Here is a 56,782-nt window from a genome sequence, read left to right on the forward strand (position 1 = left end):
CATCAACACCGGCACCGGCCGCTGCTGAGGCACCCGCGGGTGACCGGTCCTTCCCGCCGCTGCCGTGGTGAGCCAGCATGATCGGATGAGCACACTGACCGGAGCGCAGATCGCCGCCGAGAACCTGACCGGCTGGACCTACCTGCTCGGTGCCCTGCACACCCGCATCCGGACCTCGGACTTCGCCACCGGACTGGCCGTCGTCGACGCGATCGGCGCGGTGGCCGAGGAGGTGGACCACCACCCGGACCTGGACCTGCGGTACGTGCACGTGGACGTCCGGCTCACCAGCCACGACGTGCGCGGGGTCAGCCGGCGCGACGTCCGGATGGCCCGGCGGATCGCCGCGATCGCCGCCGACGCCGGCGTCGAGTTGGAGTGCGCGAGCGTGTCCCGGCTGGAACTGGCCCTGGACTCGCCGGCGTACCCGGCGGTGCTGCCGTTCTGGGGCGCGGTGCTGGGGCTGGCGCGGCCGGCCGAACCCGCCGACGAACTGCGCGACCCGGCCGGCGCGCTGCCCACCGTGTGGTTCCAGGAATCCGGCCACGAGGAGCCCCGGCAGCGGTGGCATCCTGACGTGTGGGTCGACCCGGCCCAGGTCCGGCCGCGCATCGACGCGGCGCTCGCCGCCGGCGGCACCCTGGTCAGCGACGCGGGGGCGCCGAGTTTCTGGGTGCTCGCCGACCCGGAGGGCAACCGGGTCTGCCTCTGCACCTGGCAGCGGCGCGACTGAGACCGGCCGCCGGCCGGCCGCAGCCGCCGCGAGGCGTCAGATAGTTGCCCCCGGCGCGGACCGGACCGGCGACGGTCCGGAAAATGCCGGGCGAGCAGGCAACCGCCGGCCGGGGTCCCGCGTGACTAGGGGTACGACGGGCCCGGGGGCGGAACGGAGTGGGCACACATGTCAGGTGAGGAAAGCTTCGACAGTTTCTATCGGGGCAGCCGGCAACGGCTGTACCAGTGCGTCTACGCCCTCACCGGAAACGCCGCCGAGGCGCAGGACGTGGTGCACGAGGCGTACGCGCGGGCGTGGCAGCGGTGGTCGACCGTCAGCGGGTACGCCGATCCGGAGGCGTGGGTGCGTACCGTCGCCCGCCGGGTGGCGGTGAGCCGCTGGCGGCGCGCCCGTTCGGCGTGGACCGCCCACCGCCGGCACGGGCCACCACCGGACGTGCCCGGTCCCAGCCCGGACTCGGTGGCGCTGGCCGGCGCGCTGGCCCAGCTGCCGATGCCGCAGCGCACCGCGCTGGTGCTGCACCACCTGGTCGGCCTGCCGGTGGCCGAGGTGGCGCGGGAGACCGGCGTGCCGGAGGGCACCGTCAAGGCCCGGCTGTCCCGGGGGCGCCGGGCCCTCGCCACCCTGCTCGAGGCAACACCCGCGGAGGCACACCATGTCTGACCGGTTGGACGCGATGTTCGAGTCGCTGCACGGCGAGCGGGCACCGGGCCCGTTCGCCCCGCCGGAGGCGGTCCGCCGGCGCGGCCGGCAGCGTACCCGGCACCAGGCGATGGCCGCCGGCCTGGCCGTGGTCGCGGTGACCGGCGCCGGCTTCGGCTGGGCCGGCCACCTGCGGCCGGTCGACCCCGCGCCGATCCCGGCCGCCAGCGGCACCACGGCGTCCACCCCGCCGGCCTCCGTCGGCCCGAGCCCGAGCGGCCCGGCCCGCGACGGCACCCCGTCCGCCGGCCCCCGCCCGACCGGGACCGGCCGGCCCGACGCCACCCCGGCGACGCTGAGCGACCTGCGGCTGCGCGCCGAGGATCTCGGCCCCGGCGCCTGGCGTCCCCGCCCGCCGACCGAGCCGTTCTCCGGTGACACCTGGCGGTGGGCCGACCTCTGCCCGTTGTACCGCAGCGCCGACTACCCGTCCCTGGCGCACCAGGCCGAGCTCGACGTCACCGGGTTCACCACCGGCAAGAGCTACCTCTACGAGCACCTGCACCGGTACGCCGACGGCTGGGGGCCGCGTGCCTTCGCCGACGTGCGCCGGGTGGTGGACCGGTGCACCACCACCGCCACGACGCCGCCGACCGCCCCGGGCTCGCCGGAGACTCGCACCCTGGTGGTGCGGGACCGCGACTTCGCCGGGGACGAGGCGGTGCTGGTCCGCGAGGAGCAGACGTACTACGAGGGTGAGGTGCTGGCCCGCGACCCGCTGGTGACGTTGACCGCGGCGGTCCGGGTCGGCGACCGGGTCGCCACCGTGATCTTCTCGCCGGACTGGGACGAGGCGTACGCCCGGGAGGTGACCCGCGCCGCGGCGCAGCGACTCGCGGCGGGGTGAGTGGTGGCGGGCCCGGCGGGGGCGGGTGCGCCGCCGGGTCAACGCCCGGCGCTGTCGGACCAGCGACAGTTGCGAACGGCTGACCGGACGTTGACGTGCGGCTGACCGCCCGGTGCCCGGACGCCGAAGAGTCCGGTCCCATCGGCCGACGGCACGATGACCGAACGGCGTCGCGGTTCGTTGAATGGTGCTGACAGCCGCCCCTGCCCGCGGGTCCGGGGCGCGGCCCGTTGCCGAGGTGGTCCGGCCAGCACGCCGGACCCCGAGGGCACCGCCGCGCCACCCGCGTCGGCCACCTCTTCCCTGGAGGCACCGTGAACCAGCGTCCCGCGCGGCTCTTCGCGCGCATCGGCGAGGCCCGGCCCGCCGCCGCACCCCGCGTCGTGCTCGGGCGGGCGGTCGTCCTGGGCGCGAGCGTGGCCGGGCTGCTGGCCGCCCGGGTGCTCGCCGACCACGCGCAGAGCGTGCTGATCCTGGACCGGGACGAGGTCGGTCCCGGCGCCGAGCCCCGCCCGGGCGTGCCGCAGGGCACCCAGATGCACGTCCTGCTGCCCGCCGGCCGGGAGCAGATCGAGCGGCTGTTCCCCGGTTTCTCCCGCCAGGCCCTCGCCGAGGGGGCGTCGCTGGCCTCCGCCGACGCGCGGCGCAGCTATCACGACGGGCGGCGCAAGGTCCGCGGCTCGGACGTCGACATGATCGCGGCCAGCCGGCCGTTCCTGGAGGATCTGGTCCGGCGGCGCACCCTGGAACTGCCGAACGTCACCGTCGCGCGGGGCCGGGCCACCGGCCTGGAGTGCGACGCCACCGCCGTCACCGGGGTCCGGTACGCCGACGACACCGGCCCGGCCGTCGCCCCCGCCGACTTCGTGGTGGACGCGACCGGCCGGTCCAGCCGGCTCGGCGACTGGCTGGAACAGGCCGGCTGGGAACGCCCGCCGCTGCGCCGGCTGGCCATCAACCTGAACTACGCCACGGCGCTGTTCCGGCGCACCGAGGCGAACCCGACGCCGAACGCGGTGCTGGCCGGGTGCAGCGCCGAGGCCGGCGGCGACGTGGCCGGGGCGGGCCTGTCCGCGATCGAGGGCGACCGGTGGATCGTGATGCTCGGCGGGTACGGCGACTGCCGGCCCGGCCGGGACGCGGACGACCTCATCCGGCGCTGCCGGGAGGACTTCCCGCCGGAGTTCGGCCGGGTGGTGCGCAACGAGCTGATCGGCGAGGTCCGCACCTACCGGCAGGCCGACAGCCGGCGCCGGGACTTCCACCGGCTGACCCGGGTGCCGGGTGGCCTGGTGGCGGTCGGCGACGCGGTCGCCTCGTTCAACCCGATCTACGGCCAGGGCATGTCGTCGGCGGCCCTGCACGCCGCCTGCCTGTCGGCGTACCTGCGCTCCGGGGCCGACCCGCGCGGCCCGGCGCGGGGGTTCTTCGCCCTGCAACAGGTGATCGTGGACGCCGCCTGGGGGATGTCCACCTCGGCCGACCTCGCCCGGCCCTCGGTGTCCGCGCCGCGGCCCCGCGGCTACCGGCTGTCCCGCTGGGCCAGCAACGAGATCGTCCGCGCCTCGATCAGCGACCCGGTGACCGCCCGGCGCTTCGACGCGGTGGTCGAGATGCGCCGGCATCCCAGCACGCTGGCCAGCCCCGCGGTGCTGGCCCGCGCGGTCCGGGTGAACCGGTCGCACCGCTGACGGCCGCCGTCGCACCCCGCCGGTACGGTCCGGACATGGTCACCGTCGCCGACGTGCGGGCCCTGACCCGGACGCTGCCCCGCACCAGCGAGCACCTGATCCGGGACCGGGTCAAGTTCCGGGTCGGCGCGATCGTCTACGTCGCGTTCTCCCGCGACGAGACCACCATGGGTTCGGCTACCCGAAGGAGGAACGAGCCGCGCTGGTCGCCACCGAGCCGGAGCTGTTCTTCCTGCCCGGCGCGTCGGACCTGCGCTTCCACTGGGTCTGCTGCCACCTCGACCGGCTCGACCACGACCGGATGACCGAGCTGGTCTGCGAGGCGTGGCGGATGGTGGTGCCGAAGTTCCTGGCCCGGCAGCGGCTGGGCGACTGACCGCCGTCAGGGCTTGCGGGCCAGCCCCGCCCAGTAATAGGCGGCCTGCGGGTCGGCGGGCGGCTCCCCGTCCGGGCGCCAGGCCAGCACCGGCGTCAGCCCCGGCTCCACCAGCTCCCAGCCGGCGAAGAACCGCTGCACCTCGTCCCGGGTCCGCGCCACCAGCGTCATCCCGGCCTGCCGGGCCGCGGCGACCGCCGTGCCCACCGCCTCCGGGTTGAAGTCCTGGGTGGGGTGGGTGATCGCCAGGTAGCTGCCCGACGGCAGCGCCTCGGTCAGCTCCCGCAGCGTGGCGGCCGGGTCCTCCTCGTCGGCGATCAGCATGAGGATCGCGATCAGGGTGAGGGCCACCGGGCGGGTCAGGTCCAGCGTCTCGGCGAGCCCGGGGTGGTCGAGGATGCTGCGCGGCCGGCGCAGGTCGGCGTCCACGTACGCGCTGCGCCCCTCGGGCGTGCTCACCATCAGCGCCCGGGAGTGCGCCAGCACCACCGGGTCGTTGTCGACATACACCACCCGGGTCTCCGGGGCGATCGACTGGGCCACCTCGTGCAGGTTGGGGCGGGTGGGGATGCCGGCGCCGATGTCCAGGAACTGCCGGACGCCCTGCTCGACGACCAGGTGTCGGGCCACCCGGTGCACGAACCGCCGGTTCTCCTTGGCCATCGCCGGCAGCGTCGGGATCGCCTCGGTCATCGCCGCGCCCATGGCCCGGTCGACGGCGAAGTTGTCCTTGCCGCCGAGCCAGTAGTCGTAGACCCGCGCCGAGTGCGGCACGGTGGCGTCCACCGCGGGTGCCTCCGCCTGCGCGTGCTGCTGCCCGTTCTCGGTCACCGTGCGCCCCCTCCGTCGTGGCTCCACAGTAGAGGACGGAAGGCGCCGGCGGTGTCGGGGGAGCGACCCGGATCGGGCCGCTCCCCCGACGGGGATCAGCCGACCAGGGACCGCAGCGGGATCCCTGCGTCGTGCAGCGCCCGGACCAGGTCACCCAGGTACGGGTGCTCGTCGGCCTGGAGGCCGTCCGGGTTGGGGATCACCAGGTACGCCGAGCCGCCCAGCACCGAGGTGCGCGCCTCGTCGGTGAAGCCGGCGACCAGGTCGCGGGTGCGGGCCAGGTCGGCGGCCGCCACCTCGACGGTGATCGGGCGCCACTCGCCACCCAGGTTCTCCGGTGCCGGGGCGGCCGCGGCGGCGACCCGCGCCGGGTCGATCAGCGCCGGGTCGGCCTGCGCGGTGGCGGCCCGGGCCGTGGCGGCCCGCGCCACCGGCGCACCGGCCGTCGGGGCGAGCAGCGCGTTGGCCACCAGGTGCTGGCCGCTCTCGTTGTACGCCCGGAACAGCGGGTTGAACGCGAACAGCACCGCCCGACCGGCCCCGGTCGGCTCGTCCACCAGCGCGGTCGTGCCCTTGAGCAGGTCCGCCCGGGTGGTGTAGCCGTTGGCCCAGAAGGTGCCGCCGGTCGGGTAGCTCAGCACGTTGGTGCCGGTGGTGCTCGCCCGCAGGATCGGGTCGCCGTTGTTGAACTCGAAGTCCTCCGCCGGGCGGCCCAGCGCGACCGGGCTGGCGTGGTCCACGTCGACCCGCAGGTGCGAGCCGATCATGCGGTAGTCGGCCGGCTTGGTCACCTCGGTGGTGGAGGTGAGACCCGCCGCCCGGGCCAGCCGGGTGCCCTCGTTGCGCAGCCCGACGTAGGTGTGGCCGGCGGCGATCCAGGCCCGCAGGTTCGCCTGTCCCTGCGCGGTGAGCCCGCCGTTGCTGCTGCTGCCGTCCGGCACGACCAGCACCGTACGGTCGGTGAACGCGGGGGTGTTGTTGTTGATGTCCGCAGTGGTCACCGGCTTCAGGTCCAGCCCCCAGCGCTTGCCGAGCACGTACCGGGTCTCGCCGTGCGAGCCGGAGGTGAGCGAGATGCCCGTGCCGCCGAACAGCCCGACGTCGGGCCGGGTGAGCGGGCTGCCCTCGGCCGGCGCCGCGTTCGGCTCCAGCGTGATGCCGGCGGACTGGGCCAGCCGGTCCAGCTCCGGAGTCAGGCTCTTCGCCGCGAGCCCGACCACGCCGCTGTCCAGGTCGCGCACCAGCGGCACGCCCCGGTTGAGCAGCTGGAAGGTCAGCTCGGCGGCGGCGGCCGAGTCGAGCGGGTAACGGTACGAGCCCTTCGCGCCCGCCGCGTACGGCTTGCCGCCGTCCATCTTGCGCACCAGCCGGGCCAGCGGGCGGACGTCGTCAGCGGTCCAGAGCGCGTTGACCCCCATCAGCAGCGGGTTGCTCCAGGACGACACGTCGTAGAAGTAGGGGAACGGGGTGTACGGGTCCTCGCCCATGATCGCCTGGATCCAGTGCTTCTGCGGCTGGTCCATCGGGATCCAGTAGGTGCCCTCCGGCACGGTCGTGCCGGTGGCGCTGCGCCCGCCGAAGATCCGCGCGGTGGGCAGCGTGGTCGGCTTGCTGACCTCGTACACCTCGACGTCCATCCGGCGCAGCCGGTCGACCAGCCGGCGGACGTCGCCGAGCTGCCGGTCCGGCAGCAGGAAGTAGGACCGGACCTGCACGTCGGGCACCGGGAACTGGACCGTGTTGGTGGGCTGCACCACCTCGTTCGGCTCCAGCACGCCGGTCTTGCCCTGGGCGAGCGCGTCCGTCCAGATCTTGAAGTAGCCGGTCAGCACCTCGCGCTTGTTGGCCGCGGCCCAGCCGAGCGTGGACCACTGGGTGTGGAACTGCTGCTGCACCCGGTCGGCCACCGCCGAGGAACTGCCCTTCTCGAACGTCATGCCGGCCGCGCCGAAGCCGGCGGCCGGCACGGTGTCGCCGTAACCCATGAAGAACAGGTCGTAGGTGGAGTAGTTGAAGTAGCACTCGGTGGTCACCGCGCCGCCGCAGGCGCCGTTGTAGCCGAAGCCAGCCTTGTTGGCCTCGCCGATCCGGTTGATCCAGTCCACCGGCTCGTTGGCGATCTCGTGGTGGATCGGGTCGGCGTTCGGCGGGAAGAAGTACTGCCGGCCGCCCATCTCGTGGGCGTCGATGAACACCTGCGGCGGGTACTGCCGCATCAGCTCGATCTTGCCGTCGGTCTCCTGCTGGGTGCGGGCGAACCAGTCCCGGTTCATGTCGAAGCCGTACTCGTTCTGCCGACGGTTGGCGTCGCGGCCGTCCGGGTTCTGGGTCGGCACGATGACGGTGACCAGATTGTCGTTGCGCTCGGCCACCTCGCAGGACAGGCCGGCGGCCAGCTCGTACAGGGTCTTCAGGGCGGCGTCCGCGCCGCTCTTCTCCCCGCCGTGGACGTTGCCGGCCACCCAGACGATGGCCGGGCCGTCCTCGGCGATCTTCTCGGCCTTCTTCGCGGTGATCCGGCGCGGGTCGCGCAGGTCGCGGATGTCCTCGGCGATCTTGCGCAGGGTGGCGGGCTGCACGTTGCCCTCGGCGGAGACCACCGCGTACGGCAGCTCCTGGCCGAGCACGCTGGTGGTCATCACCCCGCTCACCACCCGGTCGGAGGCGGCGTCGACGGCGCGCAGGTAGGTGCGGATCTCGTCGTTGGTGACCAGGCGTTCCTGGCCGAGGCCGAGCGGGAAGCCGAGCCCGGACTCCGGGCTGGGCACGGTGGACAGTCGGGCGGTCGGGTCGGTCACGCAACCGGCGGTCTCCGGTGCGGCCCCGGCGGGCGTGCCGCCGAGCAGGGCCACGGAGCCGGTGATCAGGAGGAGGGTTGTGGCGCCCGCGAGGCGCCGTCGGTTGGCGCGCAGCGGGTTTCGGATCGGGGGCATGTGTCGACTCGTTCCTCGCCGGGTGAGAGGCGGGTCCGGGGGATGAGGGTGCCCGGAGCGTATGAGCTGCGGTTTCACATGGTCAAGATAGAAACCGGTCAGCAAAAGTTGCGGGATGGCGGCACCCGGCGACCGGTTCAGGCCCGGTTCTCCCACCCCCACGCCGCGATCTCCACCCGGTTGCGCGCTCCCAGCTTCGTCCCGATCGCGGACAGGTGGCTCTTCACCGTGCTCAACGAGATGAACAGTTCCGCCGCGATCTCCTGGTTGGTGCGGCCCCGGGCCACCGCCGCCACCACCTCCAGCTCCCGCTCCGACAGCGGCCGGGCCGGTGGCCGGCGGGCGGCCGCGCCGGCCGGGGTCAGCCGCCGCAGCAGCCGTACGGTCACCGAGGGGGAGACCAGGGCGTCGCCCGCGTACGCCGCCCGGACCGCCTCCACCAGCAGGGCCGGGCCGGCGTCCTTGAGGATGAACCCGACCGCGCCGGTGCGCAGCGCGCCGTAGACGTACTCGTCGAGGTCGAAGGTGGTCACCACGACCACCCGCATCGGGTCGGCGGCGCCCGGCCCGGCCAGGGCGCGGGTCACCGCCAGCCCGTCCAGCCGGGGCATCCGGATGTCCACCAGGCAGACGTCCGGGCGCAGCCGGCGGGCGTCGGCGATCGCGGCCACCCCGTCGGCCGCCTCGGCCACCACCGCGATGTCCGGCTGGTCCTCCAGGATCAGGCGCAGCCCACTTCGTACCATCGCCTGGTCGTCGGCGATCAGCACCCGGATGGTCACCGCGCCGCCCGGCCCGGCAGGGGCAGGGTGGCCACCACCGACCAGCCGCCGGCCGGCCGCGGGCCGGCGCGCAGGCTGCCGCCGAGCGCCTCGACCCGCTCGCGCATGCCGATCAGGCCGTAACCGGCGCCCGACGGCGCGGCGCTCGGCGCGCCGTCGTCGGCGACCTCGACGGTGATCGCCCCGGCCTCCTCGGTGACCAGCACCGACACCGATCCGGCCCGCGGGGCGTGCCGGGCCACGTTGGTCAGCGACTCGCGGACCACCCGGTAGACGGTGCCGCTCACCTCGGGCGGCCACGTCGTGGTGTCGGCGGGCTGCCGCAGCCGCACCGACCGGCCGGCGGCGGTGAACCGGCGGACCAGCTCCGCCAGCCGTTCCGGGCCGGCGGTCTCCGGTGCGTCCTCCGGGTCGCGGAGGATGCCCACCACCCGGCGCATCGCGGCCAGCGCGTCCGAGCCGGCCGTCTCGATCTCAGCCAGTGACGAGGGCAGCCGCTCCGGATGGCGGCGGGCCAGCACCGGCGCGGCCTGCGCCTGGAGCACGATGCCGGTGAGGTGGTGGGCCGCCACGTCGTGCAGTTCCCGGGCCAGTTCCCGCCGCTCGGCCCGGCGCGCGCCCGCCACCAGCTCCCGGCGGTGCTGGTCGACCAGCCGCCAGCCCAGCCCGCCGGCGAGCCCGACCAGCCAGCCGGCGCCGGCCAGCACGGGGACCGGGCCGAACCCGTCGACGAGCGCGCTGCCGGCCACCACGGCCCCGCCGAGCGCCGCCACCGTCACCGCCGGCCGCGCCGGCAGCGCCCGGACCGCCGAGGCCACCAGCACGGACAGGCCCAGCGTGGTGGCCGGCCCGGGCTCGTGTGGCAGGCCGGCGACCGCCGCCACGCCGACCGCCACCCCGGCGACGCCGAGGCCGGCCACCGCCGCGACCAGCCGGTGCGCCCGGCGGGCCAGGGCGAGCCCGCAGACGAGTACGCCGACGGCCGCGCCGAAGATCCACCAACCGCCGCCCCAGCTGTCCCTGATCGCGCCCGCCGTGACCACGACCGCCGCGCCGCCGAGCACGCCGAGCCCCACCTCGACCCCCCGCGCGGCCCGGCCGACCCGCCACCAAGTTCCCATGCACCTCAGGCTAGGAACCCGCACCGCCCGGGGTGAACCGGTCAAAAGTACGGCCGGCCCGTCCGGCGGCATCCTGCGCTGTCCGGAGCGGGCGCGCGGCCCGAGGTGCGGCATCCTGCGCTGTCCGGACCGGGCGCGCGGCCCGAGGGGCGGCGTGCCGGGTTGTGCGGCGAGCGGGGCGGGCCGGCTGGCCCGATTTTTGTGGGATGGTCCACAGCCCCCCGCTGAGCGGCGGCTGTGAAGTGGATTCGCCTTCGACTCGTCGGTATGGTCCCGGCCGGCCCGGAGTGCCGCCCCGAGGGGGTGGCGTGGCCCCGACCACGACCGACGAGTTCAACGACGAACGCCGATGGTGTGTACCTGCCGGCGGTGTTCGCCGGAAAGGCGATCGTGTCCGCTATCGCAGTGAAGTCGCTCTACAAGATCTTCGGCAGCCGCCCGGCCGAAGCGGTGCGACGGCTCAAGGGTGGAGCACCGCGCGCGGAGGCGCTGGCGGGGCTCCCCGCGACGACGGCTGCGGTGATCGACGCGAGCCTGGAGGTCCGCCCGGGCGAGATCTTCGTCGTCATGGGCCTGTCCGGCTCCGGCAAGTCCACCCTGATCCGGATGCTCAACGGCCTGCTCCGCCCGACCAGCGGCAGTGTCGAGGTGGACGGTGTCGACCTCGGCACGCTGAAGCCGGCCGCCCTGCGCCGGCTGCGCCGCGAGAAGATCAGCATGGTCTTCCAGCACTTCGCGCTGCTGCCGCACCGGACCGTGCTGGAGAACGCCGGCTACGCCCTGGAGATCGCCGGCCTGCCCCGGGCCGAGCGCCGGGAGCGGGCCATGGAGGCGATCCGGATGGTCGGCCTGGACGGCTGGGAGGACAAGCTCCCGCAGGACCTCTCCGGTGGCATGCGGCAGCGGGTGGGGCTGGCCCGCGCGCTGGCCGCCGGCACCGACATCCTGCTGATGGACGAGGCGTTCTCCGCGCTGGACCCGCTGATCCGCCGCGAGATCCAGGACCAGTTGCTGGAGCTTCAGGCCGAGCTGGGCAAGACGATCGTCTTCATCACCCACGACCTCAACGAGGCGATGCGCCTCGGCGACCGGATCGCGGTCATGCGGGACGGCCGCATCGTCCAGATCGGCACCGCCGAGGAGATCCTCACCGACCCGGCGAACGACTACGTCGAACGGTTCGTCGCCGACGTGGACCGCACCCGCATCCTCACCGCCTCGTCGGTGATGGAGAAGCCGCACAGCGTCGTGGACGTCAACGCCGGACCGCGGGTCGCCGCCCGGGCGCTGCGCGAGACGCAGACCTCCGTGGTGTACGTGACCGGCGGCCAGCAGCGTTTCCTCGGCACCGTCACCGAGGACGAGGTGAGCCGGGCGCTGCGCGCCGGCCGGCAGAGCCTCGACGGCCACGTCCGCACCGACCACGTCCGCACCGTGCGGCACGACACCGCGGTCGCCGACCTCTTCGGCGAGTGCGCCGAGAGCGTCCACCCGGTCGCCGTGCTGGACGACCGGGACCGGCTGGCCGGCGTGATCCCCCGGATCACCCTGCTCAGCGCGCTGGGCAGCCTCACCGGCGAGACCGACCGCCCCGACGACGACGCCCCACCGTCCCTGGTGGACGAGGCCGGCCCGGACCTGCCGGCCGCGCCGTCCGCGATGGACCTCGGCGTGGCCGGGGCCCCGATGGCCGACCTGGCCCGGGTGACCACGGAGGTACGCGGCGAGCCGGTGGCACCGACCCGCGAGAAGGAGGAAACGGCATGAGTACGACCGCCGCACCGCTGGACGGCGTACTGCCCCGGCTGCCGCTGGGCGAGTGGACCGAGCGCGCCGTGGAATGGGCCACCAGCACGCTGGGCCCGGCGTTCGACGGCATCGCCACCGTGGTCGACACCCTGGTCGAACCGCTGAACAACCTGCTCACCGGCGCCCCGGCCGTGGTGGTGGTGCTGGTCTTCGCCGCGCTCGGTCTGTGGCTGCGCGGCTGGAAGTTCGCCCTCGGCGCCGCCGTCGGGCTCGGCCTGGTCGCCGGCATGCCGTACTGGGCGGAGACGATGAGCACGCTGGCCCAGGTGCTGGTGGCCAGCGCGTTGTCGCTGCTGCTCGCGGTGCCGCTGGGCGTGTTCGTCGCGGAGAACCGCCGCGCCTCCCAGCTCGCCCGGCCGGTGCTGGACCTGATGCAGACCCTGCCGGCGTTCGTCTATCTGATCCCGGCGATCTTCTTCTTCGGCATCGGCACCGTGCCCGGCGTACTGGCCACCGTGGTGTTCAGCATGCCGCCCGGCGTCCGCCTGACCGAGCTGGGCCTGCGCCAGGTGGACCGGGAACTCGTCCAGGCCGGCGAGGCGTTCGGCGCCTCCCCGTGGAAGATCCTGCTCCGCACCAAGCTGCCGCTGGCCCTGCCGACCATCATGACCGGGGTCAACCAGGTAATCATGCTGGCGCTGTCCATGGTGGTCATCGCCGGCATGGTCGGCGCCGGCGGCCTCGGCGACGTGATCATGTTCGCGCTGGCCCAGGTCGAGGTGGGCAGCGGCTTCGAGGGCGGTATCGCCGTCGTGGTCCTCGCCGTGGTGCTCGACCGGCTCACCGACTCGATCGGTGGCCGGTTCCCGGCCGCCCGGGCGCAGCGCGCCATGCAGCAGCAGTCCTGACCGTTTCACCACCCCGAAACCGCGGCCGTCCGGCCGGCGGCGCGGTGCTCCGCGTCCCGATCGACCGGGCGGCCGGCCACGGGCGGCGGCCCGATCCGGCGTACCCCGGTGGTTGTCCACGTGGCGACCGCCCGGCGTGCCGGGGCCGACCCGCCCACCGTAAGGAAGGAAAACGATGTTCGGATCATTGAAGCGCGGGCTCGCGCTCGCCCTGACCGCCACCCTGGCCCTGGCCGGCGCGGCCGCCTGCGGCGAGTCCGACGGCGCCGGCGGCTCCGGCTCCGGCGACAAGAAGATCACCATCGGCTACATGGCCTGGGACGAGGCGATCGCCGCCTCGCACCTGTGGCAGGAGATCCTGGAGCAGAAGGGCTACCAGGTCCAGCTCAAGAACCTGGAGGCCGGACTGGTCTACGGCGGCCTGGCCAACGGCGACATCGACCTGTTCCTGGACGGCTGGCTGCCCCAGACCCACGCGTCCTACCTGGAGAAGTACGGCGACAAGCTGGAGAAGCTCGGCGTCTGGTACGACAACGCCAGCCTCAGCATCGCGGTGCCGAAGTACGTCGAGGGCGTCGACTCGCTGGCGGACCTGAAGGCCAACGCCGACACGTTCGGCGGCGAGATGATCGGCATCGAGCCGGGCGCCGGCCTGACCAAGGCCACCCAGGAGAAGGTCCTGCCGGAGTACGGCCTGACCGGCGCGATGAAGCTGAAGACCTCCTCGACGCCGGCGATGCTCGCCGCGCTGGACGGCGCCATCGCCGACCAGAAGCCGATCGTGGTCACCCTGTGGCACCCGCACTGGGCCTACGCCAAGTACGAGCTGAAGGACCTGACCGACGACAAGGGCACCCTCGGCACCGCCGAGGAGATCCACTCGCTGGGCCGCCAGGGCTTCGGCGCGGACTTCGCCGAGGTCGCCGCGATGCTGAAGAAGTTCAAGCTGAGCGACCAGCAGCTCGCCGACCTCGAGGACCTGATGTTCAACACGCACAAGGGCGACGAGGCAAAGGCCGTGGACGAGTGGCTGAAGGCCAACCCGGACTTCGAGAAGTCGCTGGCCTAGACCCGTACGGGGACGGCGGGCGACGAGGCGTTCCTCGTCGCCCGCCGTTCGCGTTCCCGGTCCGTACCGTCGAGGTCAGCCGCGCTCGCCGGTGGACCACTCGACGGTCACCGCGAAGTTGGCCTCGGCGGCGGTGCGCGCCACCACGACGCCGGCCTCCGCGGTCAGCTTGATGCCGAATTCGACAGTCACCTTGTCCGGGGTCTTCGCCATGCCGCGGACGCTGTCGAGAACCGCGTCGGCCGCCGGGCGGACCCGGGCGAGTGCCTGTTGCAGGGTCTCGTTGGCGTCGCGGACGACGTCGCCGGCCCGGCCGACCCGCTCGATGCCCGTCCGCTCGCTGGAAACCTCGATCAGGACGGTCCCGGCGCCCTCCACCGGCACCGCCACGACGTCCGCCATCCGCCACTCCCGTCGCTCGGCACGGCACTACCGGGGAAGCGTACGACTCAACCGCACGGATCCTCGGTCGTGCCGCTGTGCCGGCCGAGGACCTCCTTCTCGGCGCCCGTGTAGGGGCGGTCGTTGAGGGCGCACAGCCGCCGCAGCCACGCCGTGGGCTCGAGCGGCAACGACCCGGACCGACCGTCGTCGGCGAATTCCAGCCGGTCGCCGAGCAATGTGATCCGCGGTGAGAAGTCCCGGAGCGTGAGCGCCGCGAGCAGCTTCCCGCTGACGTCGTCCCAGAGCTGCAGCGTCGGAAATCTGAACTGGGTGAGCGTGACCAGCTTGCCGTCGGGCGTGAAGCCGAGCAGCCCGGTGATCAGGCCGGTCGGCAGGGCCCGCCCGGTGGGCCGTTCTCCGCCGAGGTTCCAGAGGGTGACCTGCCCGTTGTTGGCGGCGACGGCCAGTCGGTCGCCGGATTGGTCGAAGCGGGCGCTGTTCTGCGGGCCCGCGGCGCGGGTGTCCAGGGTGGCCACGGCCTCGCGCCGATCGAGGCTCCAGATCTCGACCTGGCCGCTGGGCTCGATCACGACCACCTCGCCGGGGTGCCCGGGCCGGACCGGCGGGGCCAGCACGGCACGCAGGGCCGATCGGCGCTGCCCGGCCAGCTCCGTCCGCAGCGGCAGCGCGCTGCCGACCTGTCGCCCGGTCGCCAGCTCCCACCGGGTCAACTGGCCGGCGTGCAGGACGACCGCCCGGCCGTCGCCGTCGGGGAGCACCGAGCTGGCCCACGAGTTCAGATCGGCCCCCCGCAACGGTTGGCCGAGCTCGGCCTGCACGGGCAGCCGCACCCGGCGTTGCACGGTGAGCGTCGGCACGGCGTAGACGATCAACTCGTCACCCCGGGTCAGCAGCAACCGGGTCCCGTCGGGGGAGAAGTCGTACCAGGTGCCGGTGGGCACGCCGCTGCCGGCTGGCAACGGCGGAAGCGTCGCGGTGGCCACCGTCCGTCGGTCGACCACGTCCCACAGCGCGACCCGGGCGTAGTCACGGTCCGTCCACAGCTCGAGCCGTCCATCCGGGGTGGTGGTCAGAGCCGAGCGGTAGGGCACGTTGAACGGGCCCCGGCCGGGCGGGTCGACCAGACGTTGCGGGGCGGTCGCGCGCAGCCGATAGGCCTGGTCGCGGTCGGCCAGCAGCACGGTGGGGTGGCCGTCGGCGCCGCGGAACACCGCGACCGCGCTGACCCCCGACTGCTCGACGAGGTCGACAGGTGGGGCGACGAACCGGTAGCTGCGTCGGGTCCGCAGATCGACGACCGACAACTCGGCGTTGGACTCCCCCTCGTTGAGGTCGAGGAACACCGCGTACTCCGCGCCGACGTCCAGCCGCGGGGCGGAACAGGTGTCCACGGCCAGGTTGAACCGCTCGCCGCCGCCGGCCGGCTCGACGACCCGGAGCCGGCTGCTGCGGCAGTGGGTCAGGGCCGCACCGTTCAGCGCGGCGGCGAAGTAGTTGTCGGCGGCGGCGACGGAGCGGATCAACCGACCGGTGGCGAGGTCGTGCAGCCTCGCCGGGGCGAACGCCTCGGTCAGTAGGACCGTGTCACCGGTGGGGCCGAACGACACCGACGCCGGGCTGTCCGAGCGCCGCACCGGATCCACCGCCCGGAGCCGCCGGCCGCTGGCGACGTCCCACACGCCCAGGGCCGAGCGCCTGTCGTTCCAGGCGCGGGACCAGACCAGCAGGCGGCCGCCGTCCGGAGAGAAAGCGATAAGCGGGGGGCCGATGTCGTTGGCCAGGTCCTCGACCGGCCTCGTCTCGACCAGTTCCACCGGCCCGCTGCGCCGCTCGATGTCCCACAGCACCACCCCACCCAAGGCGTTGGCGTAGCCGAGATAGCGGCCCGAGGGGCTGATCGCGAACTCTCCGCCCGGATACGAGCGGCCGCCTCTCGGCAGTCGCCACCGCTGTGGATCATCCCCGGTCAGGCCGGTCCACACCGCGGGCAGCCCGCCGCTGACGAATACCACGACCGCCCCGTCCCGGCTGGTCAGGACCTCCTCGATGTCGCCGTCCCAGATGTCCCGGTAGATCCGGTCGACCGACTGCAGGGCCGTGTACCACGAGAAGAGCGCGCCCGACGCCTCCGCCGTCCGGTCGTGGCGCCACGCGGCCTGCGCCAGCTGCAACGAGGTGCCCGGGTCGCTGCGGCGCAACCGGTTGGACTCGTCGGCCAGGGCCCGGGACGCGGCGGTGCGCAGCCGCGCGTCGGCCCGCTCGGTCTGCCGGGCCGCCAGCACCGCCAGACCGCCCGCCGCCAGCGCGAGCACGGAGATCACCGCCACCACCGACCAGAGGATCCGAACCCGACGTTGGGCGAGCGCCCGGCTCGCCCGGATGTAGCCGCGCTCCGCCGCGCTGATGTCCTCCGGGTGCTCCCGCGTCCACCGCACGGCCGTGGCCAGCGGCGCGCCCCGCAGCAGGCCGCCGCCGTCCCGGCCGTCCGCCTCCCACCGCGCCAGGTCCGCCCGGAGGCTCTCCTGCCAGCCGCGGAAGTCCCGTTCCTCGGTGAGCCATCCGCGCAGCCTCGGCCACTGGTGGATCAGTGCCTGGTGCGCCAGGTCGGCGACCTCGGCGCCGTCGGGCGCCCGGCTCACCACCACCAGCCGGCTGGCCGTCAGCCGGGCCAACCCGAGCCGTAGCGGATCGTCCAGGTCGACGAGGCGTATCGGTCGGCGGGCGAAGTCGCCGTCCGGCGCGGGTCGGGCCAACTGCGTCAGCAGCCGGCGTGCCGCCGGTTGTTCCACCTCGGTGAGACCGTGCTCGTAGACCTCCTCGGCGTAACCGGCCAGCGCACCGGACACGCCGCCCAGTTCGTCGTATGCCTGGTGGGTGAGCAGCCCGGCACGACGGCGCTGCCACAGTCGCGCGAGGGTGAACTCCACCAGGGGCAGCGACCCGGGCTCGGTGCCGGTGTCGTCGAGGATCCGGCTCACCAGGCCGGGTTCGAAGTCCACGTCGGCGGCGGTGACGGCGTCGCGCAACTGGGCTCGGCTCATCGGCGGCACGAAGATCATGCCGTCCCGGGCCGCCTGCGCGGTCTCCTCGGTGATCAGCGCGTCCAGCGCGCCGGACCGCATGGTCAGCACAGCGCGCAGCCCGGGCGCTCCACCGGGCCGGCTGGGCGCGGCCGACACCAGCTGGTGCAGCAGATTCCACAGCTGGGGAGCCGCCGCCGGCGGCACCTCCTCGAACTGGTCGCCGAAGATCAACAGCCCGCCGTCGCCGGCCTTCTCGACCAGCCGGCCGGCGAGCCAGGGCACCGCCGTCGCCGGGGTGGCGTCGAGGCGCTCGGCCAGGGCGGCGGCCTCGTCGTGCCGACCCACCTCGGTCAGAGCCGGATCCAGCACCCCGACGACCGCGTCGGCCAACAACGCCGCGGGGCGCACCCCGGGCAACGGACGGAAGGTGGTCAGCAGGGTGCCGCGGTCCCGCAGTCGCGGCGTCAGCCCCGCGAAGACCAGCGAGGACTTGCCGCTTCCCGACGGCCCGGCCAGGGTCACCAGCGGCTGCCGGTCCACCAGCGCGGCCAGCTGGTCGATCAGCGCGTCCCGGCCCCGGAAGTGCGCCGCGTGCTCCTCCAGGAACGGCTCCAGTCCCCGGTACGGGCACGACTCGGCCGCGTCCGGCGCGGCGATCTCGGGATGCGCCTCGACCAGCGTCCGGACCGGGATCAGGTACGCGGTCGTGTTGCCCCGCTCAGCCGCGACGATCATGCCGACGACGGCGCCATCCGGGCTCCACACCGGGGAGCCGCTGAAGCCGGGGCCGATCCCACGCTGCTGCGGCGAGGACTCCACCTGCAACCAACCGGCGCCCTGCCGGGCCCGCAGCTCCGCCTCGACCCAGACGCCGTACTCCTCCGGCAGGTCGGCGGGGAAGCCGAAGACCCGGACCTGGTCACCCCAGGCCGACTCGGTGAGCGTCAGGCGGGCCCGGCGGGCGTCCACCGGTGCGGACCGGTCCAGCCGGAGCAGGGCCGTGTCGCCGCTGCCGTCGATCCGGGCCGGTTGCCAGCCGACCACCGTCGCCCGGTGTTCCCCGGCCGGCGGACCCGCACCGAGCAGGGGAAACTCCACGATGACGAAACCGTCCGGCGGATCGGTGTCGTAGCGACCGCTGCCCAACGCCGCGGTGACCACGTGCGCGCAGGTCAGCACCAGATCGGCAGCGACGAGGAAGGCGGTCCCCACCACCTGGCCGGAACGCCCGCGCACCCGGCCCAAGGCGGCCGCCGCCGACGAGATCCCGTCCGCCATGTCACTTCCCGTCGCCGTTCGTGAGCCCGCCGTGACCGGACGAGGGTCGATGTTATCGAAGCACCCGCAGGCCGTGCTGCCCCGGCGGCGGCCCGTCCCTACGCCTGCTCCCGCCGGCCCGGCGTCCGCTGCCCGTGGGCTCGTCCGGGCCCCCGCTGCCTGCCGGCTCGTCCGTACGCCTGCTCCCGACCGGCGTGGCCCCGCCCGGCGTGGACGACCGGTACCCTGCCGGCGTGACGGACAGCGGCGACGGGGAACGGCTGGCGGCCTCGCTGGCCGACTGGCTCGACCGGCTCGCCTTCGCCGACCTGACCACCGACCAGGTGACCGCCCGGCTGGTCGACGCGGTGGCCGGCTGGGCGGGGGAGCGGGGCTGGCGGGTCTACCGGCGCGCACCCAGCGTGCTGCCGTTGCCGCCGCCGATGTCGGGGCAGCATTCGGTGCTCGACGTGGCCTGCGCCCGACCCGACGGCCCGCCGGTGGTGGTCGAGATCGACCACGGCACCCGGCGGCGCACCTGGGAGAAGCTCCTCGCCGAGGCCGGCGCGGGCCGGGTCCCGCTCTGGCTGCGCTGGGGCACCGGCCGGTTCACCGCGCCGCCCCCGCCCATCCGGATGGTGACCTGCGTGGTCAGCCGGCGCACCGGGCCCGACGGCCCGCTGCACAGCCGCTCACCGGCGACCGACCGGCCGCCGCCGGCGCACTCCGCCGGGGACCTGGGCCCGGCCGACGCCGTGGAGCTGCCGCTACCGCCACCCGAGCCCGGGCGTTGACGTCACTCCCGTCCCCGAGCCCGGGCGTTAACAAGGGGCCCGTCCCCGAGCCCGGGCGTTAATAAGGGGCCCCTCCTCTACCGAATGCGTTAACAGGGGGCCCTTCCTTTCACTCGAAGCGGGTGGGGTCGCCGGCGCCGACCCGCAGCACCTCCGGTACGCCGTCGGAGAAGTCCACCACCGTGGTCGGCACGGTGCCGCACTCGCCGGAGTCGAGCACCGCGTCGAGCACGTGGTCCAGCCGTTCCTTGATCTCCCAGCCCTGGGTGAGCGGCTCCTCCTCGTCCGGCAGCAGCAGGGTGCTGGACAGCAGCGGCTCACCCAGCTCGGCGAGCAGCGCCTGGGTCACCGTGTGGTCGGGGATCCGCACCCCGACGGTCTTCTTCCTCGGGTGCAGCAGTCGGCGCGGCACCTCCTTCGTCGCCGGCAGGATGAACGTGTAGCTGCCCGGCGTGGCCGCCTTGATCGCGCGGAACGAGGCGTTGTTGACCTGCACGAACTGCCCGAGCTGCGCGAAGTCGGCACAGACCAGGGTGAAGTGGTGGCCGGAGCCCAGGTGGCGGATCTCCCGGATCCGGTCCAGGCCGTCCCGGTTGCCCAGCCGGCAGCCGAGCGCGAAGCACGAGTCCGTCGGGTAGGCGACCAGGCCGTCCGCCCGGATCAGGTCCACCACCTGCCTGATCGCGCGCGGCTGCGGGTTGTCCGGGTGCACGTCGTAGTACTTGGCCACGCTGCGGAGCTTAGGAGGCGGCGGGCGGCGGCGCACCACGGCCCGCACCGGGCGCGCCGTCAGCCGGTGGCGGGACTGGCGGTCAGCTCGGCGCGCGGCGCCGCGTCGGTGCGGAAGTGCGGATCACCGGCGGTCAGCCGGATGGTGAACCCGTCGACGTCGCGGTAGTGGGCCACGTGGCTACAGGACTGGTGGGTGATCCACAGCCCCAGCCCGCCCGGGCCGCCGTCCCGGGCCGGCAGCAGCCCGGCGAACGGGTCGGTGGGGCCGGCGCCCCGGTCGGTGACGCTGACCACGACGCGGTCGTCGCAGGCCCAGACCCGCAGGCACACCACCGGGCGGCCGTAGCGCACCGCGTTGGTGACCGTCTCGCTGACGGCGACCACCAGATCCTCCACCTGCTCGAGCGGGAGTCGGCCGCCGGCCGCCGCGTACACCGCCCGGCGCGCCTCGGCGGCGGTGGGATCGGCCAACTCGACCGCGGGCGGGGTCAGTTGCAGCGGGTCGGGGACGGGCAGGCGGTTCTCCGCCAGGTAGACCTCCGGCTCGACGTAGTGCTCGCTCGGCACGTGCCGGCCGTCGGCGGTGGCGTACCGGGGATGGGTACGGGCCACCTCCGTCAGCACCTCCGGCGGGGCGGTCCGGGTGTCGTACGCGCACATGCTCCAGAGCGGGAACTCGTCGTAGGCGTGGTTTATCGCCGACTCGTACCGGGCCCACCAGTCCCACGTCACACCCAGCATGGCCGGGCTCAGCTCGCCGATTATCCGGATCTGCCCGACCCCCCGCGCCACGTGCGTGGCGAGCAGGGCGCGGTAGGCGCGGATCGCCGCGGCGGGGCGGGCGTAGAGGTCGCCGCCGCTGAGGAACTCCACCGCCGTGGCGGCCGGTAGGGCCGACCGGACCAGCGCGGCGTGCTCGGCCCCGAACGCCACGATGGTCGGCTCGCCCGCGGCGACGCCGTCGCGCAGGAACGGCACCGTGATCGCCAGCAGTTCCTCGTCCGAGCCGTAGCAGACGGCCTCGTGGAAATAGCCCTGGTGGTCGCTGGCCGCTCCGGTCCTCATCAGGCGGCCTCCACCCGGACGCCGGCCAGCGCCAGCAGCTCGACCAGCCGGGACGCGGTGGGCAGCGACGTGCGCAGGACGGCGACCGCCCCCCGCGCGGTCGCGTACCGGGCCAGGTGGGTCAGGCTGCGGTGGTCGATGTAGCGCAGCCGCGGGCCGCACAGCCGCAGCTCGCCGTCCACCGGGCGCAGCTCCGCCCGCTCCAGCGCCGCCGCGAACAGCTCGTGGTTGGACGGGTCCAGCTCGCCGGCCAGCTCCGCGCAGTCGTCACCCGGACCGCAGGCAGACAGCCGGAAGAGCAGGCCGGGGGCGTTGGTGTACGGGTGCAGGCAGGCCAGTTCGGCCACCGCCGGGTCGCCCAGCCGGAGCCGGTCGTACGCGCACATCGCGGAGAACGGCCGGGCCCGCATGAACCGGTCGACGCGGTGCTCGTAGCGGGCGAACCGGTCCCGCTGGGCGGGGGTGGCGGCAAGGCCGGTCGCGTCGGCGACGACCCGCAGCCCGGTGTGCCCGGCGGCCAGCGCCGCGTCGGTCGCGGTGGCGTAGGCCCGCACCTGGCCCACCGGGTCGACCAGCCCGTCCGGCGGGTACGCCGACCAGGGCGGCACGATCCGCAGGTCGCCCCGGCGCAGCGCCCCGTCGAGGTCGGGCAGGCCGGCCAGCCGTTCCCGGGCCACCTCGGCCGGGTCCGGCCCCACATACCAGCCCTGCTCGCCAGCGGCGAGGCCGGCGGAGAGGTAACGGCGGGCCGCGTCGTCGAAGGCCGCCGAGTCGTCGTACGACCAACAGACGTGACCGTGCGGCACGGCCGGCCGCTCCTCGGTGATCACGTCCCGCACCTCATGCCGGCAGTCTAGGCCCGGATCACAGTCCGGTCGACGGCGGCACGGCACGTCAGAGCGTCGGACAGGTTTGCCGGCGTCGCCCGGCGGTACTGCCTCCGGAGACATCCACGACGAGGAGGCGGAATCCGGTGAATGTGAACGAGCTGCTGACCGAGACCTACGGCCGGCTGCCCGAGCTGGTCCGGTCGGCGGTGGACGGCCTCTCCGCGGAGCAGTTGCGCCAGGCCCCCGCGCCGGGGGCCAACCCGGTCGGCTGGCTGGTCTGGCACCTGACCCGGGTCCAGGACCACCACGTGGCGGACCTGCTCGGCGAGGAACAGGTCTGGGTCTCCGGGGACTGGGCGCCCCGGTTCGGGCTCAAGGCGGACCCGGACGACACCGGCTACGGGCACGGGCCGGCGGAGATCGCGGCGGTCCGGCCGGAGGGGTCCACCGCCCTGATCGGCTACTTCACCGCGGTCGCCGACCGTACCCAGCGGTTCCTGGCCGGGCTGACCGCCGCCGACCTGGACCGGGTGGTGGACGAGGCGTGGGACCCGCCGGTGACCCTCGGGGTCCGGCTGGTCAGCGTGGCCGAGGACGACCTGCAGCACGCCGGTCAGGCCGCCTACGTCCGCGGGCTGATCCAGGACTGACGACCCGCCGGGCCGGTCGACGGCGACCGGCCCGGCGGCGGGTCACGGCACGATGACCGCGCGTCCCTCCAGCGTCCCGTCCCGCAACTGGTGGTACGCGGACACCGCCTCGTCCAGCCCGAAGGTGGTGATCTTCGGCCGGACGAGGCCCCGGGCGCCCAGGTCGAGCACCTCGATCAGCTCCGGCCGGCTGCCCCAGTACACGGTCTGGATGCTCACCTCGTACGGCACCCCGAAGAACGACACCGGCAGCGTGCCGCCGCCGAGTCCCACGATGGTCAGGTCACCCATCGTCCGGGCCACCGACACGCCCAGCTTCAGCGTGGCGTCCGCGCCCACGAAGTCCAGCACCACGTCGGCGCCCCGGCCGCCGGTGGCCGCCCTGATCCGGTCCGCCGCGTCCTCGTCGGGGCGCAGGGTCAGGTCGGCGCCGTACTCCCGGGCCAGGGTCAACGCGTCGTCGCGGGTGTCCACCGCGATGACCCGGGCGGCGGTGGTCGCCTTGAGGATCTGCACCCCCACGTGCCCGAGGCCGCCGACCCCGATGACCAGGGCGGTGTTGCCCGGCGCCAGCTTCGGCCAGGACCGGCGGATCGCATGGTACGGGGTGAGGCCCGCGTCGGTCAGCGGCGCGGCGTGCACCGGGTCCAGCCCCTCGGGCAGCGGCACCAGGTGGCGCGCGTCGGGCACCAGCAGGTATTCGGCCATCCCACCGTCCAGGCCCAGCCCACCGCCGCCGCCGGGCACCGGCGCCCCGGCCGGGTTCTCGCAGTAGGTGTCCATCCCGACCCGGCAACGGGCGCAGCTCCCGCACCCCCAGGGCCCGTAGACGGCCACCGGCTGGCCCACCTCCGGCCCGGTCACGCCCGGCCCGAGGGCGTGCACCCAGCCGGCGTTCTCGTGGCCCAGCGTGAACGGCGGGTTCCAGGGCACCGCGCCGGCCTCGAAGTCGTGCATCAGGTGCAGGTCCGAGTGGCAGGCCCCGGCACCGCCGACCTTCACGACCACCTGGCCCGGACCGGGCTCCGGCTGGGGCACGTCGACCAGTTCCGGCTCGGTTTTCCAGTTCGGCAAGCGCAGCGCGCGCATCGGGTGACCCTCCCGTCCTCGTGGGGTGCTGCGGGTGCTGCCTGCCCGGTCCCGGCTGCGCCAAACGGCCGGGTGAGCCCCGCCCGCCGCCCCGGCGAGGTTCACCCGGAGCGGGTGATCCGGGCTCACCCGCCGGCACGGGAGGCTCGCCCGGCGGAGGGGCAACCGTCGAGGGGGAGGACGGACGATGGCGTCTGCGGCGGAACACCTGGCCAGCCGGGTCGCTGGTCGACATCCGGAGCTGCCGGAGACCACGGCGGGCACGCTGCGGCTGGACATCCGGGTGAACGGTCACACCGATCACTGGTATCTCACCATCCACGACCAGAAGGTCGACGTGAGCCGCTCGTCGGCGGAGGCGGACCTCGTCGTGGCGGCCGACCGGGCGGTGTTCGACGGACTCGCCGCCGGCCGCGCCCACATCGGCTCGGCCCTGTTGCGCAACGACGTGTACGCGCGGGGCGACCTGCGACTGCTGATGTTGTTGCGCCGGCTGTTCCCCGGCCCGCCGGACGCCCGCCATCCCCGCACCTCGGGGCTGACCGGGGAGGCGGCCGGGTGAAGCAGGAACTGGTGCACGTCCTGGCCGGCAACTCCTTCGCGGTCAGCGACGCGGAGGGGGACATGCGCCCCGACCCGCAGGTGCCGGTCGGGTTGTTCTCCTTCGACACCCGGTTCCTGTCGCACTGGGTGCTGACCGTCGACGGGAGCCCCCTCAACTCGCTGTCCCGCGACGACCTGGAGTACTTCGAGACCCGGTTCGTCCTGGTGCCCGGCACCGCCAGCCACTACGTGGACGCCAACGTGTCGGTGATCCGGCACCGCTCGATCGACGACAGCTTCAACGAGCGGATCACCGTGCTGAACCACTCGGCGCGGCCGGCCGAGTACACCGTCCGGATGGAGGTCGGCAACGACTTCGCCGACACCGGCGAGATCGCCGGGCCGCGCCCCCGGCCGGTCACCGTCACCCGCAATCCCCGCCAGCTCCGCCTGCGCTACCAGCGGGAGCGCTTCTCCCGGGAGACGGTGGTCACCGCCACCGAGCCGGCCGAGGTGGACGACGCCGGCCTGACCTTCCGGATCAAGGTGCCCCCGAACGGCTCGTGGACCACCGACCTGCACGTGCAGATGGTGCTGCGCGGCGAGGGCAGCCGGGACATCCGGGCCCACCTGGAAGCGCACCAGCAGCAGGTCCGCGCCGACATGCGGGAGCAGTTGCGCCAGTGGCGGGACCGGGCGCCGCAGCTGAGCGCGGCCCGGGGGGCGGTGGCGGAGACCTACCAGTCCTGCCTGACCGACCTGGCCGCGCTGCGCTACACGCCGCTGGCGTACGCGCAGGCCGTGCCGGTGGGCGGCCTGCCCTGGGCGATGACCCTCTACGGCCGGGACGCGATCGTCACCTGCCTGGAGACGCTGCCGTTCACCCCGGAACTCACCCCCGCCACGCTGCGCGCGCTGGCGCTGGCCCAGGGCGGGCAGCTCGACGACGCCCACGACGAGGAACCCGGCAAGATCATCTCGGAGACCCGGTACGGCGAGTCCGCCGCCTTCGGCGACCAGCCCACCTCGCTCTACTACGGCGCCGCCGACACCACCCCGCTCTTCGTGGTGCTGCTCGACGAGTACGAGCTGTGGTCCGGCGACGGTGACCTGGTGCGGCAACTGCGGCACCCGGCCCGGATGGCGCTGGACTGGCTCGACACGTACGGCGACCTGTGCGGCGACGGCTACCTGCGGTACCAGCGCCGCAACACCGCCAAGGGCGTGATCAACCAGTGCTGGAAGAACTCGCCCGACGCGATCCGCGACCGGCACGGCCACGCCCCGGCGTTCCCCCGGGCCACCTGCGAACTGCAGGGCTACGCCTACGACGCGAAGCTGCGCGGCGCCCGGCTGGCCCGCGAGTTCTGGGGCGACCCGGCGTACGCCGACCGGCTCGAACGCGAGGCCGCCGCGCTGAAGGAGCGGTTCAACCGGGACTTCTGGCTGCCCGAGCGGGGCTACTACGCGCTCGCGCTGGAGCCGGACGGCACCCCGGTCGACGCCCTCGCCTCCAACATCGGGCACCTGCTGTGGAGCGGGATCGTCGACGAGGACCGGGCGGTGTCGGTGGCCGGGCACCTGATGGACGACCGGATGTTCTCCGGCTGGGGGGTGCGCACGTACGCCGACGGGCAGCTGCCGTACAACCCGGTCGCCGCGCACCTGGGGGCGGTGTGGCCGGCGGACAACGCGTTGATCGCGGCGGGCCTGCGCCGGTACGGCTTAGACCTGGAGTCCGCCCGGATCGTCGACGCGATGTTCGCCCTGGCCGAGCGGCTTCCCGGCCCGGTGCCGGAGGTGGTGGCCGGCTATTCCCGGCAGGTCACGAAGTACCCTGTCCAGCTGCCGTCGGCCGGCCGCCCGCAGTCCTGGTCCTCCGGCGCGCTGCTGATGCTGCTCGGCACCGGCCTCGGGCTGCGCCCCTGCGGGGAGAACCTGCTGGTCGACCCGGCCCTGCCGGACGGGTTCGGCCAGGTCGACGTGCTGGACATCCCCGGCCGCTGGGGATACTCCGACGCGCACGCCCGGGACCGGGGCCCGCGCGCCCGGGGGCAGCGGCGGCGGCTGCGCCGCTGAACCGGCGGCCTACCGGTCGGTGGTCGCCGCCGCGTCCGACCGGGTGCCCGGCACCGGTGTCGCCACGTCGTCCGTGCCGCCCGGCGCGGCGGTGGTCCCGGCCCGGCCGAGCAGCCGGTCGACGCCGACGAGGAGCAACCCGAGCAACCAGAACGCCACCGCGAAGCCGACGGCGCTGACCGACACCCCGCCGTAGCCGAGCTGCCCGGCGTCGACGAACGGGTACGGATACCGGTGCACGATGAGGCCGCGGACCAGCGCGAACCCGAGGTACGCCAGCGGGAAGGCGAGCCACCAGGCGGCATGGCGGGGGCGGAGCCGGCCGCGCCGGTCGAAGAACGCCCAGTCGACCACCGCCAGCAGCGGCACGACGGTGTGCAGGAACTGGTTACCGAGCGCCTCGCCGAGCGCCCGCTCTGGCTGGACCATCGCGAACGGGCTGGCCGGGTTGGCCAGCACGAGGTGGTAGACGACCCCGGTGATGGTGATGTAGAGCGTGACGGCGCCCTTGACGGCGGACGGCGGCTCGAGCCGGTCCCGCCAGCCACACCAGGCGGCGTACCCGGCGAAGAGGCCGACGGCCACGTTGCTCTGGATGGTGAAGTAGGGCAACAGGCCCGTGACGGTCGCCGGGCCGAGGGCGGTGAGCACGATCCCGGCCACCACGCTGACCACGATCGCCAGGCGCAGGGCCGTCGCCAGGCGTCGACGCCGCAGGGTCATCGGGGCAAGCTACCAGCCAGGGCCCCGGCCGGCGGCCGAGGGTGCCGGCGGCCCCGAGCCCGGTCCGTGTCGCCCGGCGCCGGGGAACGGGTGCCGGTTGTCGGGGCCCGGCCCGCGTCGCCCGGGGCCGGTCGGCGGGTCCCGGCGGCCCCGGGCCCGGCCCGCAGCGCCAGCGCCGGTCAGCCGGTGCCGGCACCCGGCCGCGTCGGCCGCCGCCGGTCAGCGGGTTTCGGCGCTCGGGGCCGAGGTGCCCTGGGTGTTGCTCGATCTGCCGGCCGGAGCCGACGGGTGCTCCGGGTGGGACTGCCCGGTCGAGCCGTTGCTCGGCGTGGCCGAGCCGGGCTCGGCCTTCGGCGAACCGGACTGGGGACTCCCCGAGCCGGGGGTGACCCTCGGCGAGCCGGACTGCGGATTCGCCGGGCCGGACTGGGAATTCGCCGAGCCGGGCTCGGCCTTCGGCGGGTCGGACGGGGCCCGGCCCGGCCGGTCGGCGAGCACCCGGTCGCAGTAGCCGGCCACCCGGTCCCGCCCGCCGGCCGCGTCGACCAGCCGGTCGAAGGCGGGACTGTCCAGGTTGCCCTTCGGGCCGGCGCGCAGGTGTGCCCGGTAGGACCGGCACAGCCCCCGGTCGACCTCGGGGTGGGACGGCCCCGCCGAGGCGAACGGGGGTGGGGTGGCCGGGTCGCCCGGCGTCGCGGTGGGCCGCTGCGGAGTGACCGACGGTGCGGGGCCGGTCGCCGGCCCGGGACGCAACGGCGTGGGCAGGGTGCCGGTGGCGGCGGCGTACGCCACGCCGCCGGTGGCCGTGACCGCGAGGACCGCCGCGCCGATCCGCACGCCCCACCGGCCGGCCAGCCCGCGCGTCGCCACCGACGTGACCGGCAGGACCGCCCCGGCGCGGGCCATCCGGTAGGCGTGCAGCGCGGCGTCCTCGCCGGCCAGCTCGCCCGGACGCGGGGTGGCGCGTACCGCGGTCAGCAGCGCCACCAGCGCCGGCGATCCGTGCGGCGGGGCGGCGGGCCGACCGGCGAGCAGTCGCTCGGCGGTCTCCTGGTCCATGCGGTGTGCGTTCATCTCGTGTCCCTCAGCGCCACCCGGCGTCGGGACGTCACATCCGCGACCGGTGGAGCGGGGCGCTCAGCGGACCGCGGCCACCATGTGGGACCGCGCGGGTCAACCCATGGATCTCGCCCCGTCGATCGACTCGCGGATGATGTCGGCGTGGCCGGCGTGCTGGGTCACCTCGGAGAGCAGGTGCAGCACCGTCCGCCGGACCGACCAGCTGGCGCCGGGGGGAAACCACGGCGCCGCCGGCAGCGGGTGGGCCGTGTCGAGGTCGAGGGTCGCGATCAGCTCGTCGGTCGCCGCGGCCACCTCCGCCCACGCCTCGACCAGCCCGGCCAGCGTCGCGCCCGGCGGCATCCGGAACTGGCCGCTCCAGTCCACCGACACGCGGCCCATCTCCGCCGCGCCGCCCACCATGAACCGCCCCCAGGACAGCTCCATCGTGGTGAGGTGGTGCACCAGGCCACCGAGGCAGAGCTCGCTGGCGGTGCTGCGCAGGCCGGCCTGCTCGTCGGTCAGGCCCGCCACGGTGCGCAGGAACAACCGGCGGCGGTCGCGCATCGCCTCGATCAGGTCACCCCGCTCGCCGGCCGGCTCCGAAGTGGTCATCCTCGCCCCTTCCGTCGGTCGATCCGGGTCCGAACCTAGGCCCGACCCCCGACAGTTCCGCCGCGCGCCGCGCCAGCGGTTGCCGATCCGGGCGAACCGGGGTGAACTGAATTACATGGGTGTCATCAAGGTGGGGACGTCGTCCTGGGCGGACCAGCTGCTGGTGCGCTCCGGCTGGTATCCCCGCGAGGTCAACAACCCGGCCGGCCGGCTCGGCTACTACGCCGAGCGGTTCCCGGTGGTCGAGGTGGACACCTCCTACTACGCGGTGCCGGCGCCGGAGACCACCACCGCCTGGGTCGCCGCCACCCCGTCCGGATTCACCTTCGACGTCAAGGCGTTCAGCCTGTTCACCGGGCACCACACCCCGGTCGCGGCGCTGCCGAAGGACCTGCGGCCGGCCGGCGGTCCGAGCCGGATCCGCTGGCGGGACCTGTCGCCGGAGGCGTACGACGAGATGTGGCGCCGGTTCCGCGCGGCGCTCGACCCGATCGCGGCGGCCGGCCGGCTCGGCGCGGTCCTGCTTCAGTTCCCACCCTGGTTGGCCGCCGGTGACGCCGCCCGCCGGCAGATCGTGGCCGCCGCCCGGCGGTGCGCGCCGTGGCGGGTGGCGGTCGAGCTGCGGCACGCCTCCTGGTTCGACGGCACCACCGCCGTGGACACCCTGACCTTCCTGGCCGAGCACGGCCTGACCTATGTCTGCGTGGACATGCCGCAGGGGCACGCCTCGTCCGTGCCGCCGATCGTGCTGGCCACCACCGAGCTGGCGGTGGTCCGGTTCCACGGGCACAGCGCGGCCTGGACCAGCGGCGACAAGCAGGAGAAGTTCCGCTACGCGTACGGCGAGGACGAGCTGCGGCACTGGGTCACGCGGTTGACCGGGCTGGCGGCGGAGGCCGCCGAGGTGCACGTGCTGATGAACAACTGCTGCGGCGACCAGGCCCAGCGTGACGCCGCCCGGCTGGCCGAGCTGCTCGCCGAACGGGCCGTACCGGCCGCCGGCTGAGCCCGCCGCCGACCGCCGGGGGTGTCGCGCCGCCCGCGGTGGTGGTGGGGTGCTGGCGCGGCCGGCGGTCTTGCGGCACCGGCCGCCCCGACTGGTAGCGTCCCGGGTCGGTTCGATGTAGACATTGCCCGACCCCCCGGTCGACGATCAGGTGCAGGAGAGAGTCAGTGACCCAGTGGCAGGGAGAAATCCGGCGTGCGTCGGCCGACGACGCGACGGCCGTCGCGGCGCTGCTCGGCGAGGCGTTCATGGCCGACCCGATCAGCGGGTGGATCTTCCCGGACGAGCGGCACCGGGCCGCCGCGCACCCGGCCTTCTTCGGGGAGTTCGTGCAGCTGGCCCTCCACGGCGGTGAGGTGTGGCTGGCGGGCGACGGGGCCGGCGCGACGCTCTGGCTGCCGGTGCTCGACAGCGGCCACGACGACGACGGCGAGGGCGCTGACCTCTACCGGGCGCTGGAGGCCGGGGCGGGCGCGGAAGCGATGAAGCGCTTCGCCGTGCTGGACGAGCTGATGACGGCCAACCACCCGGGCGAGCCGCACTGGTACCTGCCGTTCATCGGCGTGCACCCCGACCACCACGGCACGGGCGTCGGCTCGGCCCTGCTGGGCCACCAGCTCACCCGGCTCGACGCGGAGGGCCACCCGGCGTACCTGGAGGCGAGCAGCCTGCGCAACGCCGCCCTCTACGAGCGGCTCGGTTTCCGCCGCCGGCCGGTCACCCTCGACCTGCCGGACGGGCCGAGCCTCTACCCGATGTGGCGCGACCCGGCCTGATCCTGGCGCTCCTCCCGGCGGTCACCGTCGGGAGGAGCGACGAGGCGTGTGAAGCCGCTTACAGCGTCCCGGATGTCGGCGCGGGGCCGCCGGCCGGCTTGATCGGGAACGGTCAGCGGCGGACCGCGACGGTCGCCGCGTCGAGGGCGACGACCACCGCCGCGACCAGGCCGTCCAGCGGCGGGGGCAGGAACTTGCGGCACTCCCGCATCCGCGCGGAGACCTGCTCGTCGAAGGCCACCGACCCCACCCCGACCGCCCCGGTCAGCGACGCCAGCAGGACGGTCTCCACGTCCAGCTCGTTGGGCTGGTGACGCATCAGCAGCGCGGTGAGCCGCACCCGCGGCGCGGCCGCCTGGTTCGGGTCGACCGCCGGCCAGCGCACCCCGCGCCGCAGGACCCCGCTCTGTTCCCGGCGCACCACGCCGGTGTTGACCAGCCGGGTGCCGACCCGCTCCCGGATCTGCTGATGTTCGCGCAGGTAGCGGATCCACAGCCGGGTCGGGTGCACCCCCTCCCGGCCGAGGATCTCGGTGACGATGAGGTCGGTCAGTGGCTCCTGCCACAGCCGGCGGTCCACCGCCACCACGCCGCCGTTGTCGATGGTGATCCGCCGTTCGAAGATCAGCTCCGCCATCGCCGCGCCGGCCAGCGCGAATTCGAGGCGGTCCGTCGCTCCGTGTGGTTTGCCGGAGAACTCATCGTGACCGATCAGGAACAGCGCATCGGCGAGCCGATACGCGGAGTGTGCACTGTGGTTGGTCATGGGCATCCTCAGCCAGGGCCGCTACGAGCGTCGACACGGCACGGTACGGCATGCACACGCGCTGTTCAATTCGGGTGATCGTGTGAACACTTGGGCAAGATCTCCGAAGTGGACTTGTGACAATCCGTGATCACCAATACCCTGCCACACGGATCTCTCTGATCACCCCTCACTCACGCCCCCTCAGGAGAAAAGTTGTCCTCCGATCCGTTCTTCTCCGACAGCGGTCTGCGCCGCGGGCGACTCGGGACCGCTCACCTGGTCTTCTTCACGGTCGCCGCGTCCGCCCCCCTGACCGTTCTCGGCGGTGGTGTCACCACCATGTACGCGGTGAGCGGCAACATGGGTGCCGCCCTCAGCTATGTCCTGCTCGCCGCCGTGCTGGCGGTCTTCGCCGTCGGCTACGCGGCGATGAGCCGCCACGTCGCCAACGCCGGCGCCTTCTACGCCTACATCGCCAACGGGCTCGGCCGGGCCGGCGGGGTGGCCGGCTCCGCCGTCGCGCTGGCCGCCTACAACGCGATCCAGATCGGCCTGTACGGCCTGCTGGGCGCGATCCTCAAGGACTTCATGGTCGCCAAGTTCGACATCGACCTGGCCTGGTGGGTCTGGGCCCTGGTCGCCTGGGTGATCGTCGGCCTGCTGGGCGTCCTGCGGGTCGACCTGAACGCCACGGTGCTGGCCGTCCTGCTCGGCCTCGAGTGCGTCGTGGTGGTCATCTTCGACATCGTGTCCTTCGCCCACCCGGGCGGCGGCATGGTCACCGTCGACGGCATCCTGCCCGGCAACCTCTTCGCCGCCGGCTTCGGCGCCGTGCTGGCCTTCGGCATCGCCTCCTTCACCGGCTTCGAGAGCGGCGCCATCTACAGCGAGGAGGTCAAGGACCCCCGTCGCACGGTGGCCCGGGCCACCTACATCGCGGTCGCCTTCACCGGTCTCTTCTACGCCCTGTCCGCCTGGGCGCTGACCGTGCTGACCGGTCCGGAGAACGCCGCCGCCGCCTCCGCGGAGGCCGGCCCGGGCGTCGTGTTCGGCGCCCTCGAGCAGTACGCCGGCGTCATCGTCGCCGACATCGCCAACGTCCTGTTCATCACCTCGGTGCTGGCGGCGCTGCTGTCGTTCCACAACGGTGTGGCCCGCTACCTCTACGCCCTCGGCCGGGAGCACGTGCTGCCCCGTTTCCTCGGTGCCACCTCCAACCGCAGCGGCGCGCCGATCGCCGGCTCGCTCGTGCAGAGCGCCCTCGCCGTGGTGGTCTTCCTGCTCTTCGCCTTCACCAACCGGGACCCGGTCATCGACCTGTTCACCTGGCTGTCCGGTGCGGCCGCCGTCGGCGTGGTGCTGCTGATGACGCTGACCTCGGCCGCCGTGGTGGGCTTCTTCCGCGGCCGGCCCGGGCCCGAGACGACCTGGCAGCGGGTGGTCGCGCCGTCGCTGGGCACCATCCTGCTCGGCGCCGTGCTGGGCGTGCTGCTGGTGAACTTCGACTCGCTGCTGGCCCCGGAGAACCCCTCGTACCTGCGGTGGCTGCTGCCGGCGATCCCGGTCGTCGCCATGCTGATCGGCCTCGTCTGGGGTGTCGCGCTCAAGTCGGTGCGCCCGGAGGCGTACGCCCGGATCGGTCGGGTCACCGAGGAGGGCCTGCACGAGCCCGGCCTGCACCCGGTGCCGGAGCCGGAGCGGGACCTCTGGCAGAGCGGCCACCGGCGCTGACCCCGCCCCGCCCTGACTGGAACGGCCCGGCCGCGCGCTCGCGCGGCCGGGCCGTTCGCCGTCTCCGGCACACGACGTGCCGCACGTCGGGCCTTCCCCGGGCGGTAAGGGTGCGACGTGCCGCAAGTTGGGCCCACGCGAACCGTCGCCTCAGTCCCGGGTCACCCCTTCGGGGTGCATTCCGGTTGCTTCCTCCAGTGCGTTGTCGGGCAGGTCCCCGCCGGCCCGGTCGTCCGGGAAGGTGCGGCGGGCCGGGGCCGGGTCGGGCGGCGCGCCCGGCCCCGCCTCGGTCGTCCGGGTCGGCTCGACCGACCCGAACCCGTGCCGGCCGGCCGGACCCGTCGGCGCGCCGGACACCCCCGCCCGGCGCTCGCCCCGGCGTCCCGGCGGCACGGCCGTCGCCTCGCTGCCCTCGTCCATCGGGTCGTCCTCGCCGGCGCCCCACGGCGGGTCGGCGTCGAAGCCGTCCGTGGTGCCCCAGGGTGCGGCCGACTCCGGCCCGCGACCCTCGCCCGGTCGTTCCTTCCCGCTCATCGCCACCTCACCGTTCTCGCCGGCCGTTCAGTGCGACATCGCCATCCGGCGCTTCACCGCGGCCATCGCCGCCACCTTGCCGGCCGTCCGGGGCGCGCTCATCAGCCCACCGGCGCGGCCGAGCATCCCGCGCAGCACCTGGCCCGGCTTCTGCTGCTCGCTCATGTAGGCGGTGACCACGACCAGCGAACCGGTCAGCGCCGGGATCGCCCACTGCAACATCCGCATCTGCCGTTGCCGCCCGGCCACGTCCGCCGGCGTCTGGTAGTTGGGCTCGGTGGTCCCCTCCACCGACGGGTTGCCGGCCCGTTCCAGCTGCCGGCCGACCAGGCGGCTGTAGCCGGTGACCGCGAGCGCGCCGACGGTGAGCGCCGTCTTGATCGCGCTCATCCGGCCCACCCCGCGCTGGCTCATCATCCGGGGACTCTCGGTGGCGAGCTCGCCGACGGCGCCGGCCAGGTGCGCGCCGATCGCCGCCGCGTTCACCGGGGTCCACCGGGACCATCCGGCCGAGGCGACCGGGAGCCGCTGGGTCGAGTCGCTGATCTGTGCCGCCGCGCCGTTGACCCCCAGCGCTCCCATCAGGGAGCCGCCGAACCAGGCCGCCAGGCCGAGATCGTGCATGGACCGCAACGCGGTGTGCCGTTCGGACATCTGATCCCCCTCCACGTGTTCGGGCGCAGCGGCTTACCCACCCTTCGCGCGACTACGCACCCGCCGGGCGGGTAGCCCCTGGCCAGGCCGGAAACCGACGGAAGGGGACAGGGGACCTAGCAGCGGGCGGCGAAGGCGGCCACCCGCTCGGCCAGCGGCCCGCCGGCGCGTACCCAGGTGAAGTGGTCGAGCGGGGCGCCGGCCTCGGCGACCGAATAGCGCTGCCGGGTCACCGGGGCGGCGGTCAGCTTGGCGCAGAGCAGGTCCATGGTCGGGTGCGGGGTGTACTGGTCGTCGTCGACGCTGATCGCCAGCACCGGGGTCGTCACGGTGGTCACGGCGGCCTCCGCGTCCACCCCGTCCAGCCGGGGGAAGCGGCCGGTGCGCGCGGTGTACGCCCAGTCGCGGATCACCCCGTGGGCCTGCCGACCGCCGAAGCCCCAGCCCGGCCAGACCCGCAGCGCCGCGGCCACCGCCGCGATCCCCTGGGTGTACGGCAGCACGCCCCACCCGCGCCGCCCCGGGTAGGACCGCCAGTAGGGCAGCCCGACGGCGACCAGCGCCAGCCCGTCCACCGGGGCGGGGCCGCTCAGGGCGAGGTGCAGCAGGGCCGCCTGCCCGCCGAGGGAGTGGCCGAGCAGCACGGTGGTGCGCCCGTCGAGCCGGGGCTTCAACGCGTCGAGCACCGCGCCGACGTCGGCGGCCAGCTCGGCGTAGCCGTACCGGCAGGCGCGGCTGGGGCGGGGCGTGCTCGCGCCGGTGCCGCGCAGGTCGGCGACGATCACCGCCAGCCCGGCGGCGCGCAGCGCGGCGGCGAACGGCCGGTAGTAGCGGGCGCGGACGCCCATCGCCGGCCAGATCACCACCACCGGCGCGCCCGGCGGGCCGGCCGGCTCCGGATAGACCTGGACGCCGAGCCGCGCCCCGTCGACGTCGACGAACTCCTGGGTGTACTCCGTGTCCCCGCGCACCGCCCCAGCCTAGTGCCGCAGGCTACCCGCTGGTAGCTACCGGGTCCGGGCGCCGCGGCGACACCGGCCGGCGGCCGTCCCCGCCCGCTTCCGCCGGCACGGCGGCCCGGCCCACTCCCGCCGGGACACCGGTCCGGTCCGCTTCCGCCGGGACGGCGGTCCGGCCCGCTTCCGCCGGGATGCCATCCCCGGCCGCTTCCGCCGGCCCAGCGGTCCGGCCGGCTCCCACGAAAACGGCGGGCCGGCCCACCGCAGCCCGGACGTCGGTCGGTGCGCCCGCCCGGGTTACCCGGTCCACCGCGGCCAGCACCGTCGGCACGTCCAGCGCGGCCAGCGCCGGATGCGGCGCCCCGGCCGGGCCCGACGGGCGCGGCCCGGCCCAGAGGGCCTGGTGCCACGGCCGGTCCGGCGGCGGCCCCCACCAGGCCGGCGGGACCGGCCCGAACAGCAGCACCGACGGGGTGCCGTAGCCGGTGGCCAGGTGCCCGACGCCGGTGTCCCCGCAGACCACCAGCCGGGCGTGGGCGACCAGCGCGGCCAGCTCGCCGACGTCGGTCGTGCCGGCCAGCACCGCCGACGCCGGCAGCCCGGCCGCGCGGGCCACCGCCCCGGCGAGCGGGGCCTCGGCGGCGGAACCGGTCACCACCACCCGGTGGCCCCGGTCGGTCAGCGCGCGGGCCAGCGCGGCGAACCGGTCGACCGGCCAGCGCCGCTGCGCCGCCTTGGCGCCCGGGTGCACGACCGTCACCCCGGTCGCACCGCCGGCCACCGCCGGCCGGCGCAGCGCCAGGTTTGTGCGGTCGGCGGGGATGCCGTACCAGCCGAGCAGTCGGCACCAGCGGTCCACCTCGTGTTCGTGGGCCCACCAGGGCGGGCCGTCGTGGTGGTCGGCGTCGGGGTTGGTGAAGGCGAGCAGCCGGTCGGGTCGGGTGGCGGTGAGCATCCGGTGGGACTGGGGTCCGCGGCCGTGGAGGTTGACGGCGAGGTGCGGTGGTGGGGCGGGCTGGTCGAGTGGGCCGAGGTCGTCGGTGTGGATCAGGCGGTCGATTCCGCCGACGAGGTCGACCAGTGGGGCGAGCCAGTGGGGTGCGGCCAGGGCGAGTTCCTGGTCGGGGTACGCGGTGCGTAGGGCGCGTAGGGCGGGGACGGTGGTGGCGAGGTCCCCGACGCCGAGCGCGCGCAGTACGAGGATCACGGGTAGGAGGTTTCCTGTTCGGCGCAGACGACCAGTTCGCGTACGGCACAGCCGGGTGGTTGGGACAACGCGAACATGACGGCGTTGGCGGTGTCGGCGGGGTCGTTGAGGTTGGCGTCGGGTCCGGGTTTGTATTGGGCGTCGCGGTCGTCGAAGAAGGCGGTGCGCATGCCGCCGGGGATGAGCAGGGTGACGCCGACGGTGCCGGCGAGTTCGGCGGCGAGGGCTCGGGTGAAGCCGACCACCCCGAACTTCGCCGCGCAGTACGCCGTGGCGTCGCTGACCGCCTTCACCCCCAACGTGGAGGCCACCGTCACCACCGTGCCGTGGCTGCGCTCCAGGTGTGGCAGCGCCGCCCGGACCACGGCGGCGGTGCCCAGCAGGTTGATCGTCACGATCCGGTCCCAGGTGGCCCCGTCGACGTCGGCCAGCTTGCCCGGCACGTCCATCCCGGCGGCGGTGACCAGGCCGTGCAGCCCGCCCGCCTGCTCGGCGATCTGCCGGGTGGCCTCCTCGGCCGCGCGGGTGTTGCCCAGGTCGCACTCCACCCACGGCACCCCGTCCGCCGGTGGCTGCCGGTCCAGCACGTACGGCCGGCCGCCGGCCTTGGCCACCGCGGTCACCACCGCCGCGCCCAGCCCGCTCGACCCGCCGGTGACCAGGATCGCCGCGCCGTTCATGTCCCTGCTCATACCGCTCCCTCGACAAGGTGGAGGCCGCGCCGACGCGCGGCGGTGATGGTGTTGGTGGTGGACCGGTTGGCCAGGTAGGGGACGGTGACCACCCGTCCGCCCCACCGGTGGACCAGTTCGGCCTCGGGCAGTTCGGCGCCGCCCTCGCCGTAGTCGCCGCCCTTGACCCAGACGTCCGGGCGCAACCGGCCCAGCACCCGGTGCGGGGTGGGCTCGTCGAAGACCGCCACCGCGTCGACGCAGTCCAGCGCGGCCAGCAGCCGGGCCCGGTCCTGCTCCGGGTTGACCGGCCGCTCCGGACCCTTCAACCCCCGGACGCTGCGGTCGGAGTTGAGGCAGACGACCAGGCAGTCGCCCAGCCGGCGGGCCGCCCGGAGAGTGGCGAGGTGCCCGGCGTGCAGGATGTCGAAGCAGCCGCCGGTGGCCACCACCGTGCCGCCGTCGGCGCGTACCCTCGCCACCACGTCGTCGGCGGTGCCGGCCGGTGCGGCCGGGCGGTCCGGCTCCCGGTGCAGCCCGGCGGCCCCGCCGGCGGCGACGTACCCGGACGCGGCCTCGACCGCCGCCTGGACCGCCTCCGCCGTCGAGGCCCCGTCGCCGAGGGCCAGCGCGGCGGTGGCGGCGAACCGGTCCCCGGCGCCGCAGGTGTCCTCGACCCGGTCCAGGGCGGACGGCGGCGGGACGACCAGGGGGATGCCGCCGCCGTGGCAGAGCACCGCGCCGTCGGCGCCCGTGGTCACCGCGACCGCCCCCACCCGCCAGCGCCTTCGCAGTTCGTGGCCGGCGCGGGTGGCGGTGGACAGCGGCGAGCCGCCGCCGGCGTCGCCGGTGAGCTGCCGCAGCTCGGCGAGGTTCGGCGTGGCCAGCCGGGCCCCGGGCAGGGCCGCCGGGCCGCGCGGGTGCGGGTCCCAGACCACCGGGGCGGACGCCTCGGCCAGCGCGGCCCGCAGGGTCGGCTGGCGCAGCAGGCCGCGACCGTAGTCGCTGACCAGGATCGCCCGGGCCCGGCCCAGCAGGTCCCGCACCGCCTCCGGCGGCTCGCCCGGCGGTTGCGGGTCGCCGCCCCGGTCCAGCCGCAGCAGGGTCTGCCCGCCGGCCCGCAGCCGGATCTTCTCGGCGGTCGCGCCGGGCAGGTGCAGCGGATACACCTCCACCCCGGCGTCGGCGAGCAGCCCGGCGATCCGGGCCCCACCGGCGTCGTCGGCCAACGCGGTGACCAGCGCGACCTCGGTGCCCTGGGCGGCGGCCAGCAGGGCGGCCAGCCCGGCGCCGCCGGGCCGGTCCACGGCGGCCCGCTCGTCGAGCACCGGCACCGGGGCGTCCGGGCAGACCCGGTTAACCGCGCCGCTGACGTCCCGGTCCAGCAGCGCGTCGCCGACCACCACCAGCGGGCCGGTCACGACTGCACCCACCCCGTGCCGGTCGACCGCGCCACACCGTCGTGCCCGTTGCGGCCGGGCCCGTCCGGTGCGGACCCGCCGTGGCCGTTGCGGCCGGGCCCGTCGCCGTTGCGGGCGTGCGGGGCGTGGCCGTTCGCCGCGACGGCCCGGCCGCTCACCACGCCGGCCAGCACGTGCTCGCCCCCGATGGCGGGCCGGACGCCGTCCCGGGCCGGCGGCACGTCCCGCTCCCAGGCCGGCGGCACCGCGCGCAGCCGGGCCACCCGCGTGCCCGGCAGGTCACGCACCAGCGGCAGCGCCCGGTCCACGTACTCGCAGAGCAGGTGCGAGGAGACCAGGTGCAGCTCCTGCACCACCTGGCTGTCCGCCGACGGCACGGCGAGCACGTCGTGGCAGAGCTCGGCGAGCGGGTTGGGGGTGGGGCCGGTGAAGGCCCAGCAGCGGAGTCCGGTTTCGCGGCCGGCGTGGGCGGCGGTGAGGAGGTTGGGGCTGGTGCCGCTGGTGGAGAGTAGGAGGAGGATGTCGCCGGGTCGGCCGTGGGCGTGGACCTGGCGGGCGAAGATGTGGTCGTAGCCGTAGTCGTTGCCGATGGCGGTGAGGGCGCTGGTTTCGGCGTGTAGGGCGAGGGCGGAGAGGGGTTGGCGGTCGTGGCGGAGTTTGCCGACGAGTTCGGCGGTGAGGTGTTGGGCTTCGGCGGCGCTGCCGCCGTTGCCGGCGACCAGTAGTCGGCCGCCCCGGGTCAGGGTGCCGGCCAGCTCGGTGCCCCAGTCGGCCAGCCGCTCGGCCGCCCGCCGGTACGGCAGCAGCGCGGCGGCCAGGCCGGTCAGGTGCTGATCCAGCGGGCAGAGCGCGTCGCTCATCAGGCCACCGCCGGAGCGGGGCGGCCGAGGGCGGCGACCGAGGCGTAGACCGTGCCGAGCTGTTCGGCGCACCGCTTCCAGGAGTACCGGCTGCGGATGCGGTCCAGCGCCGCCGTGGCGTACGCGAAGCGCCGGACCTGGTCGGCGAGCAGCCGGCGCAGGGTGACGCCCAGCGTGCGGGGGTCGCGCGGCGGCACCAGGTCGCCGGTCAGCCCGTCGACCACGGTGTCGGCGATGCCGCCCACGTTGGTGCCGACGACCGGCACGCCGCAGGCCATCCCCTCCAGCGGGGTGAGCCCGAACGGCTCGTACCAGGGGGCGGCGACCAGCACGTCGGCCGACCGGTACCAGGCGCCCATCTCCTCCCGGGGCACCCCGCCGACCAGCTTCACCCGGTCGGCCACGCCGCAGGACTCGGCGACGGCCCGCAGTTTGCGGGCGAAGGTGTCGGCGGGCAGCAGGTCGGCGGCGGGCCCACCGACCATCACGCACTCCGCCTCGGGCACCGCCGGCAGCGCCCGGACCACGTCCAGGAACCCCTTGCGTTCCACCATCCGGCCGACGGTGAGCAGCCGGGGCCGGGCCGGGTCGCGCGGCGCGACCGGCCCGTCGGGGCGGAACACGTGCTGGTTCACCCCGGACGGGACCAGGGCCATCCGGGACCGGGGCACCCCCATCCGGACCAGCTCGCCCATCTCGTCCTCGCACTGCACGATCACCCGGTCGACCGCGCGGCCCAGCGCCCGCTCGTAGCCCATCCGGCGGCGCGGACTGGTGTCCCTGGCGCCCTGGTGGCGGCGCTTCACCGAGCCCAGCGCGTGGTACGTCAGCACCACCGGCACCCCGGTACGCCGGGCGGCGTGCACGGTGGCCAGCCCGCTCATCCAGAAGTGCGCGTGGGCCACCTCCGGGGTCCAGTCGCCGCGCCCCCACCGGTCGGCCAGCCACCACCCGAACTCGCCCATGTACGGCAGCAGGTCGTCCTTCGGCACCCGCTGCGCCGGCCCGGCCGGCACGTGGCAGACCTGGTACCCGTCCGGGCTGGCCACGTACTCGGGCAGGGCGGGGGAGTCACGGCGGGTGTAGACGCGCACGTCGTGCCCCTCGCCGACCAGCGCGGCAGCGAGTTCCGCCACGTGGGTGTTCTGGCCGCCGGCGTCCTCCTCGCCGAGGACGGCGAGCGGGCTGGCGTGCTCCGAAATCATCGCGATGCGCATGTCTCCTCCTCCATCAGCCGGTCCCAGTCGGCCAGGAACCGCTCGAGCCCGAACCGTTCCTTCGCCACGTCACGTCCCCTTGCCCCCAGCCGGTACGCCGCCTCCCGGTCGGTGGCGAGCCACCGGGCCGCCTCGACCAGGGTGTCGACGCGGGTGGAGAGCACCCCCGCGTCGGCCGGCACGGCGTCGACCGCCTCGGTGGTGGCCAGCGCGACCACCGGCATGCCGATCGACATCGCCTCGATCAGGCTGAGCCCGAGCGAGGTCCACCGGCACAGGTGCAGGTAGGCCCGCCGCCGGGCCACCTCCTCGTGCATCCGGTCCTGCGGCAGGTCGTCGTGGCTGGCCAGCGCGTCGGCGGGCAGGCCCAGCCGGTCACCGAGCCCGGCCACCCCCATGCCGAAGACGTCAAGCGGCGCGACGGCGGTGAACCGGGGCATCAGGTCGGTGCCGGTGACCCGCCAGCGGCGGACCGGCTCGTTTGTCACCACGGCCAGCCGGTCCAGCTCGCCGGTCCACTCGACGGCCGGCGGCACGATGCCGTGCTCGACCACGGTGCTGCGGGTGCCGCCGTTGTCCCAGAACAGCTGGTTGAAGTGGGTGACGTGGGTGAGCAGCAGGTCGTCCCGGTCGGCCATCGGGTGCCGGGTGTTCGGCACGTCGCCCTTCGGGGTGTTGTGCTCCACGTAGATCGCCGGCAGGTCCCGCCCGGGCCGGCGACCGAGCCACCGCTCGGCCAGCTCCAGCTCCTCGGGACGCTGGAGGATCACCAGGTCCACGTCGGCGGCGGCCAGCTCCGGCGGGGTCACCTCGACGGCGTTCTCCGGCCACCGGTAGGTGCGGGCCCGACCCAGCCCGTACGGGCCGCGGTCGGGGGTGACCGGCACGAGGTAGCGGTGCCGGCCGTGCACGAAGGACGTGGTCCAGGAGCCGTGCACGTGCCAGAGCAGGACGTTCATGTCTCTCCTCACACGATCGCGTCGGGTCGGGAACGGGGGGTGACGGCGCCTGCTCAGTCGGGGGGTCGGCGCACCAGGAGCCGGACGGCGGCGACCACGTCACCCGGGTCGACGCCGTTCAGGCAGGGGTGGCCGGGGATCGGGCAGCGGGCCGCCCGGGTGTCCCGGCAGGGTGCCCCGGCGTCGCCGAGCCGGACGGCGGGCACCCGGTAGGGGCCCCACTGTCCGTACGGGACGGTGGGGGCGAAGAGGCTGACCACCGGGGTGCCGACGGCGGCGGCGAGGTGCGCCGGGCCGGTGTTGCCCACGACCAGGCAGCGGGCCCCGGCGAGGATCCCGGCCAGCCCGGCCAGGTCGGTGCGACCGCCGAGGTCCACGCCACCGGCGGCGGCGACCCGGGCGGTCAGCTCCCGCTCGTCGGGTCCGCCGGTGACCACCACCCGGTGCCCGTCGGCGACCAGGGCGGCCACGATCCGCGCGCAGTGCTCGGGCGCGGCGGCCCGGGCCGGCACCGACGCCCCGGGGTGCACCACCAGGTACCCGCCGGCCGGCAGGTCGAGCCCGGGATCCGGCAGGTCGGCGCGCAGCCGCAGCGTGGGCTCGTCGCCGGTGGGGAGGGTGAAGCCGGTGGCGGCGGTGAGGGAGAGGGCGCGTTCGGGTTCGGGTACGCCGGGTGGGACCCGGTGGCGGGTGTCGAGGAGGCTGCCCGGGTAGTCGTCGCTGATGGCGGCGATGCGGGGAACGCCGGCCATCCGTAGCAGCAGGGCCAGGGGTAGTGGTGACTGGTGGAAGCTGGTGAAGATGACGGCTTCGTCGGCGTCGACGGCGGCGAGACGGTCGGTGAGCTGTCGCATGTCGTGCGGGTCGACGGGGGCGGGGTCACCGTCGATCCAGGGCAGGGGCCATTCGATGATGTGGTCGATGCCGGGGAGCAGGTTGGCGGCGGCGCGGCCTTGGGGGCCGCAGAGCAGGACGACACGGTGGGCGTGGGCGGCGACGGCGCGGATGGCGGGGCCGGTGACGAGGACGTCGCCGGCGGAGTCGCTGCGGGCGACGAGGACGGTGCCGGTGCGGCGGGGTCGGGTGGGGTGCAGGGCGTGCATGCGGCGCAGGATCTCGTCGGCGGCGGCGGGCAGGTCCCGGGCGATGGTGGGCGCGGCGTCGATCTCCTCGGGGCGGGTCACCGCCGTCGGCACCAGCACGCCGGCGGCCCCGGCGGCGAGCGCGGCCGTCATGTCCCGGCCGATGTCGCCGACCAGCACGCACCGGCCCGGCCGGGTGCCAAACGCCGCGGCGGCGGCGTGCACCATCCCGGGTGCGGGCTTGCGGCAGGCGCAGGCGGCGCCGTCGTCGTGCGGGCAGACCTGCCAGTCGTCGAACGGGCCGAGCAGCTCCTCGATGCGGGCGTGCACCGCCCGCATGTCCGCCTCGGTGAAGTAGCCCCGGGCCAGCCCGGACTGGTTGGTCACCACGCCCAGCCGCAACCCGGCCGCCCGCAACCGGTCCAGCGCCTCGCGGACCCCCGGCAACGGCCGCACCTTCTCCGGGTCACCGTTGTAGGGCACGTCCTCCACCAGCGTGCCGTCCCGGTCCAGCAGCACCGCGTCGTACAGGGCGGGGCCGCCGGGCCGGGTGCCCGGGGCAACGGGAGTGGACATCAGCGGCCCGCCCCGACGGACGGGGTGCGCCGCACGGCGCGGGTGCGCCACCAGCCGCGTACCCAGTGGCCGACGGCGAGTGGCGGGATCAGCGCGCTGGTCACCAGCATGACGCCGACCTCGCCGGCGTCGCGTGGCCCGGGGGCGATCCGGGCCCGGGCGAACTCGGCCGTGCCGGCCAGCCAGCCGCCGGCGGCGACGGCCGCGACGGCGCCGAGCGTCCGCCGCGCCGGGCCGGGCCGGGCGGCCAGCCGGCCCCCGGCGGCGGCGCACGCCACCAGCCCGGCGGCGGTCACCGCCACGTGCCGCGGCCGGCGGCCCGGCGGCAGGCCCAGGTCGGCGCGCCAGCGCCGGCCGTAGAGCCGGCGCAGCAGCGCGTCGTCGGCGTTGCCCCGCTGGGTGCGCAGGCTGACCCAGCGCCCCTCGGGGCGGACCGGGTGGACGACCCGCCGGCCGCCCCGGCGCAGCGCGAAGCCGGCCGCGTGGACCCGGTGGGCCAGCTCGGCGTCCTCCCGGTAGGCGCGCGGGAAACGCTCGTCGAAGCCACCGACCCGGGCCAGCGCCGCCCGGCGGTAGGCCATGTCGGCGGTGATCCACCGCCCGTCGGCCAGCCCGGCGGTGCCCCGCTCCCAGTCGGTCGGGCGCCGGTCGACCGGCAGCGGCACCTCGACCACGCCCTGCACCCCGCCGACGGCGGCCGGGGCCGCCAGGTCGTCGACCAGCCGCCGGGCCCAGTCCGGGGCCGGCACCACGTCGTCGTCGAGGAAGACCACCCACTCGCCGTGCGCCGCCAACCAGCCGAGGTTGCGGGCCGCCGCCGGGCCCGCGCCGCGCCCGGTCAGCACCTTCGTGTACGCGGTCAGCGCGCCCGGCACCGCCAGCTCCCCGGTGTCGTCGCCCCGGTCGTCGACCAGCAGCACCTCCACCTGGGGCAGCGCGGCGAGCTGGCCGGCGAGCGCGTCGAGCAGCACCGCCAGGCTGGGCCGGCCCAGGGTGGGCACCACGATGCTGATCACCGGTCACCGCCCGGCGCTGCCGGCGTGGTGCCCGCGCCCAGCGACCCGCGGTGCACGGCGAACGGGCCGAGGGCGAGCAGGTCCACCGGGGCGGAGCCGAACAGCTCCATCGCCTCGCGCGGGGTGTCCACCATGGGCCGGCCGGCGGTGTTCAGCGAGGTGTTCACCACCACCGGCAGGCCGGTGAGCCGCTCGAACTCGGCCAGCAGCTCGGCCACCAGCGGCTCGGTCTCGGTGTGCACGGTCTGCACCCGGGCGGTGCCGTCGACGTGGGTGACCGCCGGGATCCGGTCCCGCCACTGCGGGCGCACCCGGTGCACGAAGAGCATGTACGGGCTGGGATACACCCCGTCGAAGAGCTCCGCGAACCGTTCCGCGCGGACCATCGGGGCGATCGGGCGGAACTGCTCCCGGCCCTTGACGTCGTTCATCCGCCGGGTGGTGTCCGGGTCGCCGGGGTGGGCGAGCAGCGACCGGTGGCCCAGCGCCCGCGGGCCGTACTCGGCCCGCCCCTGATACCAGGCGACGATGCCGTTGCCGGCGAGCACCCGGGCCGCCTCGGCGGCGATCGACGCCGGCCGGGTGTACGGCAGCGCGGCCCGGCGCAGCTCCGCCTCCAGTTCCTCGTCCGACCAGCCCCGGCCCAGGTCCGCCCCGGCCATCGGGGTGGCCCGGTCACCCAGCTCGCCGGCGACGTGCAGGGCGGCGCCCAGCGCGGTGCCGGCGTCGCCGGCGGCCGGCTGCACCCACACCCGCCGGTACGGGCCCTCGGCGGCGAGCCGGGCGTTGGCCACGCAGTTCAGGGCCACCCCGCCGGCCAGGGCCAGGGTGCCGGCCCCGCCCGAGGCGTCGTGCAGCCAGCGGGACAGGTCGAGCAGCATCTCCTCCAGCCGGGCCTGCACGCTGGCGGCCAGGTCGGCGTGCTCCTCGGTCGGCTCGCCCCCGGCCGGGACGGCCTTCGCCAGGCTGGCCCAGTCGATCCGGTCCACCCGGAAGCCACCGTCGTCGGTGGCCCGGACCAGCTCGCGCAGCGCGCCCAGGTGCCGCGGCTCGCCGTACGACGCCAGCGCCATCACCTTGTACTCGTCGCTGGAGTGCCGGAAGCCCAGGTGCCGGGTCAGGTCCTCGTAGAGCAGGCCGAGCGAGTGCGGCAACTCCTGGCTGTGCAGCGACGACAACACGCCGTCGCGGTAGACGCCGGCCAGGTGGCTGGCCACCTCGCCGCGACCGTCCAGCACCAGCACGGCGGTGTCGTCCCCGGCGGTCGGCGCGGCCAGCCCGGCCGAGGCGGCGTGCGCCACGTGGTGCGGCACGAAGTGCACCTTCGCCGGGTCCAGGCCGGGCAGCGCGGCGGCGAGGAACTGCGGGGCGCGCTGGGCGTACTCGATTCGCAGCCAGTCCCACGGGTCGGCCAGGCCCAGGTCGGTGGCGTCCCGGCACAGCCCGGGGTCGAAGGAGTACGCCACGGCGTCCAGCGCGTCGACGTCGAGGCCGGCCTCGGCCAGGCACCAGGCGGCGGCGAGTTCCGGCAGCTCCCAGGCGGAGAAGGGCACCGGCCGCTTGCCGTGCTTGCGGCGGCTGAACCGTTCCTCCTCGGCGGCGGCCACCACCTGGCCGTCCACCACGAGGGCGGCGGCCGGATCGTGGAAGATCGCATTGATCCCGAGGACGCGCATGCGGAAGTCGTACCCTGGGCCGGCCGCCCTAACCCGAGATCACCGACTTCTCGCCGAACGCGTTGGCCTGCACTGATATCTCCATCCTGGAGAGACCGCGGGCGGCGTCCGCCCCCGCTGATCTCGCCGTTCGGTGGCGAGCCGGCGTTAGGGTGGCCGGAGTCGATCGAGGGGAGCGGTGCATGGCCGGCGCCCGGGTGTCCAACCCGATCTTCGCCCGCCTCTACCAGCGGGCCAGCGTGTCGATGGACGAGGCCGGGGTGGCCCGGCACCGGCGGCTGCTGGTCGCCGGCCTGCACGGCCGGGTGATCGAGGTGGGTGCCGGCAACGGTCGGATGTTCCCGCACTACCCGCCCGAGGTCACCGAGGTGCTGGCGGTCGAGCCGGAGCCCCGGCTGCGCGCCGCCGCCCGGGCCGCCGCTGCCACCGCCCCGGTGCCGGTCACCGTGGTCGACGGCCTGGCCGACGCCCTGCCCGCCGCCGACGGGGAGCTGGACGCCGCGGTGATCTCCCTGGTGCTCTGCACGGTGCCGGACCAGGCCGCCGCGCTGCGGGAGGCCCACCGGGTGCTGCGGCCCGGCGGCGAGCTGCGCTTCTACGAGCACGTCCGGGCCGACACCCCCGGCCTGCGCCGCGTCCAGCGGTTCGTCGACGCCACCGTGGGACCGCTGGTCCTCGGCGGCTGCCACTCCGGCCGGGACACCGTCGCCGCGATCACGGCCGCCGGTTTCACCGTCACCGAACTGGACCGCTTCCGCTTCCCGCCCACCCGGATCCCGGTGCCCGCCGCACCGCACGTCCTCGGCGTCGCGGTGCGCCCCTGACCTCTCCTGGCGCACCGACGAGCGCCCCCGGGGTCGACCCCGGGGGCGCTCGTCCTTCGCGCTGCGGCGCGGTCGTCAGCTCACCGTCACCGTGCCGTCGGGGGCCCGGACGCAGGCCACCGCCCGGGCCGCGGTGGTGGCCGCCCCGGCGAGGCACCGGCCCAGCACCTGGTGGCCGGCGGCGTTCGGGTGCCAGGACTCCTGGCAGGTCTGGAAGTACGTGCCGCAGGTGTTGGCGATCCGCTGGATGTCCAGCTTGTCGTAGCCGGAGAGGCTGGTCACGAAGACCCCGGTGGGGCCGTCCTGGAGCCGGATCGGGGTGGCCAGCGTGCTGGCCGGGCTGCCGGACTGCTCGCAGAGGCGGGCGCCGTCGAAGGCCCGCTGCACGTTCAGGTAGACCAGGTCGGCGGTCGGGAACTCGGCGGCCAGCGTGCCGCGCACCGAGTTGACCATCGTGCCCAGGCCCTGGGAGAAGCGGTGGCCCGGGGCCAGGCTGGCCCGGTGGATCGGGCAGCCGCCCGCGTACCGCTCGGCGCCGAGGGCGCGGAACTTGTCCCGGGTGTCGTCCCGGCTGTCCTCGGTCCAGAAGTTCGACGCCAGCTCCGGCGGGAGCGGGTTGGTGTAGTCCTGGAACACGATCCGGTGCTGGCCGTCCGCGTCGATCTGGTCGAGGGTGGTGAGGATCTGGCGGACCGCCGCGGTGGTCTCCGCCGTCGCGGCGGTCCACTGCGCCGCCGTGGCCAGGTCGGCGTCCGTGCAGGGCTTCTGCTCCACCGGGCCGCCCAGGTACGCCCAGAACTCCCACCACCCGGTCCAGGCGTCGGCGATGAACCGGTTGGCGCACTTCTCCGCCACGCTGCCGAAGGTGAACGAGCTGTTGTTCGAGCCCAGGCCGATCAGCACCAGGTCGATGTCGTGGGTCTGCCCGACCGCGCGGAGCTGGTCGAGCTGCGCGGCCACCTGCCGTCCGCCGGTGCGGTTCGCCGAGGCGGTGCCGATGTCGTGCGGCTGCCCGCCCGAACAGGCCAGGTTGAACCGGGCCTGGATGCCCGGCAGGGCGGCCTGGAACAGCGAGGCGTTCGGCGACCGGTGGCAGAAGTACGCGTTGTTGTTCGGCGCGGACCAGCCCGGGAAGGGCCGGGACACCCCGCTCAGGTCCACCACGGATGAGTACGCCCCGGCGCCCTCCCCGCTGATGAAGCTGTCGCCGAGCGCCACGGCGGCGGTGGGCAGCGCCGCGGCGGCCGGCGCGGGGGCCACCGCGGGTGGCAGGGCCACCGAGGCGACGGCCAGTGCCGCCGCCAGCGCGGTACGACGGAACACGGACATCCGCGACCTCCCAATCAACGCATGGAAATGCGAAAGATTCTCTGAGAGGGCGATCAGATCACGGGCGTGTGACGGGCGTCAATGGCCGGACATCCGCCCGGCGTTGACCCGACCCGGCGTACCGTCTCCGGCGCGCCCGGTGTCCCCGGTGTCCGGGTCGGGCCGGGCGGGCCGCGACGTAGGTCACCACGGCCGGCCGGAGGAGGCCGGCCGGGCCGGACGTTGTGCTGACACGGCCGGTCGGGACGGACCGGCGGCGCGAGGATGTCCCAGCGTCCGACTAGGCTCGCTGCGGCGCGCCGCGTGGGGATCAGTCAGTGAGATCGCCGACGGTGAACGGCAGCACACCGCGAGACCGGGGAGTACGACCAGTTGACCGCACAGCCTGAGACCCTGTATGGGGCCGACGACCTGACCCACCTGGAGGGCCTCGACGCCGTCCGGAAGCGCCCGGGCATGTACATCGGCTCCACCGACAGCCGTGGCGTGGGTCACCTCGTCAACGAGATCCTCGACAACTCCACCGACGAGGGTGTCGCCGGTCACGCCCGCAAGGTCGAGGTGATTCTGCACGCCGACGGCTCGGTGCAGGTCGACGACGACGGCCGCGGCATCCCGACCGACGTGCACGCCAAGTCCGGCATCTCCGGCGTCGAGCTGGTGCTCACCCGGCTGCACGCTGGTGGCAAGTTCGGCGGCTCGGGCTACAAGACCTCCGGCGGCCTGCACGGCGTGGGCGCCTCCGCGGTCAACGCCCTCTCCCGCCGGTTCGACGTGACGGTCCGCCGGGGCGGCAAGATCCACGCGATGTCGTTCCGGCACGGCGTGCCCGGAATCTTCGCCGGCGACGGCCCCGACGCGCCCTTCACCCCCGGCCCGGGCCTGCAGATCGTCGGCGCGATGAAGCGCGGCCAGCGCACCGGCACCTCCATCCGCTACTGGCACGACGCCCGCTACTTCGAGACCGGCGCGGCGCTCGACGTCGCCGCCGTGCGGATGAAGCTGCGCAACACCGCCTTCCTGGTGCCCGGCGTCGACTACCGGCTGCGCGACGAGACCACCGAGGAGCCGGCCGAGGAGCGGTTCCACTTTCCCGACGGCCTCACCGACATGGTCGAGTTCCTCGCCCCGGCCGGCGACCGGCCGGTCTCCGGCACCCTGCTGGTCACCGGCGAGGGCACCTACCGGGAGAACGCCGCTGACGCCAACGGCGTCATGCAGTCCAACGTGCAGCGCCGGGCCGAGGTCGAGATCGCGCTGCGTTGGGGCACCGGCTACGAGCGCACCGTCGAGTGCTTCACCAACACCATCCGCAACGCGCACGGCGGCACCCACCGCAAGGGCTTCGAGCGGGCCCTGGTCCGCACCCTCGCCGAGGCCGCCCGCAACGCCCGCGGCCTGCTCAAGCCCAAGGAGGACGCGCCCACCCTGGACGACGTCCTGGAGGGCATGACCGCCGTGGTGCACGTGCGCATCCCCGAGCCGCAGTTCACCTCGCAGACCAAGGACGAGCTCTCCACGGCCGGCATCACGAAGGTGGTGCAGGGCCTGGTCGAGCAGCACCTCAAGGGGTGGCTGGAGGACCGGCGGACCAAGGCCGAGGCCCGTACGGTGCTGCAGAAGATCGTCGACGCGGCCCGGGTCCGGCTCACCCAGAAGCAGCAGAAGGACGCCGCCCGGCGCAAGACCGCCCTGGAGGGCGCGGCGATGCCGGCCAAGCTGGTCGACTGCCGGGCCACCGGGGTGGAGCGCAGCGAGCTGTTCATCGTGGAGGGCGACAGCGCGCTGGGGACGAGCCGCATGGCGCGTTCGTCCGAATATCAGGCGCTTCTTCCCATCCGGGGCAAGATCCTCAACGTGCAGAAGGCCAACCTCCAGCAGGTCCTCGACAACGCCGAGTGCGCGGCGATCGTGCAGGTGCTGGGGGCGGGCTCGGGGCGTACGTTCGATCTCTCCGCCATGCGTTACGGCCGGGTGCTGATCATGGCCGACGCGGACGTCGACGGCGCGCACATCCGTACCCTGCTCATCACGCTCTTCGCCCGGTACATGCGACCGCTGATCGAGGCCGGCCGGCTCTACGCCGCGATGCCGCCCCTGCACAAGATCACCACCAAGGGGCGCAGCCCGCAGACCATCTACACCTACACCCAGGCCGAGATGGAGGCGACGGTCCGCAAGCTGGAGAAGGCCGGCAAGCAGATCGTCACCCCGATCCCACGGTTCAAGGGCCTCGGCGAGATGGACGCCGACGAGCTCTGGGAGACCACCATGAACCCGGCCACCCGGGCGGTCCGCCGGATCACCCTCGACGACGTCGAGGCCGCCGAGCGGATCCTCGAACTGCTGATGGGGGAGAAGGTCGAACCCCGCCGCAACTGGCTCATCGACTCGGCCGACCGGGTCGACCGCGACGCCATCGACGCCTGAGACACCGGGTTCTTCCGAAGGGAAAGCTGAACCATGGCACGCCGCAAGGACGACCGCGCCAAGGCGGACCTCTCCGCCTTCGACCAGGCCGGCGCGCGGGTCTTCGACAACCCGCTGGTCACCGAGGTCTCCGACTCCTACCTGGAGTACGCCTTCTCGGTCATCCACTCCCGCGCCCTGCCCGACGCCCGGGACGGGCTCAAGCCGGTGCACCGGCGCATCCTCTGGTCGATGCACGAGCAGGGCCACCGCCCCGACCGGGGCCACGTGAAGTCGGCCCGGATCGTCGGCGACGTGATGGGTAAATACCACCCGCACGGCGACGCGGCGATCTACGACGCGATGGTGCGGCTGGCGCAGGACTTCTCGCTCAACGCCCCGCTCATCGACGGGCACGGAAACTTTGGTTCCCCAGACGACGGACCGGCAGCCGCAAGATATACGGAAGCGCGAATGTCGCGCGAGGCGATGCTGCTCGTCGGTGAGCTGGGCGAGGACACCGTCGACGTCGAGCCCAACTACGACGGTTCGCTGACCCAGCCGACCGTGCTGCCCGCCGCCTTCCCCAACCTGCTGGTCAACGGCGCGTCCGGGATCGCGGTCGGGATGGCCACCAACATGATCCCGCACAACCTGGGCGAGGTGGTCCAGGCTGCCCGCTGGCTGATCAACCACCCGGACGCCACGCTGGACAGGCTGATGGAGTTCGTCCCCGGCCCCGACCTGCCCACCGGCGGGCTGCTGCTCGGCCTGGACGAGGTGCGCCGGGCGTACGAGACCGGGCGCGGCGTGGTGCGGATGCGCGGCAAGGTGGAGATCGGCCCGCTGGAGGGCAGCCGGGGCCGGCAGGCGATCACCGTGGTCGAGCTGCCGTACGGGGTCGGCGCGGAGAAGGTCATCGCGGCGATCACCAACGAGGTCACCAAGACCAAGCGGCTCACCGGCATCGCCGACGTCAAGGACCTCACCGACCGGGAGAACGGCACCCGGCTGGTCGTCGAGTGCAAGGTCGGGGTCAACCCGCAGGCGCTGCTCGCCGACCTCTACCGGCTCACCCCGCTGGAGCAGTCCTTCGGCGTGAACAACCTGGTCCTGGTCGACGGGCAGCCGCAGACGCTGGGGCTCAAGGCGCTGCTGGAGGTCTTCCTCGCCCACCGGTACGAGGTGGTCACCCGGCGCAGCTCCTACCGCCGGCGCAAGCGCGAGGAGCGGCTGCACCTGGTCGACGGCCTGCTGATCGCCCTGCTCGACATCGACCGGGTGGTCAAGCTGATCCGGGCCAGCGAGGACGCCCAGGCCGCCAAGGACGGCCTGATGCAGAAATTCAAGCTCTCCGAGATCCAGGCGACCTACATCCTGGACACCCCGCTGCGCCGGCTGACCAAGTACGACCGGCTGGAGCTGGAGGCCGAGCAGGAGAAGCTGCGCGGTGAGATCGCCGAGCTGTCGAAGATCCTCGACGACGACAAGGTGCTCAAGAAGGTGGTCTCCGACGAGCTGGCCGCCGTGGTCAAGCAGTTCGGTGCCGAGCGGCGCACCACGCTTGTCGACGGCGACCTGAAGGAGGTCCTCGCGGCCTCGGTGCCGGCCGGCCCGCTGGAGGTCGCCGACGACCCCTGCCAGGTGATCCTCTCGGCCACCGGGCTGGTCGCCCGGACCGCGGCCGAGTCGGAGGAGGCCGTCGAGGGGCGCCGGCGCAGCGGCCGGGTCAAGCACGACACGGTACGCGCCATGGTGCACTCCACCGCCCGGGGCCGGGTGCTGCTGGTGACCAGCGCCGGCCGGGCGTTCAAGATCGACGTGCTGCCGCTGCCGGTGCTGCCCGAGCAGTCCGGCACGGTGTCGCTGCGCGGCGGCATGTCCGCCGCCGAACTGGCGCCGCTGGAGCCGGGGGAGACGGTGGTCGGCCTGGCCCCGCTCGGCCCCACGGCGCAGGGGTCGCCGGGCCTGGCCCTGGGCACCCGGCAGGGCGTGGTCAAGGTCTGCGCCCCGGAGTGGCCGGTCCGCTCCGACGAGTTCGAGGTGATCTCGCTGCGCGAGGGCGACGAGGTGGTCGGGGCGAGCTGGCTCGCCGACGGTAAGGAGACCCTGGCGTTCGTCTCCTCCGAGGCGTCGTTGCTGCGCTTCGCCGCGTCGCTGGTCCGGCCGCAGGGCCTCAAGGGCGGCGGCATGGCCGGCATCAACCTGCCGGGCGACGCCCGGGTGATGTTCTTCGGCGCGATCCGCACCGACGACCCGGGGCACGGCGAGCCGATGGTGGTCACCTCCACCGGCGCCACGGTCAAGGTGACCCCGTTCGCGGCGTACCCGGCGAAGGGCCGGGCGACCGGCGGCGTACGCGCCCAGCGTTTCCTCAAGGGCGAGGTGGACCTGACGGCGGCCTGGGTGGGCCCGCGCCCGGTCGCCGCCACCGGGACCGGCGAGCCGGTGGAGCTGCCCCCGGCGGATCCCCGCCGCGACGGCTCCGGCTTCGCCGTGATGCTCGGCCCCACCGTCATCGGCCACCACATCGAACGCTGACCCCTGCTCCACCCAGGGGCCCCGCGGCGGTGACCGCGGGGCCCCTGCCATTCCCACCGCAACGTGCGGCATGTGGGCGTGTCCAGGGCTGGGATTGCCGCGATGTGCGGCATGTCGGGCGTGTCCCAGGTGGGGGACGCGCTGTGGGCGTGTCCCAGGTGGGGGACGCGCTGTGGGCGTGCCCCGGGCCGGGGAGGCCGCGATGTGCGGCGTGCCCCGGGCCGGGGTCGGGGTCAGAGTTCGGGTTCGGGGCCCGGGCGGGAGTCGGGGGTGGTGCGGCGGAGGCGGGCGATCAGGCGCATGCCGTGGTAGATGAGCAGGGCGGCGGCCGTGCCGAGGGCGATGCCGTTGAAGGAGAGGTCGCCGGCGGTGAGGGTGTAGTTTGCCGCGCCGATGATGACCGCGACCGCGGCGGTCAGCAGGTTCACCGGGTCGTGGAAGTCGACCCGGGCCTCGATCCAGATCCGGGCGCCGAGGATGGCGATCAGGCCGTACAGCGCGGTGGTGGCGCCGCCGAGCACCCCGGCCGGCACGGTCTGGATCAGCGCGCCGAACTTCGGGCTCAGCCCGAGCAGCACCGCCGCCGCCCCGGCCACCCAGTACGCCGCCGTGGAATACACCCGGGTCGCCGCCATCACGCCGATGTTCTCCGCGTACGTGGTGGTGCCGGAGCCGCCGCCCGCGCCGGCGAGCATGGTGGCCACGCCGTCGCCGAGGAACGCCCGGCCCATGTCCTTGTCGAGGTTGCGGCCGGTCATCGCGGCGACCGCCTTGACGTGCCCGGCGTTCTCCGCGATCAGCACCAGGATGACCGGGATCACCAGCACGATCGCGCGCCACTCGAAGCTGGGCGCGTGGAACTGGGGCAGGCCCACCCAGGCCGCCTGCTTCAGCCCGTCGACCGCCGTGGGGTCGAGCTGGCCGAGCAGCGCGGCGAGGAGCCAGCCCACCACCACCCCGAGCAGGATGGACAGCCGGGCCAGGAAGCCGCGGAACACGACGGTGGCGAGCAGGATCGCGGCCAGGGTGACCACCGCGATCAGCGGCTGCGCCTTCACCCCGCCGCTGCCGCCGCCGTCCCAGGCCACCGGGGCCAGGTTCAGGCCGATCAGCGCCACGATCGCGCCGGTGACCACCGGGGGCATCAGCGCGTCGATCCACCGGGCGCCGGCGAGCTGCACCACCAGGCCGACCGCCGCCAGGGCGACGCCGGCCACCAGGATGCCGCCGAGCGCCGGGCCGAGGTCGCCGCCGGACTTCGCGGCCAGCACCGGGGCGATGAAGGCGAACGACGAGCCGAGGTACGACGGCAGCCGGTTGCCGGTGATCAGCAGGAAGAGCAGCGTGCCGATGCCGGAGAAGAAGAGCGTGGTGGCCGGCGGGAAGCCGGTGATCAGCGGGACGGTGAAGGTGGCGCCGAACATGGCCACCACGTGTTGCACGCCGACGCCGACGGTCCGGGGCCAGGAGAGCCGCTCGCCGGGGTGCACCACGTCGCCGGGGCGGATGGACCGGCCGTCGCCGTGCACGGTCCAGGGTGACCAGCGGGATCGCGGCTCGGTGGGGGTCTGGGTCATGGCGCGCCCTTCGCTCGTCGGCGGACGGGGGCGAGATCGACCCTGAGAGTTGTTTCTAGCACGCCCGTGTTTCGCCGCGGTGACCCGGCCGCCGGCCGGTCCGGCCAGGACGGGAGGGGCGGCCAGAACGGGAGGGGCGGCCAGGACGGGAGGGGCGGTCAGGCCACGCCGGCGGGGCGGAACTGCACGCTGACCCGCGGTCCCACCGGGCGGGCCGTCTTGGGCACGGCGTGCTCCCAGGTGCGCTGGCAGGAGCCGCCCATCACCACCAGGTCACCGTGCCCGAGGGGGAAACGCAGCCCGGGGCCGCCGCCGCGCGGGCGCAGCAGCAGCGGCCGGGGCGAGCCGAAGGAGACGATGGCGACGATGGTGTCCTGGTGCGCGGAGCGGCCGAGCGTGTCGCCGTGCCAGGCCACGCTGTCCCGCCCGTCGCGGTAGAGGCACATCCCGGCGGTGACGAACGGCTCGCCCAGCTCGGGGGCGTAGTGCGCGGTCAGCGCCGCCCGGGCGGCGGTCAGCACCGGGTGCGGCAGCGGGCGGTGGCCGGCGTACCAGCAGAGCAGCCGGGGTACGTCCACCTCGGCGTCATACATGGTGCGCCGCTCGGCGCGCCACGGCACCTCGTGCAGCAGGGTGTCGAAGACCTGGTCGGAGCCGTGCACCCAGCCGGGCAGGTGGTCGACCCAGGCGCCTCGGGTCAGCTCGTGCCGGCGCACCCGTCCGGCGAGCGCGCCGAGGGCGGGCTGGTCCTGCAGATCCAGCATCGACGGCTGGTAGGCGGCGTCGGGCACCCGCCGATCCTAACCCGGATCGAACAGGCGTACGACTCGGGGCGGGTGGGGTGGGACGCCGACGGCCGCGGGTAGGGTGCCCGGGACCGGCGCCGCGATCGGGAGGAGAGTCAGTTGTCGGGGTTCCACCGCAGCAGCGCCGGGTCCGTGGCGTGACCGCCGCGCCCACCGTCGTCGGCCCGCCCGCCGCCGACCGGCCGAGCCGGTTGCCGTCACTGACCGGGTTGCGCTGGATCGCCGCGCTGCTGGTGTACGGCTACCACGTCGGCACGATGGGCATCGTGGCCGATCCGGCGCTCAAGCCGGTGGTGGACAAGACCTTCGCGCTCGGCCTGTCCGGGGTGGAGTTCTTCTTCGTGCTCAGCGGCTTCGTGCTGGTCTGGTCGGCGCGCACGGGGGAGCGGCGGCGGGACTTCTGGCGCCGCCGGCTCGCCAAGATCTATCCGAACCACCTGGTGACCTGGGCCGCCGCGCTGCTGATCGCGTTCTGCTTCGCCGACCCGTTCAATCTCCAGGCCACCGTGGAGAACCTGCTGCTGGTGCAGGCCTGGGATCCGACCCCGGGCCACTTCTACAGCGTCAACAACGTGAGCTGGTCGCTCTCCTGCGAGCTGTTCTTCTATCTCAGCCTGCCGTTCGCGCTGCCGCTGCTGCGGCGCATGTCCCCGGCCGCGCTGTGGGCCGTGGTCGTCGCGGTGCCGCTGCTGATCATCGCGCTCTGGCCGGCCCAGCAGCTGGTGCCCGAGGCGGACCGCTGGTGGTTCACCCAGATCTTCCCGCTCGTCCGCTCGCTGGAGTTCTGGCTGGGCGTGGCGGCCGCCGAGCTGCTGCGCCGGGGCCGGTGGCGGGGGCCGGGGCTGCCCGCGGCCATCGTGCTCTTCGTGCTGACCTGGCTGGTCGCCGCCGTGTGGATCCGCGCCGAACTGTGGGCCGGCCTGATGGCCGCCGTCTACGTCGTGGTGATCGCCGCGGCCGCCCGGGCCGACGTGCAGGGCCGGCGTACCCCGTGGCGGGGCCGGCGGATGCGCTGGCTCGGCGAGGTCTCGTTCGCCTTCTACCTGGTGCACGTGCTGGTGATGGTGACGGTCCTGCGGTTGACCGGCCATCGGGGGGAGGGGCTGCCCGGTTGGTGGGGCCCGGCCGCCGCGCTCGGCTTCCTGCTGCTGAACCTGCTCCTCGCCGGGCTGCTGCACCGCTGGGTGGAGACGCCGATGATGCGCCGGCTCGGCCCGCCGCGCCGGCCGCCGGTGCCCGCCCCGGCCGCCGGCACCCCAGCAGACCAGCCGGCCCCGACCGCCGGCACCCCGCCGGCCCCGACCGCCGGCACCCCGGCCGACCGGCCGGACGCCGGCGATCGTGCCGGGTCGGCCGCCGCGCTGCCGCGACCGCGTTCCGGGGACGACCGACCGGTGACGTACGCCGGCCGGCGTGACCCGGGCTGACCTGGCGTCCACCCTGGTCAGTGCGGTGCGGCGTGCCGAGGGCGACACGCCGGGCGGCGATGCGGGCCGGTGCCGTCGGCGGTAACGTGGAGCCGTGCTTCCGGTCGCGCTCACCTGTCCCCTGTGGTGGGTGGCGCGTCGGACCTGGCGGCTGCTGACCAGCCTGG

47 protein-coding genes and 2 pseudogenes (1 of these 49 cut by a window edge) are annotated in these 56,782 nt (G+C 74.6%); 20 read left to right on the top strand and 29 right to left on the bottom strand.

Annotated features, from left to right (window positions below; all coding sequences use genetic code 11):
• The first annotated feature begins 85 nt into the window (after nt 1-85).
• The 5 genes from K7640_RS23240 (at nt 86) to K7640_RS23260 (ending at nt 4,281) form a co-directional block, all read left to right on the top strand.
• Nucleotides 86-733, top strand: coding sequence for a 4a-hydroxytetrahydrobiopterin dehydratase (locus tag K7640_RS23240; protein ID WP_222957019.1), 648 nt, complete (start codon nt 86-88; stop codon nt 731-733).
• A gap of 168 nt (nt 734-901) precedes the next feature.
• Complete coding sequence (locus K7640_RS23245; RefSeq protein ID WP_222957020.1) at nt 902-1,399, top strand: RNA polymerase sigma factor; 498 nt, start codon at nt 902-904, stop codon at nt 1,397-1,399.
• Entirely contained in the window at nt 1,392-2,285 is an 894-nt protein-coding gene (locus K7640_RS23250; RefSeq protein ID WP_222957021.1) for a hypothetical protein, read from the top strand. The genes K7640_RS23245 and K7640_RS23250 overlap by 8 nt, the downstream gene beginning before the upstream one ends.
• 314 nt (nt 2,286-2,599) lie before the next feature.
• Complete coding sequence (locus tag K7640_RS23255; RefSeq protein WP_222957022.1) at nt 2,600-3,976, top strand: FAD-dependent monooxygenase; 1,377 nt, start codon at nt 2,600-2,602, stop codon at nt 3,974-3,976.
• Between the two features lie 35 nt (nt 3,977-4,011).
• Entirely contained in the window at nt 4,012-4,281 is a 270-nt protein-coding gene (locus tag K7640_RS23260) for a hypothetical protein (RefSeq protein ID WP_255609814.1), read from the top strand.
• Between the two features lie 77 nt (nt 4,282-4,358).
• On the opposite strand, the gene K7640_RS23265 is transcribed toward K7640_RS23260, so the two are convergent.
• The 4 genes from K7640_RS23265 to K7640_RS23280 form a co-directional block, all read right to left on the bottom strand.
• On the bottom strand, nt 4,359-5,183 hold the full coding sequence (locus K7640_RS23265; protein WP_222957023.1) for an SAM-dependent methyltransferase: 825 nt from the start codon (nt 5,181-5,183) through the stop codon (nt 4,359-4,361).
• A 95-nt stretch (nt 5,184-5,278) separates the two neighbouring features.
• Nucleotides 5,279-8,116 carry a M14 family zinc carboxypeptidase gene (locus K7640_RS23270; RefSeq protein WP_222957024.1) on the bottom strand — a complete coding sequence of 946 codons (2,838 nt, stop codon included), beginning with the start codon at nt 8,114-8,116 and terminating at the stop codon, nt 5,279-5,281.
• Nucleotides 8,117-8,253: 137 nt separating this feature from the next.
• The gene (locus K7640_RS23275; protein ID WP_222957025.1) at nt 8,254-8,898 is read right to left on the bottom strand and encodes a response regulator transcription factor; all 645 of its coding nucleotides are present in this window, start codon (nt 8,896-8,898) and stop codon (nt 8,254-8,256) included.
• Nucleotides 8,895-10,019: a sensor histidine kinase gene (locus K7640_RS23280; protein WP_222957026.1), complete on the bottom strand. Its 1,125-nt coding sequence runs from the start codon at nt 10,017-10,019 to the stop codon at nt 8,895-8,897. Before K7640_RS23280 ends, K7640_RS23275 begins: the two co-directional genes overlap by 4 nt.
• Nucleotides 10,020-10,409: 390 nt before the next feature.
• Here K7640_RS23280 and K7640_RS23285 point away from each other — a divergent pair, with 390 nt between their 5' ends.
• From K7640_RS23285 to K7640_RS23295, 3 genes are all read left to right on the top strand, one after another.
• Entirely contained in the window at nt 10,410-11,786 is a 1,377-nt protein-coding gene (locus K7640_RS23285) for a glycine betaine/L-proline ABC transporter ATP-binding protein (RefSeq protein WP_308042642.1), read from the top strand.
• Nucleotides 11,783-12,676, top strand: coding sequence for a proline/glycine betaine ABC transporter permease (locus K7640_RS23290; RefSeq protein WP_222957028.1), 894 nt, complete (start codon nt 11,783-11,785; stop codon nt 12,674-12,676). The genes K7640_RS23285 and K7640_RS23290 overlap by 4 nt, the downstream gene beginning before the upstream one ends.
• Nucleotides 12,677-12,851: 175 nt before the next feature.
• On the top strand, nt 12,852-13,745 hold the full coding sequence (locus K7640_RS23295; protein ID WP_222957029.1) for a glycine betaine ABC transporter substrate-binding protein: 894 nt from the start codon (nt 12,852-12,854) through the stop codon (nt 13,743-13,745).
• 75 nt (nt 13,746-13,820) lie between these two features.
• On the opposite strand, the gene K7640_RS23300 is transcribed toward K7640_RS23295, so the two are convergent.
• On the bottom strand, nt 13,821-14,147 hold the full coding sequence (locus tag K7640_RS23300) for a CU044_2847 family protein (protein WP_222957030.1): 327 nt from the start codon (nt 14,145-14,147) through the stop codon (nt 13,821-13,823).
• 47 nt (nt 14,148-14,194) lie between these two features.
• Entirely contained in the window at nt 14,195-18,451 is a 4,257-nt protein-coding gene (locus tag K7640_RS23305) for a trypsin-like peptidase domain-containing protein (protein WP_222957031.1), read from the bottom strand.
• A 233-nt stretch (nt 18,452-18,684) separates the two neighbouring features.
• Between K7640_RS23305 and K7640_RS23310 the strand changes: the two genes are divergently transcribed.
• Nucleotides 18,685-19,224 carry a hypothetical protein gene (locus K7640_RS23310; RefSeq protein WP_222957032.1) on the top strand — a complete coding sequence of 180 codons (540 nt, stop codon included), beginning with the start codon at nt 18,685-18,687 and terminating at the stop codon, nt 19,222-19,224.
• Between the two features lie 109 nt (nt 19,225-19,333).
• Here K7640_RS23310 and K7640_RS23315 read toward each other — a convergent pair whose 3' ends face one another.
• The 3 genes from K7640_RS23315 to K7640_RS23325 are packed head-to-tail and all read right to left on the bottom strand — an operon-like array spanning nt 19,334 to nt 21,851.
• The gene (locus tag K7640_RS23315) at nt 19,334-19,954 is read right to left on the bottom strand and encodes an L-threonylcarbamoyladenylate synthase (RefSeq protein ID WP_222957033.1); all 621 of its coding nucleotides are present in this window, start codon (nt 19,952-19,954) and stop codon (nt 19,334-19,336) included.
• A gap of 59 nt (nt 19,955-20,013) precedes the next feature.
• A complete protein-coding gene (locus tag K7640_RS23320) occupies nt 20,014-21,021 on the bottom strand; it encodes an anti-sigma factor RsbA family regulatory protein (protein WP_222957034.1) in 1,008 nt (335 codons plus the stop codon).
• Entirely contained in the window at nt 21,021-21,851 is an 831-nt protein-coding gene (locus K7640_RS23325) for an MEDS domain-containing protein (RefSeq protein ID WP_308042643.1), read from the bottom strand. Before K7640_RS23325 ends, K7640_RS23320 begins: the two co-directional genes overlap by 1 nt.
• A 143-nt stretch (nt 21,852-21,994) precedes the next feature.
• Here K7640_RS23325 and K7640_RS23330 point away from each other — a divergent pair, with 143 nt between their 5' ends.
• The gene (locus tag K7640_RS23330; protein ID WP_222957036.1) at nt 21,995-22,501 is read left to right on the top strand and encodes a DUF664 domain-containing protein; all 507 of its coding nucleotides are present in this window, start codon (nt 21,995-21,997) and stop codon (nt 22,499-22,501) included.
• Between the two features lie 42 nt (nt 22,502-22,543).
• On the opposite strand, the gene K7640_RS23335 is transcribed toward K7640_RS23330, so the two are convergent.
• A complete protein-coding gene (locus K7640_RS23335) occupies nt 22,544-23,590 on the bottom strand; it encodes an NAD(P)-dependent alcohol dehydrogenase (protein WP_222957037.1) in 1,047 nt (348 codons plus the stop codon).
• A gap of 187 nt (nt 23,591-23,777) precedes the next feature.
• On the opposite strand from K7640_RS23335, the gene K7640_RS23340 reads away from it, so the two are divergent.
• A complete protein-coding gene (locus K7640_RS23340) occupies nt 23,778-24,152 on the top strand; it encodes an SCP2 sterol-binding domain-containing protein (protein ID WP_222957038.1) in 375 nt (124 codons plus the stop codon).
• A complete protein-coding gene (locus K7640_RS23345) occupies nt 24,149-26,212 on the top strand; it encodes a glycogen debranching N-terminal domain-containing protein (protein WP_222957039.1) in 2,064 nt (687 codons plus the stop codon). The genes K7640_RS23340 and K7640_RS23345 overlap by 4 nt, the downstream gene beginning before the upstream one ends.
• A 9-nt stretch (nt 26,213-26,221) precedes the next feature.
• On the opposite strand, the gene K7640_RS23350 is transcribed toward K7640_RS23345, so the two are convergent.
• The 3 genes from K7640_RS23350 to K7640_RS23360 all read right to left on the bottom strand — a co-directional run bounded on the left by K7640_RS23350 (nt 26,222) and on the right by K7640_RS23360 (nt 28,609).
• Nucleotides 26,222-26,935 carry a Pr6Pr family membrane protein gene (locus K7640_RS23350; RefSeq protein WP_222957040.1) on the bottom strand — a complete coding sequence of 238 codons (714 nt, stop codon included), beginning with the start codon at nt 26,933-26,935 and terminating at the stop codon, nt 26,222-26,224.
• A 219-nt stretch (nt 26,936-27,154) separates the two neighbouring features.
• On the bottom strand, nt 27,155-28,009 hold the full coding sequence (locus tag K7640_RS23355) for a hypothetical protein (RefSeq protein WP_222957041.1): 855 nt from the start codon (nt 28,007-28,009) through the stop codon (nt 27,155-27,157).
• A gap of 99 nt (nt 28,010-28,108) precedes the next feature.
• Nucleotides 28,109-28,609, bottom strand: a complete 501-nt coding sequence (locus K7640_RS23360; protein WP_222957042.1) for a DinB family protein — start codon at nt 28,607-28,609, stop codon at nt 28,109-28,111.
• A 115-nt stretch (nt 28,610-28,724) separates the two neighbouring features.
• On the opposite strand from K7640_RS23360, the gene K7640_RS23365 reads away from it, so the two are divergent.
• Together K7640_RS23365 and K7640_RS30890 are read left to right on the top strand one after the other, a co-directional pair.
• Entirely contained in the window at nt 28,725-29,615 is an 891-nt protein-coding gene (locus tag K7640_RS23365; RefSeq protein ID WP_222957043.1) for a DUF72 domain-containing protein, read from the top strand.
• A 167-nt stretch (nt 29,616-29,782) separates the two neighbouring features.
• The gene (locus K7640_RS30890; protein ID WP_222957044.1) at nt 29,783-30,391 is read left to right on the top strand and encodes a GNAT family N-acetyltransferase; all 609 of its coding nucleotides are present in this window, start codon (nt 29,783-29,785) and stop codon (nt 30,389-30,391) included.
• 112 nt (nt 30,392-30,503) lie between these two features.
• Here the strand turns inward: K7640_RS30890 and K7640_RS23375 are convergent, their stop codons facing one another.
• Nucleotides 30,504-31,157 carry a GPP34 family phosphoprotein gene (locus K7640_RS23375; protein ID WP_222957045.1) on the bottom strand — a complete coding sequence of 218 codons (654 nt, stop codon included), beginning with the start codon at nt 31,155-31,157 and terminating at the stop codon, nt 30,504-30,506.
• A gap of 195 nt (nt 31,158-31,352) precedes the next feature.
• Between K7640_RS23375 and K7640_RS23380 the strand changes: the two genes are divergently transcribed.
• Nucleotides 31,353-32,870, top strand: coding sequence for an APC family permease (locus tag K7640_RS23380; RefSeq protein WP_222957046.1), 1,518 nt, complete (start codon nt 31,353-31,355; stop codon nt 32,868-32,870).
• A 150-nt stretch (nt 32,871-33,020) separates the two neighbouring features.
• On the opposite strand, the gene K7640_RS23385 is transcribed toward K7640_RS23380, so the two are convergent.
• The 12 genes and pseudogenes from K7640_RS23385 to K7640_RS23440 form a co-directional block, all read right to left on the bottom strand.
• Nucleotides 33,021-33,404, bottom strand: a complete 384-nt coding sequence (locus K7640_RS23385; protein ID WP_222957047.1) for a hypothetical protein — start codon at nt 33,402-33,404, stop codon at nt 33,021-33,023.
• 27 nt (nt 33,405-33,431) lie between these two features.
• On the bottom strand, nt 33,432-34,058 hold the full coding sequence (locus K7640_RS23390; RefSeq protein ID WP_222957048.1) for a hypothetical protein: 627 nt from the start codon (nt 34,056-34,058) through the stop codon (nt 33,432-33,434).
• A 116-nt stretch (nt 34,059-34,174) separates the two neighbouring features.
• Nucleotides 34,175-35,029, bottom strand: coding sequence for an alpha/beta fold hydrolase (locus tag K7640_RS23395; RefSeq protein WP_222957049.1), 855 nt, complete (start codon nt 35,027-35,029; stop codon nt 34,175-34,177).
• A 250-nt stretch (nt 35,030-35,279) separates the two neighbouring features.
• A pseudogene (locus K7640_RS23400) lies at nt 35,280-36,224 on the bottom strand (glycosyltransferase family 9 protein); the annotation flags it as partial.
• Nucleotides 36,221-36,916 (bottom strand): SDR family oxidoreductase, encoded by a 696-nt coding sequence (locus K7640_RS23405; protein ID WP_374198114.1) that lies wholly within the window; start codon nt 36,914-36,916, stop codon nt 36,221-36,223. The gene K7640_RS23405 and the pseudogene K7640_RS23400, both read right to left, overlap by 4 nt.
• Nucleotides 36,913-38,316 carry a PfkB family carbohydrate kinase gene (locus K7640_RS23410; RefSeq protein ID WP_222957051.1) on the bottom strand — a complete coding sequence of 468 codons (1,404 nt, stop codon included), beginning with the start codon at nt 38,314-38,316 and terminating at the stop codon, nt 36,913-36,915. Before K7640_RS23410 ends, K7640_RS23405 begins: the two co-directional genes overlap by 4 nt.
• 197 nt (nt 38,317-38,513) lie before the next feature.
• Nucleotides 38,514-39,176 (bottom strand): annotated as a pseudogene (locus K7640_RS23415) (SIS domain-containing protein); the annotation flags it as partial.
• Complete coding sequence (locus K7640_RS23420) at nt 39,176-40,393, bottom strand: glycosyltransferase (RefSeq protein ID WP_222957053.1); 1,218 nt, start codon at nt 40,391-40,393, stop codon at nt 39,176-39,178. The gene K7640_RS23420 and the pseudogene K7640_RS23415, both read right to left, overlap by 1 nt.
• Nucleotides 40,378-41,352, bottom strand: a complete 975-nt coding sequence (locus K7640_RS23425) for a glycosyltransferase (protein ID WP_222957054.1) — start codon at nt 41,350-41,352, stop codon at nt 40,378-40,380. Before K7640_RS23425 ends, K7640_RS23420 begins: the two co-directional genes overlap by 16 nt.
• 53 nt (nt 41,353-41,405) lie before the next feature.
• Entirely contained in the window at nt 41,406-43,010 is a 1,605-nt protein-coding gene (locus K7640_RS23430) for an HAD-IIIA family hydrolase (protein ID WP_222957055.1), read from the bottom strand.
• Nucleotides 43,010-44,026: a glycosyltransferase family 2 protein gene (locus tag K7640_RS23435; protein ID WP_222957056.1), complete on the bottom strand. Its 1,017-nt coding sequence runs from the start codon at nt 44,024-44,026 to the stop codon at nt 43,010-43,012. Before K7640_RS23435 ends, K7640_RS23430 begins: the two co-directional genes overlap by 1 nt.
• A complete protein-coding gene (locus tag K7640_RS23440) occupies nt 44,023-45,702 on the bottom strand; it encodes a carbamoyltransferase C-terminal domain-containing protein (RefSeq protein WP_222957057.1) in 1,680 nt (559 codons plus the stop codon). Before K7640_RS23440 ends, K7640_RS23435 begins: the two co-directional genes overlap by 4 nt.
• A gap of 182 nt (nt 45,703-45,884) precedes the next feature.
• Here K7640_RS23440 and K7640_RS23445 point away from each other — a divergent pair, with 182 nt between their 5' ends.
• Nucleotides 45,885-46,526: a class I SAM-dependent methyltransferase gene (locus tag K7640_RS23445; RefSeq protein ID WP_222957058.1), complete on the top strand. Its 642-nt coding sequence runs from the start codon at nt 45,885-45,887 to the stop codon at nt 46,524-46,526.
• 75 nt (nt 46,527-46,601) lie between these two features.
• Here the strand turns inward: K7640_RS23445 and K7640_RS23450 are convergent, their stop codons facing one another.
• Nucleotides 46,602-47,855, bottom strand: a complete 1,254-nt coding sequence (locus K7640_RS23450) for a hypothetical protein (RefSeq protein ID WP_222957059.1) — start codon at nt 47,853-47,855, stop codon at nt 46,602-46,604.
• A gap of 372 nt (nt 47,856-48,227) precedes the next feature.
• On the opposite strand from K7640_RS23450, the gene K7640_RS23455 reads away from it, so the two are divergent.
• The gene (locus K7640_RS23455; protein ID WP_222957060.1) at nt 48,228-50,285 is read left to right on the top strand and encodes a type IIA DNA topoisomerase subunit B; all 2,058 of its coding nucleotides are present in this window, start codon (nt 48,228-48,230) and stop codon (nt 50,283-50,285) included.
• 33 nt (nt 50,286-50,318) lie between these two features.
• A complete protein-coding gene (locus K7640_RS23460; RefSeq protein ID WP_222957061.1) occupies nt 50,319-52,805 on the top strand; it encodes a DNA topoisomerase (ATP-hydrolyzing) subunit A in 2,487 nt (828 codons plus the stop codon).
• Nucleotides 52,806-53,038: 233 nt separating this feature from the next.
• On the opposite strand, the gene K7640_RS23465 is transcribed toward K7640_RS23460, so the two are convergent.
• Both K7640_RS23465 and K7640_RS23470 read right to left on the bottom strand, forming a co-directional pair.
• A complete protein-coding gene (locus tag K7640_RS23465) occupies nt 53,039-54,382 on the bottom strand; it encodes a uracil-xanthine permease family protein (RefSeq protein WP_222957062.1) in 1,344 nt (447 codons plus the stop codon).
• A gap of 158 nt (nt 54,383-54,540) precedes the next feature.
• Nucleotides 54,541-55,146, bottom strand: coding sequence for an alpha-ketoglutarate-dependent dioxygenase AlkB (locus K7640_RS23470; protein WP_222957126.1), 606 nt, complete (start codon nt 55,144-55,146; stop codon nt 54,541-54,543).
• A 179-nt stretch (nt 55,147-55,325) separates the two neighbouring features.
• Here K7640_RS23470 and K7640_RS23475 point away from each other — a divergent pair, with 179 nt between their 5' ends.
• Nucleotides 55,326-56,615 carry an acyltransferase gene (locus tag K7640_RS23475; protein ID WP_308042644.1) on the top strand — a complete coding sequence of 430 codons (1,290 nt, stop codon included), beginning with the start codon at nt 55,326-55,328 and terminating at the stop codon, nt 56,613-56,615.
• Nucleotides 56,616-56,745: 130 nt separating this feature from the next.
• Nucleotides 56,746-56,782, top strand: the start of a protein-coding gene (locus K7640_RS23480; RefSeq protein WP_308042645.1) for a hypothetical protein. 350 nt of this gene lie beyond the right edge of the window; 37 of the gene's 387 nt are visible here — the first part of the coding sequence; its start codon is at nt 56,746-56,748; its stop codon lies off the right edge, out of view.

Origin of the sequence: Micromonospora sp. PLK6-60 (assembly GCF_019890675.1) — a bacterium.
In the GTDB taxonomy this organism is placed as follows: Bacteria; Actinomycetota; Actinomycetes; order Mycobacteriales; family Micromonosporaceae; genus Micromonospora.

Excerpts from the sequence above, each read along its gene's own strand:
- K7640_RS23335 (WP_222957037.1), bottom strand. The coding sequence starts at position 23,590 with ATGCGCGCGCTGCGCTTGCCGAACTGGAAAACCGAGCCGGAACTGGTC.
- K7640_RS23270 (WP_222957024.1), bottom strand. The coding sequence starts at position 8,116 with ATGCCCCCGATCCGAAACCCGCTGCGCGCCAACCGACGGCGCCTCGCG.
- K7640_RS23355 (WP_222957041.1), bottom strand. The coding sequence starts at position 28,009 with ATGAACGCACACCGCATGGACCAGGAGACCGCCGAGCGACTGCTCGCC.
- K7640_RS23260 (WP_255609814.1), top strand. The coding sequence starts at position 4,012 with ATGGTCACCGTCGCCGACGTGCGGGCCCTGACCCGGACGCTGCCCCGC.
- K7640_RS23460 (WP_222957061.1), top strand. The coding sequence starts at position 50,319 with ATGGCACGCCGCAAGGACGACCGCGCCAAGGCGGACCTCTCCGCCTTC.
- K7640_RS23405 (WP_374198114.1), bottom strand. The coding sequence starts at position 36,916 with ATGAGCAGGGACATGAACGGCGCGGCGATCCTGGTCACCGGCGGGTCG.
- K7640_RS23320 (WP_222957034.1), bottom strand. The coding sequence starts at position 21,021 with ATGAGGACCGGAGCGGCCAGCGACCACCAGGGCTATTTCCACGAGGCC.
- K7640_RS23430 (WP_222957055.1), bottom strand. The coding sequence starts at position 43,010 with ATGTCCACTCCCGTTGCCCCGGGCACCCGGCCCGGCGGCCCCGCCCTG.
- K7640_RS23465 (WP_222957062.1), bottom strand. The coding sequence starts at position 54,382 with ATGACCCAGACCCCCACCGAGCCGCGATCCCGCTGGTCACCCTGGACC.
- K7640_RS23365 (WP_222957043.1), top strand. The coding sequence starts at position 28,725 with ATGGGTGTCATCAAGGTGGGGACGTCGTCCTGGGCGGACCAGCTGCTG.
- K7640_RS23300 (WP_222957030.1), bottom strand. The coding sequence starts at position 14,147 with ATGGCGGACGTCGTGGCGGTGCCGGTGGAGGGCGCCGGGACCGTCCTG.
- K7640_RS23440 (WP_222957057.1), bottom strand. The coding sequence starts at position 45,702 with ATGCGCGTCCTCGGGATCAATGCGATCTTCCACGATCCGGCCGCCGCC.
- K7640_RS23240 (WP_222957019.1), top strand. The coding sequence starts at position 86 with ATGAGCACACTGACCGGAGCGCAGATCGCCGCCGAGAACCTGACCGGC.
- K7640_RS23450 (WP_222957059.1), bottom strand. The coding sequence starts at position 47,855 with ATGTCCGTGTTCCGTCGTACCGCGCTGGCGGCGGCACTGGCCGTCGCC.
- K7640_RS23250 (WP_222957021.1), top strand. The coding sequence starts at position 1,392 with ATGTCTGACCGGTTGGACGCGATGTTCGAGTCGCTGCACGGCGAGCGG.
- K7640_RS23385 (WP_222957047.1), bottom strand. The coding sequence starts at position 33,404 with ATGAGCGGGAAGGAACGACCGGGCGAGGGTCGCGGGCCGGAGTCGGCC.
- K7640_RS23340 (WP_222957038.1), top strand. The coding sequence starts at position 23,778 with ATGGCGTCTGCGGCGGAACACCTGGCCAGCCGGGTCGCTGGTCGACAT.
- K7640_RS23245 (WP_222957020.1), top strand. The coding sequence starts at position 902 with ATGTCAGGTGAGGAAAGCTTCGACAGTTTCTATCGGGGCAGCCGGCAA.
- K7640_RS23470 (WP_222957126.1), bottom strand. The coding sequence starts at position 55,146 with ATGCTGGATCTGCAGGACCAGCCCGCCCTCGGCGCGCTCGCCGGACGG.
- K7640_RS23390 (WP_222957048.1), bottom strand. The coding sequence starts at position 34,058 with ATGTCCGAACGGCACACCGCGTTGCGGTCCATGCACGATCTCGGCCTG.
- K7640_RS23305 (WP_222957031.1), bottom strand. The coding sequence starts at position 18,451 with ATGGCGGACGGGATCTCGTCGGCGGCGGCCGCCTTGGGCCGGGTGCGC.
- K7640_RS23445 (WP_222957058.1), top strand. The coding sequence starts at position 45,885 with ATGGCCGGCGCCCGGGTGTCCAACCCGATCTTCGCCCGCCTCTACCAG.
- K7640_RS23425 (WP_222957054.1), bottom strand. The coding sequence starts at position 41,352 with ATGAACGTCCTGCTCTGGCACGTGCACGGCTCCTGGACCACGTCCTTC.
- K7640_RS23350 (WP_222957040.1), bottom strand. The coding sequence starts at position 26,935 with ATGACCCTGCGGCGTCGACGCCTGGCGACGGCCCTGCGCCTGGCGATC.
- K7640_RS23290 (WP_222957028.1), top strand. The coding sequence starts at position 11,783 with ATGAGTACGACCGCCGCACCGCTGGACGGCGTACTGCCCCGGCTGCCG.
- K7640_RS23280 (WP_222957026.1), bottom strand. The coding sequence starts at position 10,019 with ATGGGAACTTGGTGGCGGGTCGGCCGGGCCGCGCGGGGGGTCGAGGTG.
- K7640_RS23420 (WP_222957053.1), bottom strand. The coding sequence starts at position 40,393 with ATGCGCATCGCGATGATTTCGGAGCACGCCAGCCCGCTCGCCGTCCTC.
- K7640_RS23360 (WP_222957042.1), bottom strand. The coding sequence starts at position 28,609 with ATGACCACTTCGGAGCCGGCCGGCGAGCGGGGTGACCTGATCGAGGCG.
- K7640_RS23295 (WP_222957029.1), top strand. The coding sequence starts at position 12,852 with ATGTTCGGATCATTGAAGCGCGGGCTCGCGCTCGCCCTGACCGCCACC.
- K7640_RS23375 (WP_222957045.1), bottom strand. The coding sequence starts at position 31,157 with ATGACCAACCACAGTGCACACTCCGCGTATCGGCTCGCCGATGCGCTG.